This is a genomic window from Variovorax multivorans (assembly GCF_051216835.1).
Classification (GTDB): Bacteria; Pseudomonadota; Gammaproteobacteria; order Burkholderiales; family Burkholderiaceae_C; genus Variovorax.
This window is the reverse complement of record NZ_JBPJZL010000009.1, coordinates 280,043-334,768: the sequence shown is the minus strand read 5'-3', so window position 1 is coordinate 334,768 and position 54,726 is coordinate 280,043. Positions and strand designations below refer to the sequence as shown.

Annotated in this window: 55 protein-coding genes, 1 other RNA gene and 2 pseudogenes (2 of these 58 only partly in view); 27 read left to right on the top strand and 31 right to left on the bottom strand. The window is 67.1% G+C overall.

All coding sequences use genetic code 11. From position 1 onward, the window contains the following. The 5 genes in view from ACSFCA_RS24790 to ACSFCA_RS24770 are tightly spaced (at most 39 nt apart) and all read right to left on the bottom strand, a layout consistent with a single transcriptional unit that may run on beyond the window. Window positions 1-601 carry the 5' portion of an oxepin-CoA hydrolase, alternative type gene (locus tag ACSFCA_RS24790; RefSeq protein ID WP_435461128.1) on the bottom strand. 212 nt of this gene lie to the left of the window's left edge, so the window shows 601 of its 813 coding nt (coding positions 1-601); the start codon lies at window positions 599-601; its stop codon lies beyond the left edge, outside the window. Beyond that, entirely contained in the window at window positions 598-1,740 is a 1,143-nt protein-coding gene (locus ACSFCA_RS24785) for an acyl-CoA dehydrogenase family protein (RefSeq protein ID WP_435461127.1), read from the bottom strand. Before ACSFCA_RS24785 ends, ACSFCA_RS24790 begins: the two co-directional genes overlap by 4 nt. A 12-nt stretch (window positions 1,741-1,752) precedes the next feature. Next, window positions 1,753-2,961, bottom strand: coding sequence for an acyl-CoA dehydrogenase family protein (locus ACSFCA_RS24780; protein ID WP_435461126.1), 1,209 nt, complete (start codon window positions 2,959-2,961; stop codon window positions 1,753-1,755). Window positions 2,962-2,971: 10 nt separating this feature from the next. Next, the gene (locus tag ACSFCA_RS24775) at window positions 2,972-4,162 is read right to left on the bottom strand and encodes an acetyl-CoA C-acyltransferase (RefSeq protein WP_435461125.1); all 1,191 of its coding nucleotides are present in this window, start codon (window positions 4,160-4,162) and stop codon (window positions 2,972-2,974) included. 39 nt (window positions 4,163-4,201) lie between these two features. Then, a complete protein-coding gene (locus ACSFCA_RS24770) occupies window positions 4,202-6,337 on the bottom strand; it encodes a 3-hydroxyacyl-CoA dehydrogenase NAD-binding domain-containing protein (RefSeq protein ID WP_435461124.1) in 2,136 nt (711 codons plus the stop codon). A 144-nt stretch (window positions 6,338-6,481) separates the two neighbouring features. On the opposite strand from ACSFCA_RS24770, the gene ACSFCA_RS24765 reads away from it, so the two are divergent. Continuing rightward, window positions 6,482-7,396 (top strand): LysR family transcriptional regulator, encoded by a 915-nt coding sequence (locus ACSFCA_RS24765; RefSeq protein ID WP_435461123.1) that lies wholly within the window; start codon window positions 6,482-6,484, stop codon window positions 7,394-7,396. On the opposite strand, the gene ACSFCA_RS24760 is transcribed toward ACSFCA_RS24765, so the two are convergent. The 4 genes from ACSFCA_RS24760 to ACSFCA_RS24745 all read right to left on the bottom strand — a co-directional run bounded on the left by ACSFCA_RS24760 (window position 7,372) and on the right by ACSFCA_RS24745 (window position 10,295). Then, complete coding sequence (locus ACSFCA_RS24760) at window positions 7,372-7,683, bottom strand: hypothetical protein (protein ID WP_435461122.1); 312 nt, start codon at window positions 7,681-7,683, stop codon at window positions 7,372-7,374. The genes ACSFCA_RS24765 and ACSFCA_RS24760 overlap by 25 nt on opposite strands. Window positions 7,684-7,745: 62 nt before the next feature. After that, window positions 7,746-9,245 (bottom strand): sensor domain-containing diguanylate cyclase, encoded by a 1,500-nt coding sequence (locus ACSFCA_RS24755; RefSeq protein WP_435461121.1) that lies wholly within the window; start codon window positions 9,243-9,245, stop codon window positions 7,746-7,748. A gap of 89 nt (window positions 9,246-9,334) precedes the next feature. Then, window positions 9,335-9,925, bottom strand: coding sequence for a YbhB/YbcL family Raf kinase inhibitor-like protein (locus ACSFCA_RS24750; protein WP_093056363.1), 591 nt, complete (start codon window positions 9,923-9,925; stop codon window positions 9,335-9,337). A gap of 31 nt (window positions 9,926-9,956) precedes the next feature. Continuing rightward, on the bottom strand, window positions 9,957-10,295 hold the full coding sequence (locus tag ACSFCA_RS24745) for a Rieske (2Fe-2S) protein (RefSeq protein ID WP_435461120.1): 339 nt from the start codon (window positions 10,293-10,295) through the stop codon (window positions 9,957-9,959). A gap of 54 nt (window positions 10,296-10,349) precedes the next feature. Between ACSFCA_RS24745 and ACSFCA_RS24740 the strand changes: the two genes are divergently transcribed. Beyond that, window positions 10,350-10,880, top strand: coding sequence for an ureidoglycolate lyase (locus ACSFCA_RS24740; RefSeq protein ID WP_435461119.1), 531 nt, complete (start codon window positions 10,350-10,352; stop codon window positions 10,878-10,880). Between the two features lie 19 nt (window positions 10,881-10,899). Here ACSFCA_RS24740 and ACSFCA_RS24735 read toward each other — a convergent pair whose 3' ends face one another. The 9 genes from ACSFCA_RS24735 to ACSFCA_RS24695 all read right to left on the bottom strand — a co-directional run bounded on the left by ACSFCA_RS24735 (window position 10,900) and on the right by ACSFCA_RS24695 (window position 20,711). Then, window positions 10,900-11,649, bottom strand: a complete 750-nt coding sequence (locus tag ACSFCA_RS24735; protein ID WP_435461118.1) for a DUF7003 family protein — start codon at window positions 11,647-11,649, stop codon at window positions 10,900-10,902. Window positions 11,650-11,718: 69 nt separating this feature from the next. Beyond that, window positions 11,719-12,897, bottom strand: a complete 1,179-nt coding sequence (locus ACSFCA_RS24730; protein ID WP_435461117.1) for an amidase — start codon at window positions 12,895-12,897, stop codon at window positions 11,719-11,721. A 30-nt stretch (window positions 12,898-12,927) separates the two neighbouring features. Next, window positions 12,928-13,917, bottom strand: coding sequence for an ABC transporter ATP-binding protein (locus ACSFCA_RS24725; protein ID WP_435461139.1), 990 nt, complete (start codon window positions 13,915-13,917; stop codon window positions 12,928-12,930). Between the two features lie 14 nt (window positions 13,918-13,931). Further along, window positions 13,932-14,972 carry an ABC transporter ATP-binding protein gene (locus tag ACSFCA_RS24720; RefSeq protein WP_435461116.1) on the bottom strand — a complete coding sequence of 347 codons (1,041 nt, stop codon included), beginning with the start codon at window positions 14,970-14,972 and terminating at the stop codon, window positions 13,932-13,934. A 307-nt stretch (window positions 14,973-15,279) separates the two neighbouring features. After that, window positions 15,280-16,182 carry an ABC transporter permease gene (locus tag ACSFCA_RS24715; RefSeq protein ID WP_435461115.1) on the bottom strand — a complete coding sequence of 301 codons (903 nt, stop codon included), beginning with the start codon at window positions 16,180-16,182 and terminating at the stop codon, window positions 15,280-15,282. A gap of 6 nt (window positions 16,183-16,188) precedes the next feature. Continuing rightward, window positions 16,189-17,142: an ABC transporter permease gene (locus ACSFCA_RS24710; RefSeq protein WP_435461114.1), complete on the bottom strand. Its 954-nt coding sequence runs from the start codon at window positions 17,140-17,142 to the stop codon at window positions 16,189-16,191. A gap of 41 nt (window positions 17,143-17,183) precedes the next feature. Further along, window positions 17,184-18,845 (bottom strand): ABC transporter substrate-binding protein, encoded by a 1,662-nt coding sequence (locus ACSFCA_RS24705; RefSeq protein ID WP_435461113.1) that lies wholly within the window; start codon window positions 18,843-18,845, stop codon window positions 17,184-17,186. An 89-nt stretch (window positions 18,846-18,934) separates the two neighbouring features. Next, complete coding sequence (gene cnbZ / locus ACSFCA_RS24700) at window positions 18,935-19,711, bottom strand: 2-amino-5-chloromuconate deaminase CnbZ (RefSeq protein WP_435461112.1); 777 nt, start codon at window positions 19,709-19,711, stop codon at window positions 18,935-18,937. Window positions 19,712-19,766: 55 nt separating this feature from the next. Next, the gene (locus ACSFCA_RS24695; protein ID WP_435461111.1) at window positions 19,767-20,711 is read right to left on the bottom strand and encodes a LysR family transcriptional regulator; all 945 of its coding nucleotides are present in this window, start codon (window positions 20,709-20,711) and stop codon (window positions 19,767-19,769) included. Window positions 20,712-20,917: 206 nt separating this feature from the next. On the opposite strand from ACSFCA_RS24695, the gene ACSFCA_RS24690 reads away from it, so the two are divergent. The 6 genes from ACSFCA_RS24690 to htpX all read left to right on the top strand — a co-directional run bounded on the left by ACSFCA_RS24690 (window position 20,918) and on the right by htpX (window position 26,143). Next, the gene (locus ACSFCA_RS24690) at window positions 20,918-21,646 is read left to right on the top strand and encodes a peptidoglycan-binding protein (RefSeq protein ID WP_435461110.1); all 729 of its coding nucleotides are present in this window, start codon (window positions 20,918-20,920) and stop codon (window positions 21,644-21,646) included. Between the two features lie 45 nt (window positions 21,647-21,691). Continuing rightward, complete coding sequence (pyrC, locus tag ACSFCA_RS24685) at window positions 21,692-22,723, top strand: dihydroorotase (protein ID WP_435461109.1); 1,032 nt, start codon at window positions 21,692-21,694, stop codon at window positions 22,721-22,723. Next, a complete protein-coding gene (locus ACSFCA_RS24680) occupies window positions 22,723-23,517 on the top strand; it encodes an NYN domain-containing protein (RefSeq protein WP_435461108.1) in 795 nt (264 codons plus the stop codon). The genes pyrC and ACSFCA_RS24680 overlap by 1 nt, the downstream gene beginning before the upstream one ends. A gap of 29 nt (window positions 23,518-23,546) precedes the next feature. Then, window positions 23,547-24,368, top strand: coding sequence for an NYN domain-containing protein (locus ACSFCA_RS24675; protein ID WP_435461107.1), 822 nt, complete (start codon window positions 23,547-23,549; stop codon window positions 24,366-24,368). Further along, complete coding sequence (locus ACSFCA_RS24670; protein ID WP_435461106.1) at window positions 24,365-25,117, top strand: DUF3025 domain-containing protein; 753 nt, start codon at window positions 24,365-24,367, stop codon at window positions 25,115-25,117. Before ACSFCA_RS24675 ends, ACSFCA_RS24670 begins: the two co-directional genes overlap by 4 nt. 150 nt (window positions 25,118-25,267) lie before the next feature. Further along, window positions 25,268-26,143, top strand: coding sequence for a protease HtpX (gene htpX / locus ACSFCA_RS24665; protein WP_435461105.1), 876 nt, complete (start codon window positions 25,268-25,270; stop codon window positions 26,141-26,143). Window positions 26,144-26,224: 81 nt separating this feature from the next. Here the strand turns inward: htpX and ACSFCA_RS24660 are convergent, their stop codons facing one another. The 5 genes from ACSFCA_RS24660 to cysK form a co-directional block, all read right to left on the bottom strand. Beyond that, a complete protein-coding gene (locus ACSFCA_RS24660) occupies window positions 26,225-27,193 on the bottom strand; it encodes a ProQ/FinO family protein (RefSeq protein ID WP_435461104.1) in 969 nt (322 codons plus the stop codon). 65 nt (window positions 27,194-27,258) lie between these two features. After that, window positions 27,259-27,882 (bottom strand): flavin reductase family protein, encoded by a 624-nt coding sequence (locus ACSFCA_RS24655; RefSeq protein WP_307616416.1) that lies wholly within the window; start codon window positions 27,880-27,882, stop codon window positions 27,259-27,261. 8 nt (window positions 27,883-27,890) lie between these two features. After that, window positions 27,891-28,448 (bottom strand): VUT family protein, encoded by a 558-nt coding sequence (locus ACSFCA_RS24650; protein WP_435461103.1) that lies wholly within the window; start codon window positions 28,446-28,448, stop codon window positions 27,891-27,893. Next, window positions 28,448-30,115 (bottom strand): NAD(P)/FAD-dependent oxidoreductase, encoded by a 1,668-nt coding sequence (locus tag ACSFCA_RS24645; protein ID WP_093173146.1) that lies wholly within the window; start codon window positions 30,113-30,115, stop codon window positions 28,448-28,450. The genes ACSFCA_RS24650 and ACSFCA_RS24645 overlap by 1 nt, the downstream gene beginning before the upstream one ends. A gap of 76 nt (window positions 30,116-30,191) precedes the next feature. Further along, window positions 30,192-31,112 carry a cysteine synthase A gene (gene cysK, locus ACSFCA_RS24640; protein WP_093078546.1) on the bottom strand — a complete coding sequence of 307 codons (921 nt, stop codon included), beginning with the start codon at window positions 31,110-31,112 and terminating at the stop codon, window positions 30,192-30,194. Between the two features lie 100 nt (window positions 31,113-31,212). Between cysK and rnpB the strand changes: the two genes are divergently transcribed. From rnpB to ACSFCA_RS24600, 8 genes and pseudogenes are all read left to right on the top strand, one after another. Continuing rightward, an RNA gene (rnpB, locus tag ACSFCA_RS24635) (RNase P RNA component class A) lies at window positions 31,213-31,541 on the top strand. Between the two features lie 171 nt (window positions 31,542-31,712). Continuing rightward, window positions 31,713-32,165, top strand: coding sequence for a MarR family winged helix-turn-helix transcriptional regulator (locus tag ACSFCA_RS24630; protein ID WP_435461138.1), 453 nt, complete (start codon window positions 31,713-31,715; stop codon window positions 32,163-32,165). A 6-nt stretch (window positions 32,166-32,171) separates the two neighbouring features. Beyond that, window positions 32,172-34,283: an FUSC family protein gene (locus tag ACSFCA_RS24625; RefSeq protein ID WP_435461102.1), complete on the top strand. Its 2,112-nt coding sequence runs from the start codon at window positions 32,172-32,174 to the stop codon at window positions 34,281-34,283. Next, a pseudogene (locus ACSFCA_RS24620) lies at window positions 34,267-34,314 on the top strand (hypothetical protein); the annotation flags it as partial. The gene ACSFCA_RS24625 and the pseudogene ACSFCA_RS24620, both read left to right, overlap by 17 nt. Then, window positions 34,301-34,486 (top strand): annotated as a pseudogene (locus tag ACSFCA_RS24615) (DUF1656 domain-containing protein); the annotation flags it as partial. The pseudogenes ACSFCA_RS24620 and ACSFCA_RS24615, both read left to right, overlap by 14 nt. 22 nt (window positions 34,487-34,508) lie before the next feature. Continuing rightward, window positions 34,509-35,450 carry an efflux RND transporter periplasmic adaptor subunit gene (locus ACSFCA_RS24610; protein WP_435461101.1) on the top strand — a complete coding sequence of 314 codons (942 nt, stop codon included), beginning with the start codon at window positions 34,509-34,511 and terminating at the stop codon, window positions 35,448-35,450. Next, entirely contained in the window at window positions 35,447-36,931 is a 1,485-nt protein-coding gene (locus tag ACSFCA_RS24605; protein WP_435461100.1) for an efflux transporter outer membrane subunit, read from the top strand. The genes ACSFCA_RS24610 and ACSFCA_RS24605 overlap by 4 nt, the downstream gene beginning before the upstream one ends. Continuing rightward, complete coding sequence (locus ACSFCA_RS24600; protein WP_435461099.1) at window positions 36,928-38,151, top strand: multidrug effflux MFS transporter; 1,224 nt, start codon at window positions 36,928-36,930, stop codon at window positions 38,149-38,151. The genes ACSFCA_RS24605 and ACSFCA_RS24600 overlap by 4 nt, the downstream gene beginning before the upstream one ends. Here the strand turns inward: ACSFCA_RS24600 and ACSFCA_RS24595 are convergent. From ACSFCA_RS24595 to ACSFCA_RS24585, 3 genes are all read right to left on the bottom strand, one after another. Beyond that, complete coding sequence (locus tag ACSFCA_RS24595) at window positions 38,141-38,683, bottom strand: hypothetical protein (protein ID WP_093078555.1); 543 nt, start codon at window positions 38,681-38,683, stop codon at window positions 38,141-38,143. The genes ACSFCA_RS24600 and ACSFCA_RS24595 overlap by 11 nt on opposite strands. A gap of 120 nt (window positions 38,684-38,803) precedes the next feature. Continuing rightward, window positions 38,804-39,526 carry an RNA pseudouridine synthase gene (locus ACSFCA_RS24590; protein ID WP_435461098.1) on the bottom strand — a complete coding sequence of 241 codons (723 nt, stop codon included), beginning with the start codon at window positions 39,524-39,526 and terminating at the stop codon, window positions 38,804-38,806. Beyond that, window positions 39,523-41,187: an MBL fold metallo-hydrolase gene (locus tag ACSFCA_RS24585; protein WP_435461097.1), complete on the bottom strand. Its 1,665-nt coding sequence runs from the start codon at window positions 41,185-41,187 to the stop codon at window positions 39,523-39,525. The genes ACSFCA_RS24590 and ACSFCA_RS24585 overlap by 4 nt, the downstream gene beginning before the upstream one ends. Before the next feature lie 141 nt (window positions 41,188-41,328). On the opposite strand from ACSFCA_RS24585, the gene ACSFCA_RS24580 reads away from it, so the two are divergent. Beyond that, window positions 41,329-42,330 carry a Bug family tripartite tricarboxylate transporter substrate binding protein gene (locus tag ACSFCA_RS24580; protein ID WP_435461096.1) on the top strand — a complete coding sequence of 334 codons (1,002 nt, stop codon included), beginning with the start codon at window positions 41,329-41,331 and terminating at the stop codon, window positions 42,328-42,330. A gap of 27 nt (window positions 42,331-42,357) precedes the next feature. On the opposite strand, the gene ACSFCA_RS24575 is transcribed toward ACSFCA_RS24580, so the two are convergent. Together ACSFCA_RS24575 and ACSFCA_RS24570 are read right to left on the bottom strand one after the other, a co-directional pair. Then, on the bottom strand, window positions 42,358-43,269 hold the full coding sequence (locus ACSFCA_RS24575; RefSeq protein WP_435461095.1) for a DMT family transporter: 912 nt from the start codon (window positions 43,267-43,269) through the stop codon (window positions 42,358-42,360). A gap of 63 nt (window positions 43,270-43,332) precedes the next feature. After that, window positions 43,333-44,097 carry a GntR family transcriptional regulator gene (locus ACSFCA_RS24570; protein WP_435461094.1) on the bottom strand — a complete coding sequence of 255 codons (765 nt, stop codon included), beginning with the start codon at window positions 44,095-44,097 and terminating at the stop codon, window positions 43,333-43,335. A 167-nt stretch (window positions 44,098-44,264) separates the two neighbouring features. Here ACSFCA_RS24570 and ACSFCA_RS24565 point away from each other — a divergent pair, with 167 nt between their 5' ends. From ACSFCA_RS24565 to ACSFCA_RS24520, 10 genes are all read left to right on the top strand, one after another. Continuing rightward, entirely contained in the window at window positions 44,265-44,480 is a 216-nt protein-coding gene (locus ACSFCA_RS24565; protein ID WP_435461093.1) for a DUF3311 domain-containing protein, read from the top strand. Continuing rightward, the gene (locus ACSFCA_RS24560) at window positions 44,477-45,952 is read left to right on the top strand and encodes a sodium:solute symporter family protein (RefSeq protein ID WP_435461092.1); all 1,476 of its coding nucleotides are present in this window, start codon (window positions 44,477-44,479) and stop codon (window positions 45,950-45,952) included. The genes ACSFCA_RS24565 and ACSFCA_RS24560 overlap by 4 nt, the downstream gene beginning before the upstream one ends. A gap of 25 nt (window positions 45,953-45,977) precedes the next feature. Then, on the top strand, window positions 45,978-47,189 hold the full coding sequence (locus ACSFCA_RS24555; protein WP_435461091.1) for an amidohydrolase family protein: 1,212 nt from the start codon (window positions 45,978-45,980) through the stop codon (window positions 47,187-47,189). Further along, window positions 47,186-48,463, top strand: a complete 1,278-nt coding sequence (locus tag ACSFCA_RS24550) for a cyanate transporter (protein WP_435461090.1) — start codon at window positions 47,186-47,188, stop codon at window positions 48,461-48,463. Before ACSFCA_RS24555 ends, ACSFCA_RS24550 begins: the two co-directional genes overlap by 4 nt. 5 nt (window positions 48,464-48,468) lie before the next feature. Further along, window positions 48,469-48,963 (top strand): nucleoside deaminase, encoded by a 495-nt coding sequence (locus tag ACSFCA_RS24545; RefSeq protein WP_435461089.1) that lies wholly within the window; start codon window positions 48,469-48,471, stop codon window positions 48,961-48,963. A 90-nt stretch (window positions 48,964-49,053) separates the two neighbouring features. Beyond that, window positions 49,054-49,605, top strand: a complete 552-nt coding sequence (locus tag ACSFCA_RS24540) for a hypothetical protein (RefSeq protein WP_093173116.1) — start codon at window positions 49,054-49,056, stop codon at window positions 49,603-49,605. Continuing rightward, window positions 49,602-49,907 (top strand): hypothetical protein, encoded by a 306-nt coding sequence (locus ACSFCA_RS24535; protein WP_093173114.1) that lies wholly within the window; start codon window positions 49,602-49,604, stop codon window positions 49,905-49,907. The genes ACSFCA_RS24540 and ACSFCA_RS24535 overlap by 4 nt, the downstream gene beginning before the upstream one ends. Window positions 49,908-50,048: 141 nt before the next feature. Beyond that, entirely contained in the window at window positions 50,049-50,303 is a 255-nt protein-coding gene (locus ACSFCA_RS24530) for a hypothetical protein (RefSeq protein WP_435461088.1), read from the top strand. A 188-nt stretch (window positions 50,304-50,491) separates the two neighbouring features. Then, the gene (locus ACSFCA_RS24525) at window positions 50,492-51,499 is read left to right on the top strand and encodes a patatin-like phospholipase family protein (protein WP_435461087.1); all 1,008 of its coding nucleotides are present in this window, start codon (window positions 50,492-50,494) and stop codon (window positions 51,497-51,499) included. 54 nt (window positions 51,500-51,553) lie between these two features. Then, window positions 51,554-52,093, top strand: a complete 540-nt coding sequence (locus tag ACSFCA_RS24520) for a hypothetical protein (RefSeq protein ID WP_093173108.1) — start codon at window positions 51,554-51,556, stop codon at window positions 52,091-52,093. A gap of 22 nt (window positions 52,094-52,115) precedes the next feature. Here ACSFCA_RS24520 and dkgB read toward each other — a convergent pair whose 3' ends face one another. The 3 genes from dkgB to ACSFCA_RS24505 all read right to left on the bottom strand — a co-directional run. Next, window positions 52,116-52,934, bottom strand: coding sequence for a 2,5-didehydrogluconate reductase DkgB (gene dkgB / locus ACSFCA_RS24515; protein ID WP_435461086.1), 819 nt, complete (start codon window positions 52,932-52,934; stop codon window positions 52,116-52,118). A 42-nt stretch (window positions 52,935-52,976) separates the two neighbouring features. Continuing rightward, window positions 52,977-54,179 carry an MFS transporter gene (locus ACSFCA_RS24510; RefSeq protein WP_435461085.1) on the bottom strand — a complete coding sequence of 401 codons (1,203 nt, stop codon included), beginning with the start codon at window positions 54,177-54,179 and terminating at the stop codon, window positions 52,977-52,979. Between the two features lie 249 nt (window positions 54,180-54,428). After that, window positions 54,429-54,726, bottom strand: the end of a protein-coding gene (locus ACSFCA_RS24505; RefSeq protein WP_435461084.1) for a hypothetical protein. 509 nt of this gene lie beyond the right edge of the window; only the last 298 of its 807 coding nucleotides appear in the window; its start codon lies beyond the right edge, outside the window — the gene reads right to left on this strand; the stop codon is at window positions 54,429-54,431.

Sequence of the window (54,726 nt, the reverse complement as noted above, 5' to 3'; positions counted from 1 at the left end):
CCTTGGCTGCGAGCGCGATGGCTTCGGCCAGTGCTGCGCCCTTGTCGGTCAGGCGGTTGACCGCGCCCAGCGCGTGCAGGCGCTCGGCCGGCATGCGGTCGCCGGTCAGGCACATCTCGGTCAGCACCTGGCGCGAGACGAACTCCGAGAGGAACGCCGTGGCGCCACCGTCCGGCGTGAGGCCGACCTTGACATAGGCCACGGTGTAGAAGGCGTCGCGTGCCGACACCAGCATGTCGCAGGCCAGCGCCATCGACAGGCCGGCGCCGGCTGCACCACCTTCGACCGCCGCGATCACGGGCTTGCCGCAATCGCGGATCGCGCGGATCAGGTTGTTCAGGCCTTCGAGCTTCTCGCGGCGTTCCGACGCGGGCAGCTCGCGGCGCTTGGCCAGCAGGTTGAGGTCGCCGCCGGAGCAGAAGAAGTCGCCCGCGCCGGTGAAGACGATGGCGCCGACCTCGGGGTCGTTCTCGGCGTCGGCGAGCGCGGCAGAGAGTTCGGCGTACAGCGTCGGCGTGATCGCGTTGCGCGCGCCGGGGTTGCTGTTGGTGAGGATGCGGACCGCACCCTCCTGCGAGATCAGAACCGTCTTGTCCGTCATGCCGCAATCTCCTTACCGAGCGCGATGTAGCGCTGCAGATGATGGTCTTCGTCGCCCAGCTGGTGGTCGATCATCACGAGGCGCTTGGCGTAGTGGGGCATCGGCAGCTCCCACGTCATGCCGATGCCGCCGTGCATCTGGATGCTTTCTTCCGCCACCAGCGCGCCGATGCGGCCGATGCTGAACTTGGCGGCCGACAGCGCACGCTCGCGCGTCAGGCGGTCGCCGGTGTCGATGGCTGCTGCGGCGTTGATGACTGCCGAGCGGGCCTGCTCGATTTCGAGCAGCAGGTCGGCCATGCGGTGCTGCAGGGCCTGGAAGCTGCCGATGAGAATGCCGAACTGCTTGCGCGTGCGCAGGTATTCCAGCGTGGCGGTCTTGGCGGCTTCCATTGCGCCCAGCGCTTCGGCACACAGCGCGAGCACGCCGCGGCCGATGGCGCGTTCCAGCGTGGCGTGGCCCTGGCCTTCGGTGCCGAGCAGTGCATCGGCACCCAGCTTCACGCCGTCGAACGCGAGCTCGGCCACACGGCCGCCGTCGATGGCGGGGCAGCCGCGCACCGTGAGGCCGGCAGTCTTTGCGGGCACGAGGAACAGCGAGATGCCGGCTTCGTCGTCCACGTTGCCCGAGGTGCGGGCCGAGACCAGGAACAGGTCGGCCTGCTCGCCTTGCGGCACGACGGCCTTGGCGCCATTCAGCACCCAGCCACCGCCGCTGCGCTCGGCCTTGGTTGCCACGCGGGTGCGTTCGTAGTGCGTGTCGGCCTCGTCGTGCGCGAAGGCCGCAACCGTCACGCCGTTGATGATGTCGCCGAGCTTCTCTTTCTGCGCATCGGTGCCTGCGGCGCTGATCGCCTCGCCGACCATCACCGCGCCCAGCAGCGGCTCGATCACGAGGCCGCGGCCCAGTGCCTCGAAGACCACGGCGATGTCGAAACCGCCGCCGCCGAAGCCGCCGTCGGCCTCGCTGAACAGCGCGCCGATCACGCCCAGCTCGGCGAACTGCTGGAAGATTTCCTTGCTGAACCCGTGCTCCGATTTTGCGATGCGGTCGCGCGCGTCGAAGGCGTACTGCTCGCTGATGAAGCGGTTCAGGCTGTCGGCGAGCATGCGCCGGTCTTCGGTGTGTTCGAAGTTCATTGCATGTCTCCTTTACAGGCCCAGGATCATCTTGCTGATGATGTTCTTCTGGATTTCGTTCGAGCCACCGAAGATCGACAGCTTGCGGTTGTTGAAGTAGCGCGAGGCGGCAGCCGATGCGTAAGGCGGCCCGAAGGTCTCGCCTGTGAAGCCGTCCTTCAGCGCCTCTGCGATGAAGGGGCGGCCGTACACACCCATCGCGCGGCGGGCCAGCGAAGAAATCTCCTGGCGGATCTCGGTGCCGCGGATCTTCAGCATCGAGCTTTCCGCGCCGGGCATGCCGCCGCCGGCCACCGCCGCGATCACGCGCAGGTTGGTGGTCTTCATGTTCTCCAGGTCGATCTCCACGCGCGCCATGCGTGCCGCAAAGGCCGGGTCTTCGGCCAGCGGCTTGCCGTTCTTCGTCTGCGTAGCGGCAATGCCCTTGAGCTGTTCGAGCGCGGCCACCGAGAAGCCCACGCCCGCGATGTTGGTGCGTTCGTAGGTCAGCAGGTACTTGGCGCAGGTCCAGCCCTTGTTCTCTTCGCCCACGAGGTTCTCGGCGGGCACGCGCACGTCGGAGAAGAACACTTCGTTCACTTCATGCTCGCCGTCGAGCGTGATGATCGGGCGCACTTCCACGCCGGGCGAGTCCATGTCGATCAGCAGGAAGCTGATGCCTTCCTGCTTCTTCGCCTCGCGATTCGTGCGCACCAGACAGAAGATCATGTTGGCGTGCTGGCCCAGCGTGGTCCAGGTCTTCTGGCCGTTCACGATGTAGTGGTCGCCCTGCGCGTCGATGCCGCGCACGGCCGAGGTCTTCACCGCGGCCAGGTCAGAGCCCGCGCCGGGTTCCGAATAGCCCTGGCACCACCAGTCGGCGCCGTTCAGGATGCGCGGCAGCCAGTAGCTTTTCTGCGCCTCGTTGCCGTACTTGATGAGCACCGGGCCGAGCATGTTCACGCCGAAGGGCACGATGCGCGGCGCAAAAGCCAGCGCGCATTCGTGCTCGAAGATGAACTTCTCTACCGCCGTCCAACCCGGGCCGCCGTACTGTTCGGGCCAGTGGTTGGCCAGCCAGCCGCGCTCGTTGAGGATGGCGTGCCATTCCTGCATGTCGGCCTTCTCGAGGATCTTGCCGCTGCGCACTTTCTCGGACAGCCGCACGGGCAGCTTGTCGGCCAGGAAGGCGCGCACATCGCTGCGGAAGGCTTCTTCTTCGGTCGTGAAGTTCAGGTCCATCGCAGGCTCCTCAATAGATTTCGAACAGGCCGGCCGCGCCCATGCCACCGGCGATGCACATCGTGACCACGGCGTACTTCGCGCCGCGGCGCTTGCCTTCGATGAGCACGTGGCCCGTGAGGCGCGCACCGGTCATGCCGAAGGGGTGGCCGATGGAGATCGCGCCGCCGTTCACGTTCAGAAGCTCCGACGGAATGCCCAGCTTGTCCTGGCAGTAGATCGACTGCGATGCGAAGGCTTCGTTGAGCTCCCACAGGCCGATGTCTTGCACCTTGAGGCCGTGGCGCGCAAGCAGCTTGGGCACCGCGAACACCGGGCCGATGCCCATTTCGTCGGGCTCGCAGCCAGCGACTGCGAGGCCACGGAAGGCACCCAGCGGCTTGATGTTGGCGCGCTCAGCGTCCTTTGCTTCCATCAGCACGCAGGCCGATGCGCCATCGGACAGCTGCGAGGCGTTGCCGGCAGTGACGAACTTGTCCTCGCCCATCACGGGCTTCAGCTTGGCGAGTGCCTCGTAGGTGGTGCCGCGGCGGTTGCAGTTGTCTTCCGTGGCGGTGACTTCGCGGTAGGTGACTTCCTTCGTGTCCTTGTCGGTCACGGCCATCGTGGTGGTGCAGGCGACGATCTCGTCCTTGTAGCGGCCGGCGATCTGCGCTTCTTCGGTGCGGCGCTGGCTCTCGGCGGAGAAGCGGTCCTGTGCCTCGCGGGTAATGCCGTAGCGCTTGGCCACGATGTCGGCGGTCTCGATCATCGCCATGTACAGCTCGGGCTTGTGCTCGACGATCCACGGGTCCATGCCGCTGTCGCCAGCATCGGTGGCGCTGCGCGAGCGGATCTGCGAGATGCTTTCGACGCCGCCCGCGATCATGGCCGGCGCGCCGTCCACCACGATGCGGCCCGCGGCCATCGCAATCGCCTGCAGGCCCGAGGCGCAGAAGCGATTGACCGTGGTGCCGGCGATGCTGATCGGCAGGCCCGCGCGGATGACGGCCTGGCGCGCGATGTTGCGGCCGGTGGTGCCTTCGGGGTAGCCGCAGCCGAGGATCGCGTCCTCGATCAGCGCAGCGTCGAGGCCCGAGCGCTCGACCGCAGCCTTCACCGCGAAGGCCGCCAGCGTGGGGCCGGGGGTGATGTTGAATTCGCCGCGGTGCGCCTTGGTGAGCGGGGTGCGGGCGGTGGAAACGATGACGGCTTCACGCATGGGAATGTCTCCTGGACGGCTGACTGAAATGGACTCGGATTACTCGGATTGATTGAGGCTGGCGAAATCGGCGCCTTGCGCGACCAGTTCGACCAGCAGCGGCGAGGGCTTCCAGAAGATCGGGTCTTCCTTCGCGAACTCGCGGATGTCGGCCAGCACCTTGGGCAGGCCCACGGTGTCGGCGTATTTCATGGGGCCGCCGCGGTGGCGCGGGAAGCCGTAGCCGTAGAGGAAAGTCACGTCCACGTCGAGCGGGCGCAGCGCGATGCGCTGGAGCACGACATTGGCGCCCTCGTTGATCATCGCGGCCATGTAGCGGCGCATGATTTCTTCCTCGGTGAAGGTGCGCGGCTTGATTCCCGCGCGTTCGCGCTCGGCGTCGATGATGGCCAGCACCTCGGGGTCAGGCACGCCGGTGCGTGCGCCTTCGGGGTACAGGTAGTAGCCGCGCTGCGTCTTCTGGCCGAACCAGCCGCGCTCGCAGATGCGGTCGGCCACCTGTACGTAGCGCGCCTGCGGATCGCGCGTGGCGGCCTTGCGCTTGCGCGTGGCCCAGCCGATGTCGCCGCCGGCCAGGTCGGACACCTGGAATGGGCCCATCGGATAGCCGAAGTTGCGCACCGCTTCGTCGATCTGATAGGGCGAGGCGCCGTCTTCCATCATGTGGTCGGCGGCCTGGCGGTACACCGCGAGGATGCGGTTGCCGATGAAGCCGTCGCACACGCCTGCGCGCACCGGCACCTTCTTGAGCTTCTTCGCCAGCTCGAAGCCGGTGGCGACCACGTCGGCGCTCACCTTGGCGGGCACCACGATCTCCAGCAGCTTCATGATGTTGGCCGGCGAGAAGAAGTGCAGGCCCACCACGTCCTGCGGGCGCGAGATGCTGGCGGCGATCTCGTCGATGTCGAGGTACGAGGTGTTGGTGGCGATCACGGCGCCGCGCTTGCACACGCGGTCGAGTTCGGCGAACACGGCCTTCTTGACGCCCATTTCCTCGAACACCGCTTCGACCACGATGTCGACGTTGGCGAGCGCGTCGTAGTTCGTGGAGCCCGAGAAGCGCGCCATGACGGCGGCCTTGGCCTCGGGCGTCAGGCGGCCCTTCTTGATGAGGCCGTCGTACACCTTCTCCACGTTGGCGCGGCCGCGCGCGAGCTGGGTGTCGTCGCGCTCGATCATGGTCACTGGCATGCCGGCGTCGAGCATCGCCACCGCAATGCCCGCACCCATGGTGCCGCCGCCGATGATGCCGGCCGACTCCAGCGCACGCGGCTTCGCGCTCTTGGTCTCAGGCGCCTTCAGCACTTCACGTTCGGCGAAGAAGGCGTGGATCAGGCCGGCGCGTTGCGGGCTGTCGATGCACTGCAGGAACAGCTTGCGTTCGAGCGCCATGCCTTCGTCGAAGGGCAGCGTGAGCGCGCCTTCGACGGCTTCGATGATCTTCATCGGCGAGAACAGGCCGCGGCTCTTCTTCGCGGTGTCGGCGCGCGCGGCTTCGAGGGCTGCGCGGCTGGCTTCCTTGTCGGCCAATGCGCCGGCTTCGCGCGTGCGGCGCACAGGGGCCTTGGCTGCGACCAGCTCTTGCGCGTAGGCGAGGCCTTCGGCCAGCGCGTCGGCATCGGTGCCGAGGCGGTCGACGAGGCCGAGCGACAGCGCTTCCTTCGCGCCTGCATGGCGGCCGCTGAGCATCAGTTCGAGCGCGGGCTTCACGCCGATGAGGCGCGGCGCACGCTGCGTGCCGCCCGAGCCGGGCAAGAGGCCGAGCGCCACTTCGGGCAGGCCGAGCTTGGCCGTGGGCGAGGCGAGGCGGTAATGCGCCGACAGCGCCACTTCGAGCCCGCCACCCAGTGCGGCGCCATGGATCGCGGCGACCACCGGCTTGGAGCAGTTCTCGATCTTCAGGCACACCTCGGGCAGCGACGGCGGCTGCGGCGTCTTGCCGAACTCGCGAATGTCCGCGCCCGCGATGAAGTTGCGGCCCGCGCCGACGATCAGCACCGCCTTGGCGCCGCTGTCGGCCTCCGCGGCGTCGATGGCGGCCACGAGGCCGCGGCGCACATCCACGCCCAGGGCATTGACGGGCGGGTTGTCGATGGTCACCACGAACACGTCGCCTCGACGCTGGAAGGTGACGGGACCGTTGGACGTGGAGGGGCTGGGAGTTGTGGTGGCCATGTGCTTGCTTGTCTCTTTGCGTTGCGAACCGTGCTGAGGTTCGAGGCTCTGGGGGTGAACCCAGCATTCTTTGCCCGCTGCGCCGCTTTGACAATTGCATAGGCGGTTGACAGACTGTCAAAGAATTTTTGACACAATCGGCCCATGGACCTCCAGTCGCTCACTTTGTTGGTGGAAATACTCGACGCCGGCAACCTGAGCGCGGCAGCCCGCCGGCTCAAGATGAGCCGCGCCAACGTCAGCTACCACCTGAACCAGCTGGAGCGCTCAGTCGGCGCGCAACTGGTGCGGCGCACCACCCGGCGCGCCGAGCCGACTGAAATCGGCCTCAGGCTTTACCAGCACGGCGTTGCCATCCAGGGTGAGCTGCTCGCGGCGCGCGAATCGGTAACGACGCTGGGGCAGGGCCTGCAGGGCCGCGTGCGCCTGAGCGTGCCCAGCGGCTACGGCCAGCTCGTGATGGCCGACTGGCTCATCGACTTCAAGCGCCAGTACCCCGGCATCGTGCTCGACGTGGTGTTCGAGAACCGCATCGAGGACCTGCTGCGCGACGAAGTCGACATAGCGATCCGCGTGATTCCCGAGCCGCCGCAGAACCTGGTGGCGCGCGAGATGGGGCCGGTGCGCTATGTGGCGTGTGCTTCAACCGACTACGCGGCAAAGAACCCGCTGCCGGTGCAGCTAGACGCGCTGCAGGGCGCGCCGGTGGTCACCGCAGCCGTCATCGGGCGGCAGCTGCGCGTGTCGGCCTACCAAGGTGAGACGCGGCGCGAAGTGATCCTGGAGCCGACGCTGATTTCAGAAAACTTCCTGTTCCTGCGCCAGGCCATCCTCGCGGGCCTGGGCATCGGGCTCGTGCCTGACTACGTGGTGCAGGAAGACGTGCGCCGCGGCGACGTCGTGACCACGCTCGACGACTGGCGCCTGAGCATCTTCGGCACGCAGATGTTCATGCTCTACATGCCGAACCGCCAGCACACGCGGGCGATCCGCACGTTCATCGATTTCATTCTGGAGCGGGTTCGGGTGCCTGGCTATGAAGGCCCGGATGTGCAGTAGATCAATAGAGCCACCACGCCGATCAACAGCCAGGTAAGAAGACCGACCAAGCTGCCCCAGTCCATGCTGAGCACGATGCGCCCGCTGGGCGCTCTCAGCCAGTGCGAGGTCATCGCGTCGACGCCTTCCTCGGGCTGCTCTACGACAACGAGTCCCAGTGTGGCGACCGGAACGACGATGAATCCGGTGACGTAGCCGGTCAGGTGCAGTACGGCCTCCGCGACGGGCTGCAGCACCAGTTCGATCACGGGTCGGATCAGGGCTTCGGCAAGGCCTTCAATGGGCATCGGTTCTTTTCAGCAAACGCAACTTTCACACACTGTCGGTCTGGCCATCCTGGTGTTGATGGCTACAGCTGTCGCCGCTCTGCCGCTGTACTCTCGTAGTGCCGTGACTTGTCGACATACATCGCCCGGTCCGCACGCTGCAGCGCAACCTCCAGCGACTCGTCTCCATGGCAGGTCGCGAGCCCGATGGCCAGGCTCAAGGCGTGGCCGCTCTGCCCCGCGTGGAACTGGTTGTTCATTTCGAGCAGCGTGAGGATGCGCTCGCGCATTGCCTCGGCGCCGCGCTCGTCGGTCATCGGCAGCAGCACCGCGAATTCGTCGCCGCCGATGCGCGCGGGCCAGGCCGGCGGGTCGACGGCCTTGTCGAGCACCTCGCCCATGCGGCGCAGCAGCGAGTCGCCGGCGGCGTGGCCTTCCTGGTCGTTGATCTGCTTCAGGCCATTGAGGTCGATGGCCACGATCGACACCGGCCACGGGCCCTTGCGCGACAGGCGGTTGAGCTCTTCGCTGTAGTAGGTGCGGTTGCACAGCTGCGTGAGCACGTCGTGCTTGCCGAGGTACTCCAGATAGGCCTCGGCCTTCTTGCGCGCAGTGATGTCGACCAGCGACACCAGCACCAGGTCCCAGGTGCCCTGCCGGTCTTCCTGCACCGCGAACTGCATGTGGATGTTCAGCACCTCGCCCGACAGCGAGTAGTTGAGCACCTCGCGATGCTGCACGGTCTTGCCGTTCCACAGGTCTTGCAACTGCTCGGCGAACGATTCGCGCATCTCGTCGCGGAAGATGCGCGAGATGCTGCCCAGCAGCGTGGGCAGGTCGGGCGCGCCGAACATGCGCAGCGTTTCGTGGTTCACGTCGATGACGCGGATCTCCTGCATGCAGCGCGCGACGAAGTCGGGGTGCACCTTGATGAAGGTGGCGAAGTCGGTGATGCCGCGCGCACGGATGCTCTCGAGCAGCGAGCGCACCGCGCTGAAGTCTTCCACCCACAGCGACACGGGCGAGCGGTCGAACAGGCTGCGCGCGTACATGGCGCTCTCGTCGCGCAGGCGCTGCGCGGCCACGCGCTCGGTAACGTCGTCGAGCGAAACCAGCACGCGGCTCCAGCTGTCTTCGTACCCGGGCAGCACACGGGCGCGCACGCGCACGTCGAGCCGCCGGCCATCGAGCGCGTAGTTGACGGTCTCGCTCTCGAAGGTGAGCTGGCCGTGCCACAGCTGGTCGAGCTCGTGCACCACTGTGGCCGACATGTCGCCGCGGAACACGCGGTCGAGCGCGCCCAGCAGGGTTTCCTGGCTGTCGGCGGCAAAGAGTTTCAGCGTGTGCTGGTTGACCCGCAGCACCTTCAGCAGCGCCATGCAGTCGCTCACGCGCTGCGGGTCTGCGTGCAGGTGCGCCACCAGGTTGGTCACGCCCTCGGCGCGCCAGCCGTCGAGCTTGCGCTTGAGGTCGCCGTAGTCTTCGATCCAGAGCGAGACGGGCGCCAGGTCGAACATGGCGTCGAGGTCGCCGATGGACGGTGGGGCCGAAAAGGGGGAGGACGCGGCAGCGGGCTGGGCCATCGATGAAGCTTTCGAAGAAGCGGCTGCAGCCATGGCTGACGAATGCCGGCGAACTGAAGTCTTAATTATTACGCGCGCACCCGCTGCATTCAGCGGCTGTAGAGGCCCACCACGCTCTGCCCGCCCAGCGCATGGCCCTTGAGCGCGGCCAGCAGAGCGTCGCGCGCAAGGCCTGCCGGCAGGCTGCCCGGCGCGAAGTCGGTGGCGACCACGGTCATCACGTAGTGGTGCGGCCGGTCGCCCACCGGGGGGCACATGCCGCGATAGGCAGGCGCACCGGCCACGTTCGGGCCCATCGTGAAGTTGAAGTTCGAGCCCGCCTGGCCTTCGCCCGCCTTGAGCTCGCCGCGCTCGGCCGCGATGTTGTACGCCACCCAGTGCGACACACCGAGGCCGGCCGCGCCATCGGGGTCGAACACCAGCACGGCGACCGACTTGGTCTTGGCCGGCAGGTTGCTCCACGCCACGGGCAGCGACACGTTCTTGCCGCCGCAGTCGCCCGCGCCGGCGTAGTCGGCCGGAATGACGCCGTTGTCGCCGAAGGCGCTCGACGTGACCTTCATGCCCGTGAAGGCCTTGCCGCTGCCGGGCGACATGCCGGTGCAGCCCGCCATGAGGCCGGCGAAGGCGAGGGCCGTGACCGACAGGGTGAGGGGGTGAAGCCTGTTGTTGCTGCGCATATCTTTTTCTCCTGGAGGGTTGTCTTCGTCTTCATTCGGCCTGGCCGAACCATACGCTGCCGTCCGCTTTCTCGTGCACTGCCAGCGGCGTGAGCCGCGCGCCGCGGCAGGGGCCGCCGACGCATTTGCCAGTGTCGGGCTCGAAGATGGCGCCGTGCCGCGCGCACATCAGGAAGCGGCCTGAACTTTCCAGCACCTGGCCTTCGAAATCAAGCGGGCCGCCTGCATGGGGGCACTGGTTGAGATAGCCGTGCACGCCGCCTTGCCAGCGTACGGCAAAGGCCTGGGCGCCGCCCGGTGCCGCGAACATGGCGGCGAGGCCGCCGTCGGCAAGCGCCGGGGCGATCAACTGGGGCTCTGTCGTGCTCATGGCGAACAGTATCCCTCGCGTGGCGGAAGGCATGCTTTCTGCTGCAATTGCGGCATGAACGATTTTTCTCCCGCCAGCGCAGCGTTGCTCGTCGCGCAGCCGCTGACTTCCCATGCCTTTGCCCCGTATGGCACCGTGATCGAGGCACCCACTGGCGAGGGCCGGCCCATCAACGGAGGCAATGCACAGCGCTTCGACCTGCTCGACGACCTGCGGCTAGACGCCGAAGGCGGCCGGCCGATGCTCGCGCTGTTCCGCGCGCAGGCGCGGCGCTTTCCGCACGAGGTGTCGGAGATGGAGCGCCACGCGCTCGGCAGCCAGACCTTCGTGCCGCTGGGCGACAGGCGCTTCGTGATCGTGGTCGCCCGCGCGGGCGAGGCGCCCACCTCGGCACAGCAACTCGCGGCTTTCGTCACCGACGGGCGCCAGGGCGTGGTGCTCGCGCCCGGAACCTGGCATCACGCGCTGCTGGCGGTGGATGCGGGCGACTTCGTGGTGATCGAGCGCGCGGGAGGCGGCGTCGATTGCGACGTCTGCTTTCTTCGGCAGAGCGGCAGCGTGCAACTGGCGAGCCTGCCTGGTTAGGCGACGACGCAGAAGTTGGCTAGAGGGTGCCACCTTCTGGCCAGTTGATCCAATGGGTGTTCGGATTGAGCGTGGGCTCGTAGTGCGCGGTGTCGCCGGTCACCAGCGTCCTGACCAGCCGCTGGAAAGTTGCCGAGTTGCTGGGCCGGTGCTGTGCATCGACGACATCGGGGTGATGCCATTCTTCGAGCTGCAGGATCTGAGCCATCTCCGGCAGCACGTTGGCGCGGCGCTCCGCTGCGGTGGCCAGCACGTCGTCGCGGTGGGTGGCTGCGAGGATGCGGCAGAGTTCGAAGGTGTGGAGCCGACCCTCGTCCAGCGGGACGATTCGGTGGGCGCGGCAATCCGCCAGAGATGGCGTTGGAATCGTCTGGCCTCGCAGGGTCAATTCGTGCCTGTCACCGGCGGCAACCCATTCGAGGTTCTCGGCATCCTGCCATCCGCCTTCCTCGATGGGGTAGACGAAGCGTGATTCGTTGTGCGGGTTGTGCGCAAGATAGTTGTCGTAGGCCTCTCGGTTGACGTAGTTCGTCCCCGGGGCGCGGTCGTGCAGCCGGCTGGCGAAGGTGTGCACGTGTGTGTCGGGAATACCTGACCTTGGCGAGAAGCCGAACACTTCGATGACCATGGCCCAATCGTGCGGCGACCGGTACAGCGACATGCGCGTGGCCGCGAGATAGACATAGCCGTTGTCCAGCATCGGGAACACATAGTTCTCGCAACACTGGTCGAGGACGGAAAGGATGTCGGCTTCTTGCCAGCTCAGCATGGATGCTCCCGAGCCCGAGGTGGGCTTTCGGAGCGACTTTAACGGTGGCCGAAAGATGCCGCCCCGGCCTCAGCCAGCGAGGCGCTGCGCCAGCGCAACCAGCGATCGGTCCGACCCCGCCGGCCCGAGCAGCGAGATGCCCAGCGGCGCACCGTCGCGCGAGGCCAGCGGCATCGACAGCTGCGGAAAGCCCGCCAGGCCCGCGATGCACAGCATGCGGATCGCGCGGTTGCGGTAGTCCTCCAGCGCGGCTTCGCTGTCGCTGCGCAGCGGTGCGATGTCGGGCATGGTCGGCATCAGCAGCACGCCGTCGGTGCCAAGCAGCGCGGCCAGGTGCTCGCGAAACGCGGTGCGGAAGGTGCGGCCCGCTGCAACCTGTGCATCGGTCACTTCGCGCGACCACGCAAAGCGTTCGGCCACGCCCGGGCCCAGCGGCGGTGCGTAGCGTTCGATCAGAGGGCCGTCGGTGAGCCAGGCCTCGCGTGACTGCAGGTAGCGGAAGTTCCAGTACATCGTGTCGAAGGATTCCAGCGCCACAGTGGTGCCCTTGGCGGCACCGAGCAGGCCCTGCACGCGGTCGGCCGCGCCCTTCAGCGCCTCGATTGCGGCGGGCACGGCCAGCGCCCAGACATCGTCGGGCCGCAACAGCCGCACGCGTTCGGGCAGCGGCGTGGCATCGGTGCCCAGCAGCACATCGGCCACGCGCGCGAAGGTGCCGATGTCTCGCGCGAACCAGCCGCAGGTGTCGAAGCTGGGTGCGAGGTCGAGCGCGCCTTCGAGGCTCACGCGGCCGTGGGTGGGGCGCAGGCCGTACAGGCCGCAGTGGTTGGCCGGCGCGCGCACCGAGCCGCCGGTGTCGGTGCCCAGCGCGAAGTCGCACAGGTTCGACGACACGGCCGAGGCCGAGCCCGACGACGAGCCGCCGGTAATGCGTGTGGGTGCGCCACCGTTGATAGGCGCGCCGAAGTGCGCGTTGTTGCCGTTCATCGAGAACGCGAGTTCATCGGTCACGGTCTTGCCGGCAAAGCGCGCGCCGGCATCGAGCAGCTTCTGCACGGTGGGTGCGGTGCGGGTCTTGATGCCCGACATCGCCAGCACGATGGGGTTGCCGCCGCCCGTGGGGTAGCCGGCCACATCGAACAGGTCTTTCGCGGCAAAGCTCAGGTCGGCCAGCGGACCGGTCGTGGCGCGCGGCACCGGCGCATCGGGGTACGGAACGAAGGCGTGGGCGGGGTCGTGCAGAGGCATGGCGATGAAAGATGTTGAAGAGGTTGTCTGTCAGGCGACGAGCATCGGCGCAATGGCCGCTGCCGCATCGGTGTGGATGCAGCGCACGCGGTGGTTTGGCGCAAGCTCGACCACCGGTGGTTGCGCGGCGCGACAGGCGTCGCTCGCGAGCGCACAGCGTTCGGCAAAGGCGCAGCCGGGCGGCAATGCGGACAGGTCGGGCGGCGCGCCGCCGATGGTTTCGAGCCGCGTGCCGCGTGCCAGCGCACCATGCGCGCGGCTCTTGAGCAGCGCAATCGTGTACGGGTGGCGCGGCGAGCGGATCAGCTCGCGCGCAGTGCCTTCCTCGACGATGCGGCCCGCATACATCACGGCGATGCGGTCGGCCACCTCGACGGCGGCGCCGATGTCGTGCGTGACGAAGATCACCGACAGCCCCAGGTCGCGCTGCAGCTCGCGCAGCAGCAGCAGGATCTGGATCTGCACCGTGGCGTCGAGCGCGGTGGTGGGCTCGTCGGCCAGCAGCAGCTGGGGCTTGCAGGCGAGTGCGAGCGCGATCATGGCGCGCTGGCGCATGCCGCCCGACATTTCGTGCGGGTAGGCCTGCAGGCGCCGTTCGGGGCTCGGAATGCGCACGCGCTCGAACAGCGCCAGCGCACGTTGTTGCGCCTCGGCCTGTGAGACGGATTCGTGCCGGCGGATCGACTCGACGATCTGCGCACCCACCGAATACACCGGGTCGAGCGCCAGCAGCGGCTCCTGGAAAATCATCGACGCGACCTTGCCGCGAAAGTCGGCCAGCTCGCGCTGCGACATTGCGAGCACGTCGCGGCCGGCCACCTGCACCGTGCCACCCATGCGGGTGCGGCGCTCGGGGTGCAGGCGCAGCAGGGTGCGCATGGTCACGCTCTTGCCCGAGCCCGATTCACCGATCAGCGCGACGACCTCGCCGCGCTGCACTTCGAGGCTCACACCGCTGACGGCGTGCACCGGCTTGCGGCCACCGCTGAAGGTAACGCTGAGGTCGCGCAGGCGGACCATCGGCTCGTTGTTGCTCATGCTGCTTGCCTCGGGGTTTCGATGGCCATCGGATGCCCGCTGCCCGCCTCGTGGATCAGGCAGCTCACCGCATGCTGCGAACCGGTGACGATGCGCTCGGGCACGACCTTGGCGCACACCGGCGCGGCCAGTGCGCAGCGCGGATGAAAGCGGCAGCCCGAGGGCGGGTTGATGGGGTTCGGCGGATCGCCCGCGAGCGCGGCTTCTTCGGTGCGGTGGTCAGGGTCCATCGACGGCATGGAGGACAGCAGCGCACGCGTGTAGGGGTGCGCGGGCGCGTCGTACAGCGCATCGGCCGGGCCGATCTCTGCCACCTGGCCGAGGTACATCACCATGACGCGGTCGCTCACGTAGCGCACCACGTTGAGGTCGTGGCTGATGAACACGTAGGTCAAGCCGAACTCGGTCTTCAGGTCGAGCAGCAGGTTGATGACCTGTGCTTCCACCGATTTGTCGAGCGCGGAGACGGCTTCGTCGAGGATCACCATGCGCGGCTGCAGTGCCAGTGCCCGCGCGATGTTCACGCGCTGCCGCTGGCCGCCCGAGAGCTCATGCGGGTAGCGTTCGGCAAAGCGTTGCGGCGACAGTCCCACGCGAGCCAGCAGGTCGCGCGCCCGTTCCACCGATTCGCGTCGCGATACGCCGTGCACCTGCGGACCGAAGGCGATCGAGTCTTCGATGGTGAGGCGCGGGTTCAGTGAGGCATAGCTGTCCTGGAACACCATCTGCACCTGGCGGCGAAACTCTTTCAGCGGCAGGTCGCGGCTGCCGACTTCGCGGCCGTCGAACACAACTTCGCCGCGTGTGGGTTCGATCAATTGCATCAGCAGGCGCGCGGTGGTCGACTTGCCGCAGCCGGACTCGCCGACCACACCGAGTGTTTCGCCCTTGAGCACTTCGAAGTCGACGCCGTCGACTGCGCGCACTACGCCGCCACCGCGGCCCAGTGGGTCTTTCTTCAGGGGGAAGTGCTTGACCAGGCCCTTGATTGTCAGGAGCGGTTGGGCTGGGCCGCCGATGTCCTTGAGTGCGTCCATTTTTGTTAGCTCCTGTCCACTGCGTTCGGGGTGCGTGCGAATGACACCGGGTGCTCCCCTCCGCGAATGTCCCCCGCCTTCGGCTCCTCCTTTATTTCGCTGCGGGGAGCACCCGATGCCATTCGCACATGGGCGCAGCACTTATGCCGGCCGATCGACTGCTCCGTCCATCGATCACGTCGATGGTGTGCTCTGCGCAGCGAAATAAAGGAGGAGGCCGCAGGCCGGGGGACATTCGCGGAGCAGAGCACGCCGTCGGCGTGATCGCGCCCTGAACCGCATTGCATCGAAACACGAGTTCCCATGCTCACCCCTTGTTGTCCATGGCAGACCGAAGCCCGTCGGACAAGATGTTGAAAGAGATCGAAGTGATGAAGATCATCGCGCCCGGCAGCGCCGCAACCCATGGCTGCACATAGATGGCAGTGCGCAGCGTGTTGAGCATCAACCCCCACTCGGGCTCCGGCGGCTTCACGCCGAGGCCAAGAAACGACAGGCCCGAAGCCAGGATCATCGACACCGCGATCAGGCTGGTGGCGTACACGAAGATCGGTCCGAGCACATTGCCCAGCACATGCACCCGCACGATGGTGAAGGGGCTGGCGCCCGAAGCGCGCGCTGCTTCCACATAGTCGCGGGTGCGCACCTGCGTGGTCACGCTCTCGGCCACGCGCGCTATCTGCGGAATGAACACGATGGTCAGCGAGATCAGCGAATTGACCACCCCCGCACCCAGCGTGCCCGACAGCGCGATGGCCAGCAGCACCGAGGGGAAGGCATAGAACACGTCGATGGTGCGCATGATCAGCGTGTTGGTCAGCCCGCCCGCGTAGCCTGCGACGATGCCGATGATCGTGCCCAGCACGAAGGCGCACAGCACCGGCGTGATGCCGATGAACAGCGACAGCCGCGCGCCGACGATGAGGCGCGAGAGCATGTCGCGGCCCAGTTCGTCGCTGCCGAAGGGCAGGCCCTCGGTGCCGATGGGCTTGAGCCGCTTGAGCATCGACGCCTGGTACGGGTCGGCCGGCGCGAGCCAGGGGCCGAAGACCGCGAGCGCGATCAGCAGCAGCACGACGATGGCCGCACCGACGGCGACCGGATCGCGCCGGAAGCGCAGCCAGACCGAGGCCCAGTAGCCGCGCGAGCGCTGGGCCGGCAGCGGCTCGACGGCCGCGGCGATGGAGGAGGGGGCGAGCACGGAGGACATGGTCTTTCAGGCCCGGGCAATGCGTGGGTCGAGCAGGGTCTGCAGCACGTCGACCAGCAGGTTGAGCACAACGAAGAACAGCGCCAGCACAAGGATCGTTCCCTGCAGCAGCGGCAGGTCGCGCTGGAAGATGGCCGAGTTCAGCAAGAAGCCGGTGCCCGGCCACGAGAACACGGTCTCGATGAGGATCGAGCCGCCGAGCAGATAGCCCAGCTGCAGGCCCATCACCGCCAGCGCCGTGGGCGCCGCGTTCTTCACCATGTGGCGGAACACGCCGAGGTGCGTGAGCCCCTTGGCGCGCAGGCCGACGATGAACTCCTGGTCGAGGATGTCGGCCACCAGTGCGCGCACCGTGCGCGCGATGATGCCCATCGGAATCACCGACATCGTGAGCGCCGGCAGCAACAAGAACTGCAGGTGCTCCCAGTTCCAGGCCCAGTCGTCGGAGCCGCTGGGGCCCGCGCCGGTGGCCGGCAGCCACATGAGCTGCGACGAGAACACGATCACCATCACCATGCCCAGCCAGTAGTGCGGCACGCTCACGCCCAGCACCGAGAACATCGAGGCCAGGCGGTCGATCCACGAGTTGCGGAAGTAGCCCGCCACAAAGCCGAACAGGCAGCCCAGCACGAAGCCGATGAAGGTTGCCACCACCGCGAGCCGCAGCGTGTTGCCCACGGCGGTGAACACCTCGCCGGCCACCGCGCGGTTGCTGGCAATGGACACGCCCAGGTCGCCGTGCATCGCGCGCCACAGCCACATCGCGAACTGCTCGGGCAGCGAACGGTTGAAGCCGTAGAGCTCGCGCAGTTGCGCCTGCAGTTCGGCGGAGGCGTCGGGCGGCAATATCGACACCAGCGGATCGCCCGGCGCGATGTGCACGAGCAGGAAGCACACGAGGGCCACGCCGATCATGATCGGCACGGCGTAGATCACGCGGCGCAGGAGGTAGGCGAACATTGGCTGGATAGCTGGCTGATGGGCTGGCTGGAAGAAGGCGGTCAGTCCATCGTCATCGTGGCGATGTCGATGAACCAGCTCTTGGGCTGCACCACGTTCTTGACCCTGGCCGACATTGCGCGCGGACCGACGTCGTGCGCGATCCACACGAAGGGCGCGTCGTCCACGATGTGCGTGTGCAGCTTGGCGAGCGCGGCGTCGCGCGCCTTGTCGTCGAAGCTGGTGCGCGCATCGGCCACCAGCTTGTCGACCTCGGGGTTGCCGTAGTAGCCCCAGTTGTTCGACACCGGCGGGAAGGCCTTGGTGCTCACGAAGCGCACCATCGCGAAGAACGGGTCCATGGCCGCGAAGCTGATGTTGACCGCATTGGCGCCGTTGGCCGACGGGTCCTTCGCGCCCTTGCGCCAGTTGGTGAACAGCGTGTTCCATTCGATCACGTCGAACTGCACGTCGAAGTAGCACTGCTTGAGCGACTGCTGCGCGAACTCGTTCATCGGCAGCGGCTGCATCTGGCCCGAGCCCGAGGCCGAGAGCTGCACCTTCACCTTGATCGGCTTGGCGGCCGAGTAGCCGGCCTGCGTCATCAGCGCCTGCGCGGCTTTCACGTCGTATTTGATGTCGAAGGTGGGCTTGCCGAACCACGGGTGGCCCGGCGGCACCGTGCCCTTGGGCTCGGCCATCATCCCGCCCAGCAGTTGTTTCATGCCGCCGCGGTCGATGCACAGGTTGGCCGCCTGGCGCACGCGCTTGTCGAGCCAGGGCGAGCCTTCGGCGAACGAGAGCTGCCACGGCCACACGTGCGGCTGCGCGTTCGAATAGATCTTGAAGCCGCGCTGCGTGATCTGCGCCATGGCGTCGGGCGCGGGCGCCTCGATCCAGTCGACCTGGCCGCCCAGCAGAGCGGCGGTGCGCGCATTGGCCTCAGGCATCGGCAGCATCACGACCTTGTCGATCTTCGGCACGCGCCTGGCGTCCCAGTAGCCCTTGTTGGCGGCCAGCTCAAGGCGCTCGCGTGCCACGAAGCGCGTGACCTTGAACGGGCCCGAGCCGGCGGGGTCGGCGGCGAAGGCTGTCCAGGCGGCCTTGGCCTTGTCGGCGGGCGTGGCGCCGGCAGCTGCGTCGAACTTCTTCTGCCAGTGCGCGGGCGAGGCCATGAACAGGTTCGTGAGGTTGATCGGCAGGAAGGCGTCGGGCTCGCTGGTGGTGAGCTCGACCGTCATGTCGTCGATCTTGCGCGCCGACTTGAGCGTGGGCATGCGCGAAGCCGTCACGCCGACCTGGCTGGGGTCGAACTGCACGGCTTCCTTGTCGAGCACCTTCTGCACGTTCCACACCACGGCGTCGGCGGTGAAGGCCGAGCCGTCGTGGAACTTGACGCCGGGGCGCAGCTTGAAGACCCACTTGGTCTTGTCCTTGGCGTCCACCGCCCACGAAGTGGCGAGGCCGGGAATCAGCACGCTCGGTGCGTCGGCCTTCGACAGATCCCACTGTGTGAGCGAGTCGTAGATCGGAATGCCGGTGAAGCGGTTGCCCTCGAAGCCCTGGTCGGGCTGGCCCAGCGTGCGCGGAATGTCGGCTGCCGTCATGGCGATGCGCAGCGTCTTTTCCTGGGCCATCGCGTGGGGCGCGGCCAGGGCCAGGATGGCGAGCGCCGCGCAGGCGGCCAGGGGCTTCAGGAACAGGGCAGGGGCAGCACGCTTCACATGGAACTCCGTTGGGTGGAATGGCGAAAAGGACGAAAGGAAACTCTCAAGCACGACATGTGCCAGCAGGCGATCAGTCCCTGCCTGGCCTAGGGCCATGACAGCGCGATCTCGCGCCTCGCGCAGCGCAGGTCCATCTCGACTTCCATGTCCACGATCGGCGGCCGCGCAAGGTGCCAGGTCAGGCCGGTGGTGAGTGCGCCGCGCTGCACGATTTCGTCGAACACCAGCGCGCCGATGTCATGCACCGTGTAGGCCTGCACCGCCGCGGCATCGCGCCAGCCGAAGCCCAGCACGGCGAGGCGGCGTTCCATTTCAGTCATCACGTAGCCGAGCTTGGCGCGCAGGCCGTCGGGGCTGGTGTCGCCCAGGCGGACCATCACCTCGCGGTAGCTGGCATGGCCGTCGGGCGCTTCGCCGCCGCCCGAAACCACGAAGCTCGGCGGCCCGGCATCGTCGTCGGCCGGCACGGTGTACGAGAAGGCCTGGAAGGCCGGCGTGGCCGGTGCGCCGACGCGCGGGCACACGTTGGTGCGCGCCACCGGGTTGTGTTCGCCGCGCAGCAACTGCCAGCGCTCGAGCGTGCCGGCATAGATGCGGTTGAAGTCGTGAAAGCCGCGCTCGGAGAACGGCGCGGGCGAGCGCAGTTCGCAGGCGCACAGCGCGGTGAGCGGCCGGCCGATGGCGCGCAGATGCGCCGCGATGGCGTCGAAGCCGTCGGCCAGCGGTACGGCCTGCTGAAAGCGCACCCGCTCGATGGCAAAGCCGGGCAGCGCCGCCACGCCGGCGGAATACTGGAACACGCCCTTCGCGTAGCGGTAGCCGCCCTCGGGGAACGCAGTGGTTTCGGTGCTTGTGGTTGTCATGCCGTCTTTCCTCGTCAGCGCCCAATGTAGGGAGCGACGAGGCCGACGGGAAGGCTCATTTCTGCACGCGCGTGTTGCCGGAATCAGAACGCGGCACCGCGTTGGAGCCGTAGCGCCCCATGCTGGTGGCCAGCATTTCGAGCAGCGCGCGCGATGCCGGCGACTGGCGCTGCCCTGGCATCGTGAGCAGGCTGGTCGCGGTGGCGGCAAAGTCGCGCTCCTGCAGCGGCACGGCGCACAGGTCGCCGTTCGACACCTCGTGCAGCGCCGCATAGCGCGGCAGGAAGGTGATGAGGTCGCTGTTGCGCACCACGCCCTTGGTCATGTCGAGCGTGCTGGTCTCGATCACCAGGTCGAGCGACACCTGCGTCTTCGATGCGATGCGGTCGACCAGGTGGCGGATCTGGAACGAGCGGTCGGGCAGTGCCACGCGGTGGCCTTCGAGTTCGCGGAACGACACGCTGCGCCGCCGCGCCAGCGCATGCGTGGGCGCGACGATGGCGCACAGCGGCTGCTCCAGCCGCGCATGCTCGCGGAAGGCGTGGCGCTCGGGCAGGTTGAAGGCCAGCGCGATGTCGATGCGGCCTTCCTGCAGCGCTTCGAGCACCGCGCGCGAGCCCACCACCGAGGCCTGCAGCTTCACCTGCGGATGCCGCTTCTGGAAGCGCGCCAGGTTGTTCGCAAGGAAGTGGCTGACCATGCCTTCGATGCTGCCGACGCGCACTGTGCCAACGGGCTGGCCGATCAGCTCCTGCAACGCGCCGCGCAGTGCCTCGCTGTTCTGCAGCGCCTGGTCGGCATGTGCGAGCACCAGCTCTCCGGCCGGCGTGAGGGTGGTGCGGTTGGCACGGCGGTCGAGCAGGGCGGTCTGCAGTTCGCCTTCGAGCTTGGCGATCTGGCGGCTGATGGCGCTCGGCGCCACGCCCAGTTGCTCCGCGGCGCGGCGCAGCGAGCCGGCCTTGGCGGTCTCGCGAAAGTAAAGCATTGCCGTGGACAGCATGGCGGTTTCCTGTTTTTTCGTTCTCGCAAGGCCTGCGCCGGCCGAACCTTCGGCCGAATGGCGCAGCACGTCAAGCAACGGGCGTGCCCCGGGGCAGGCGGGGTCGCCATCCCGTATATGCCGTCCGACCGATGGACGCGGCGGAGCCCGTTTTTGACAATGCAACCGATTGCACCGAAAGTCTGTGGGCGAAGGGAACAGAACCGATGACAACACTGACGCAGGGTGCACGTGGCGCCGACGTTCGCAGATTGCAGGAGGCATTGAACCGGAAGCTCCAGCCGAACCCCGGGCTCGTGCTCGACGGCGACTACGGCCCGATTACCCGGATTGCGGTGCGCCGCCTGCAGGCCGCGAACTGGCTCGCCGAAGACGGCGAGGCCGGCCCCTGCACGCAGAACCTGGTGTTCGGCAATGAGTGCCACGCGCCGATCCTGCATCCCGTCGCGCTGATTCCGCAGCCCACGCCCGGCCAGTGCTGGGCCGCCTGCACGGCCATGATCACGCGTTCCAACGTGCAGGCGGTGGTGGCGCGCACGCCCACCGAGCTGATCGGCGACGACGGCGGCCTGCGCACCTTCGCGAATGCCGACGACGCCATGACGGCCGATGCGCTCTTTGCGTCCGCGCACGGCCTGACGGTGCGCCCGCCGGTGCCCTGGTCGGTCGGCCAGTTGCGTGCCGCGCTGCAGCACGGGCCGCTGATGTTCGATCTGCCATGGGGTGCGAGGGGGTATGCTGCCGGTGTCGGCCGCCCGGGCCACATGGTGCTCGTCGTGGGCATTCGCGGCGACGACGATCCCGGCGGGCGCGGCACCACGCTGCGAATCTTCGACCCCTGGCCGCCGGGCAAGGGCGCGCGCAGTTCGGTCAACCATGTCAAGTGGAGCCAGCAGGTGCCCCGGAACGCCTGTCGCGTGTTCTCGCATCCGTAGCCCGGCGGGAGGGCGCCAGGGGGGCGATGCGACAATCCCAGCGCCATGACAGACACCCTCACGATCACCCGCCCCGACGACTGGCACCTGCACGTGCGCGATGGCGCCGCCCTCGAAGCCGTCGTTCCCCACAGCGCGCGCCAGTTCGGCCGCGCGCTGATCATGCCCAACCTGCGCCCGCCCGTGACCACCGCCGCACAGGCCGTGGCCTACCGCGACCGCATTCGCGCCGCCGTGCCCGAAGGCACGGCCTTCGAGCCCGTGATGTCGCTCTACCTCACCGACAAGCTGCCGCCCGAAGAGATCGCGCTGGCAGCCGAAGCCGGCGTGCGCGCGCTCAAGCTCTACCCGGCCGGCGCCACCACCAACAGCGATGCCGGCGTGACCGACATCCGCAAGACCTACAAGACGCTCGAGGCCATGCAGAAGCACGGCCTGCTGCTGCTGGTGCATGGCGAAGTGACCGACCCCGCCATCGACCTGTTCGACCGCGAAGCCGTGTTCGTCGACCGCGTGATGATTCCGCTGCGCCGCGACTTCCCCGAGCTGAAGGTGGTGTTCGAGCACCTGACCACGAAGGAAGGCGCCCACTACGTGCGCGACGCCGGCCGCTTCACGGCAGCCACCATCACGGCGCACCACCTGCTGTACAACCGCAACGCCATCTTCACCGGCGGCATTCGCCCGCACTACTACTGCCTGCCCGTGCTCAAGCGCGAGACGCACCGCGTGGCGCTGGTCGAGGCGGCCACCAGCGGCAGCGACCGCTTTTTCCTGGGCACCGACAGCGCACCGCACCCGGCGCACCTGAAGGAGCATGCGCTGGGCTGCGCTGGCTGCTACACCGCGCTCACGGCCATCGAGCTGTACGCCGAGGCCTTCGACAGCGTGAACGCGCTCGACAAGCTCGAAGGCTTCGCGAGCTTCCACGGCCCCGACTTCTACGAACTGCCGCGCCACACCGACACCATCACGCTCAAGCGCGAAAGCTGGACCGTGCCGGAAACCGTGCCTTACGGCGATGCCACGCTCAAGCCCTTGCGCGGCGGTGAAACGATGAACTGGAAGCTCATGTAATGAGCGCGGTTGGCACGCCGACGAGTACCACGGCCAAAAACATGGCCGTGTTTATCGATGCGGACAACTTGAACGATGCCACGGCGCTGGACCATGTTCTGTTGGCATTGCGATCGATGGCCGACCGCGTGATTTACAGGCGTGCCTATGGCCGGCCTGAGAGTCTCAAAAGCATCCATGCCGTCCTTTGGAAGCACGGCGTTCGGCCTGTAGCCAACCTTATCGTCGACAAGACGACGACCGATAGTGCGCTGGTGATCGACGCCGTAGAAGCGGTGTGCACCAACGACATCGACATCGTTGCGATCTGTTCGGGCGATGCGGATTTTGTTCCGCTCGCCATCTGGTTGCGAGAGAAGGGGTGCAAGGTTCTTTGCTACAGCCTCGCTAACAAGATATTCGCAAACCCCGACAGCTTCTACGACGATGTAGTGTTGCTGGACGTGGTGGAAGCAGTGGAACCCGTCGAGATTCGGCTAGCGGTAGGCGCTCTGTCCACAGCGGAGCAGGAGCCAGCGCCGGTGAGCAAGCCGCCGGCGGCAGCGGCGAAGACGGTGGTTGCGCCACCGGTCAATGCAACTGTTGTTGCGGGGCCGTCGATCAAGAAGATTCTTTCAATTCTCCCTGAGCTCAAGAGCAAGGAGCCCGTGCATCTGAGCCTGATCGCGAAGAAGTTGCGCGATGCCGGGGTGCTCGCGGAGAAAGCAAAGCCAGTGCTGCTGTTTCGCCGCCACCCCGCGCAGTTTGAATTGAAGCCTGAGCGCCAACCGAATACCGTCAGATACCGGGGCTGAGTTCGGCAGGTAACTTCCCATTGAGAAATATGACCAATAACCTTCGTGTGATGCTGCTGATCGACGCCGACAACGTCTCGGCCGATGTGATCGAACAGGCCGTGCAGCGCACGATGGATGAATACGGCGCCATCCACGTGCGCCGCGCGTACTGCAACGCCGAGATGGCGGTGAACCGGCAGGCGATGTTCAAGCGGCTGTCGGTGCGGCCGATGGTGAACCTGTCTGCGGGCAAGAACAGCACCGACATCGCGCTTTCGGTCGATGCCATCGACCTCGCCATCAACGAGCGGCCCGACGTGGTGGTGCTGGTGTCTTCCGACTCCGACTTCGCGCCGCTCGTGATCCGACTGCGCGAAAAGGGCTGCCGCGTCTGCGGCATCGGCCAGCAGGGCAAGACGGGCGAAGAGACGGTCGGCATCTACGACGCCTTCATGGACCTCGCGCACCACGCGAGCACGAAGCCCGCGGTGCGCACCGCGCCTGCGAAGAAGGCGGCTGCGGCCAAGTCGGCGCCCGCGAAGACCGCGCGGGCCAAGGCTGCGCCTGCTGCCAAGAAGGCCGCGGCCAAGACGCCGGCCCGCAAGACGGCGAAGGCTGCCAAGGCTGCGCCGCCACCGCAGCAGCAACAACCGCAAATCTCCGAAGCGGCCGAATTCATCCTGCAGGCTGCACCGGCCTTGCGCAGCGGCAACGACGTGCCGCTCAACGACGTGGCAAAGGCCCTGCGCACGGCAGGCCTGCTCGGCAAGCACGGCAGCTCGCTCAAGCTTTTCGACAAGCTCACGTCGGAGTTCGCGGTGATGCAGCACCCTGACCGCATCCGCTGGACGGGCGCGCCCGCGCCTTGACCCTGCCGGCGGTTGATTGGGCGCAGCCGTGGCTGGCGCCCTATCGTTCGAGCGGCGGCGCGGTAGAGCAGGCCGCGCGGCACGCCGGGGTGGCCGCCGCCCTGCAGGCAGTCAAGCCTGCGCAGGCGCCCGATTTCGTGCATCAGGACGCGCTGCCCGCAGGCCAGGCCTACGAGGCCCACATCTTCCAGACCCGCACGGTCCCCACGCGCGACAACCTGCACGATCTTTTCAACGGCCTCGTCTGGCTCGCCTTTCCACAGACCAAACGTCGGCTCAACGAACTGCAGGCGACCGAAATCGCGCGCAGCGGCGTCGCAGCCGCGCGAGGCCCGCTGCGCGATGCGCTCACGCTGTTCGACGAGAACGGAGCGGTGCTCGATGCGCCACCGGCGCTCTGGCAGGCGCTGATCGCACGCGACTGGCACACGCTGTTCGTCACGCAACGCGGGCTGTGGAGCGAAGCCCGCCTGCTGCTCTTCGGCCATGCGCTGCTCGAAAAGCTGGTCACGCCGCGCAAGCCCATCACCGCGCATGTGCTGCTGACGCACGACGCGGCCGGCCCGGCTGCGTTCGATGACGCGCGCATGGCGCAGGCGCTCGACGCGCGGCAGCTCGAACGCAAGCCCTTCGTGCCGCTGCCGGTGCTCGGCGTGCCCGGCTGGTGGGGCGGCAACGAGGTAGCGGCGTTCTATGCCGATCCGCAGGTTTTCAGGCCCTTGCCGGGCCGGGGAATACCGGGGGCATAGAACTTTTGCTCCTATCATGGCTCTACCGGCTGCCGCCGACCGGAGCGCCCAGAACGCACTACAACACCCAGGGCCTCCATGCCGCGCACGGCTTGAAGAGAGCCTCGGGGCCCTCATCTGGGTGGCAGGTTTCCCCACGGAGAATTCAACTTGAAACGTATCCTTCTGTTCGTTTTGACCAATGTGATGGTCGTCGCGGTGCTCGGCGTGGTCGCCAGCCTGCTGGGCGTCAATCGCTTCCTCACGGCCAACGGGCTCAACCTCACGGCGCTGCTCGGCTTCGCGCTGGTGATGGGTTTCGGCGGCGCGATCATCTCGCTGCTCATCAGCAAGCCCATGGCCAAGTGGACCACCGGCCTGCGCATGATCGACAACCCCCAGTCGCCCGACGAGGCCTGGATCGTTGGCACGGTGCGCAAGTTCGCAGACAAGGCCGGCATCGGCATGCCCGAGGTCGGCATCTTCGAAGGCGAGCCCAATGCCTTCGCGACTGGCGCGTTCAAGAACTCGTCGCTGGTGGCGGTGTCCACCGGCCTGTTGCAGGGCATGACGCGCGAAGAGGTCGAGGCCGTCATCGGCCACGAGGTGGCCCACATCGCCAACGGCGACATGGTCACGATGACGCTCATTCAGGGCGTGATGAACACCTTCGTCGTGTTCCTGTCGCGCGTGATCGGCTACGCGGTCGACAGCTTCCTGCGCCGCGGCGACGACCGTTCGTCGGGCCCCGGCATCGGCTACTACGTGAGCACCATCGTGCTGGACATCGTGCTCGGCTTCGCCGCCGCGATGGTGGTGGCCTGGTTCTCGCGCCATCGCGAGTTCCGCGCCGACGCCGGTGCGGCCGCGCTGATGGGCCAGAAGCAGCCAATGATCAACGCGCTCGCGCGCCTCGGTGGCCTGCCGGCCGGCGAACTGCCGAAGGCCGTGGAAGCCATGGGCATCACCGGCAGCATCGGCAAGCTGTTTGCCACGCACCCGCCGATCGAAGAGCGCATTGCGGCGTTGCAGAACGCGCAGCGCTGATCAGTCGGTCGCGGCAAGTCCGCGGCACCATGAAAAAAGCCGCCACATTGCTGTGGCGGCTTTTTTGTTTGTGCGGCGTGTTCAGTCTGCTTCGGGTGCTTCGGGCGCTTCAGGAGCTTCGGGCGCCTCGACGGCCTGCGTCGTTGCAGCCGGCGCCGCAGGTGCCTCGCGATCGGCGCGTGCGCGTTGCAGCGTGCGCGTCACATCGCCATGCTTCATGCCGTACATGTCGGCGAACTCCTGCTCGCTGCGTCCGCTGGCCTCGAAGGCGCGGAGCAGCGCCTCGCGCTTGGCGGCCTGCTGGGCGAGTTCGGCCAGGGCCTCGTCCACCACGGCGTTGTTGTTCTCGTCACGCGAGCGCACCAGCACTGCATAGGCTTCGCGATCCAGGCCCGAGGCCTCGACGGCCTTGGCGATGCGCGCGACCAGCTGCGGGCGCAGGTCTTCGCCGTTGGCACGCTGCAGGCGGCGGCGGTGCAGCTCGAGGATGGCGTGGTGCACGTGCTCCGGCGCGACCGGGTCGAGCGCGTTGCCGTCGAGGTCGTGGCGCGCCAGACCGGCGGCCACGGCCTCCAGATAGCGCGTGGAGCGCGCGTGCTGGCCCATGGCGATCTTCAGGTCTTCGGCCTTGAAGTCTTCGGGGTGGCGCGCGAGCAGTTCCTCGTACACGCCGAGCTTCAGCGGCACGAAGCGCGCGCCGAAGAGCTGCGGGTACAGCTCGAACAGGCGCTCGAGCACCGGGTTGACCTTGCGCGGCGCGCGCTGCGGTTGAGCCGGTGCCTGGCCTTGCGCACCCTGCTTGCGCGGCTGCTGTTGCTGCCGCTGCGGGCGCTGGTTGCCTCCGCCCTGGTTGTTCTGGCGGGGCGGGCGGGACTGGCGAGGTTCACGGGGCTCGCGCGGTTGCTGCGCGGGAGTTTCCGCGCTGGTGCTCGTGCCCGAATCCGCATCGGGGCCGGCCTGCAGCTGCTTCAGCTGATCGGCCATGTCCAGTTGCTGACGCCGGGGCGGGCGCGCGTTCGTCTTCGGGGTGGCGGTGGAAGCGTCGGTCATGCGGGGGGCGCGGCGAGGGTCGCGATGGAATGAAAGGGAAAGAAATGAAGTCCGGTTTGGCGCCTTCAGCGCGGCCGGAACATCCTGAAGAGATTGTCGGGGCTGACTTCGAAATAGTCCGCCGGTCCGCCGCCGCGCAGGATGGGCTGCGCCGCGGCGGTGTCGTAGATGCCGTCCTTCAGCAGGTGGCGCGCAATGTGCACGCCCACCACTTCGCCGAGGATCAGCCAGGTTTGCACGGGTGTGCCGTCCACGCCCTCGAGCTGCAGGATCTGCGTGAGCCTGCATTCGAAGGACACGGGGCTTTCGGCCACGCGCGGCACCGCGATGGTTTGCGAGGCGGCGGTCGTGAGCCCGGCGAGCTCGAACTCGTTCACCTCAGGCGGCACGGCGGCGCACGAGCGGTTCATCTGCTCGGCCAGCGGCCGGGTCGCCAGGTTCCAGCCGAACTCGCGCGTCTGGCGGATGTTGTGCAGGCTGTCCTTGGCGCCGATGCTGGCGAAGCCGACGATGGGCGGCGTGTAGTTGAAGGCGTTGAAGAAGCTGTAGGGCGCGAGGTTGAGCACGCCGTTCGCGTCCTGCGACGAGATCCAGCCGATGGGGCGCGGCCCGACCATCGCGTTGAACGGGTCGTGCGGCAGGCCGTGGCCCTTGGCGGGTTCGTAGAAGTGAAAGTCGTCGTTCGCCATCGATGTCCTCAGTGGCCCAAGGCCGAAGCCTGCGCCGCCTGCCGGCCGATCAGCAGCCGGAACGGCAGCAGCATCAGCACGCCGACGGCGAGCTTCACGGCGAGGTCACCCAGCGCCCACGTGAACCACGGGCCTTCGGTGCCCGCGAAGGCGATGCCCCAGAACACGATGCTGTCGAGCACCGCCGCGATCACCGTGGCCACCAGTGGCGCGCGCCACCAGAGGCCGCGCCGCAGCCGGTCGAACACGCCGATGTCGAGCAGCTGGGAGGCAATGAAGGCCAGCCCCGAGGCGGCCGCGATGCGCACCGGCGCGAGCAGCAGCGAGATGCCCACGGCAACCGCAAAGCCGACCCATGCCACGCGCCGCGCCATGCCCGGGCCGAAGCGCCGGTTGACGAGGTCGCTCACGAGGTACGCCACCGGGTAGGTGAAGGCGCCCCAGGTCAGCCAGTCGTTGATGGCGAACTGCACGAGGATGTTGGAAGCCAGCACCACGGCTGCCATCGCGAGCGTGGCGGCGGTCAGTTGGCCGAGGGTGGGGCGCTCGAAGTGCATGGCTTGCATCAGACGCTCGCGGTGCGTTCGCGTTCGGCCTCGGCCAGCACGCCGTGCGCCACGGCCTCGGCCACCTTGATGCCATCGACACCAGCCGACAGGATGCCGCCCGCGTAGCTCGCGCCTTCGCCGGCAGGGTAGAGGCCGCGCACGTTGAGGCTCTGGAAGTCGTCGCCGCGCGTGATGCGGATGGGCGACGAGGTGCGCGTCTCGACGCCGGTGAGCACCGCGTCGTGCGTGTCGAAGCCCTTGATCTTGCGGCCGAAGGCGGGAAAGGCCTCGCGCATGGCTTCGATGGCGTAGGCGGGCAGAGCCTTGTGCAGGTCGGTCGGCGTCACGCCCGGCTTGTACGACGGTGTCACGCTGCCGAGCGCCGTAGAGGGCTTGCCGGCGATGAAGTCGCCCACCAGCTGGCCGGGCGCGCGGTAGTCGCCGCCGCCGAGCACGAAGGCATTGCTTTCGAGTTCGCGCTGCAGCGCGATGCCCGCGAGCGCATCGCCAGAGGAATTGGATTCCCATCCTGGGAAGTCACGTGGGTCGATGCCCACCACGATGCCCGCATTGGCGTTGCGCTCGTTGCGCGAGTACTGGCTCATGCCGTTGGTGACTACGCGGCCCGGCTCGCTGGTGGCCGCGACCACGGTGCCGCCTGGGCACATGCAGAAGCTGTAGACCGAGCGGCCGTTGCTCGCGTGGTGCACCAGCTTGTAGTCGGCCGCACCGAGCAGCGGGTGGCCCGCATGGCGGCCCCAGCGTGCGCGGTCGATCAGGCCCTGCGGATGCTCCACGCGGAAGCCGATGGAGAAGGGCTTGGCCTCGATGTGCACGCCGCGCTTGTGCAGCATCTCGAAGGTGTCGCGCGAGCTGTGGCCGAGCGCCATCACGACGTGGTCGGCGCGCAGCTCGCTGCTTTGGCCGGTCGTCTGGTCGAGCACGGTGAGGCCGCGAAGGTGTCCGTCTTCGATGTGCACGTCGGTCACGCGCTGCTCGAAGCGGATCTCGCCGCCCAGCGCCACGATCTGCTCGCGGATGTTCTCGACCACCTTCACCAGCTTGAAGGTGCCGATGTGCGGATGCGCGACATAAAGAATTTCGGGCGGCGCGCCAGCCTTCACGAACTCTTCCATCACCTTGCGGCCGAGGAAGCGCGGGTCCTTGATCTGGCTGTAGAGCTTGCCGTCCGAAAAGGTGCCGGCGCCGCCTTCGCCGAACTGCACGTTCGACTCGGGGTTGAGCACGCTCTTGCGCCACAGGCCCCAGGTGTCGCGGGTGCGCTGGCGCACGGTCTTGCCGCGTTCGAGCACGATGGGCTTGAAGCCCATCTTCGCGAGCATCAGCGCCGCGAAGATGCCGCAGGGGCCGAAGCCGATCACCACCGGCCGTGCCGTGCCTTCGGCCGCATTGGCCGGCGGCGTGTAGCGCATGTCGGGCGCGGCCTGGATGTGCGGGTGGCCCGCGTGCTTCGCGAGCAGGGCGGCTTCGAGCTTCGCGTCGGCCAACTGCACGTCGCAGATGTAGACCGTGAGCAGTTCGACCTTGCGCGCGTCAAAGCTGCGTTTGTAGACGGTGTGGGAGGCGATCGCGTCGAGCGGAACGTCGAGCGTCCTGGCGATCAGGGTGACCAGCGCGTCGGGCGCGTGGTCGAGCGGGAGTTTGAGTTCGGAGATTCTCAGCATGGCGGCGTAGGGCTTGTGTTTATCAAGCAGGCCGCGCATTTTACGCGCCGAGGGCGCTATGAAAGCTATAGCTGGATCAGGCGGGCAGGAAGCCTTCGACCGAAAGGTACCGCTCGCCCGTGTCGTAGTTGAAGCCCAGCACCACCGCATCGGGTGCCAGCGAGGGCAGCTTCTGCGCAATGGCCGCGAGCGTGGCGCCCGACGAGATGCCGACCAGAATGCCTTCCTCGCGCGCGCAGCGGCGGGCCATTTCGCGCGCCGGTTCGGCGTCGACTTGCAGCACGCCGTCGAGCAGTGAGGTGTCGAGGTTCTTCGGGATGAAGCCCGCGCCGATGCCCTGAATGGGGTGTGGCGCCGGCGCGCCGCCGGAAATGACTGGCGAAGCCACCGGCTCGACCGCGAACACCTGCAGCTTCGGCCATTTCTTCTTCAGCACCTGCGCCACGCCCGTGATGTGGCCGCCCGTGCCCACGCCGGTGATCAGCACGTCGATGCCATCGGGGAAGTCGGCCGCGATTTCTTCTGCCGTGGTGCGCACGTGCACTTCGACGTTGGCGGGGTTGTTGAACTGCTGCGGCATCCACGCGCCGGGCGTGCCGGCCACGATTTCCTCGGCGCGGGCGATGGAGCCCTTCATGCCGTTGGCGCGCGGCGTCAGGTCGAATGAGGCGCCGTAGGCCAGCATCAGGCGGCGGCGCTCGATGGACATGCTGTCGGGCATCACCAGGATCAGCTTGTAGCCCTTGACGGCCGCCACCATGGCAAGGCCGATGCCGGTATTGCCCGAGGTGGGCTCGACGATGGTGCCGCCGGGCTTGAGCGCGCCGCTCTTCTCGGCGTCTTCCACCATCGACAGCGCGATGCGGTCCTTGATCGAGCCGCCGGGGTTGGCGCGCTCCGACTTGATCCACACCTGCTGCTTCGCATTGCCGAACAGTCGGTTGATGCGGATGTGCGGTGTGTTGCCGATGGTCTCGAGGATGTTCTGGGCCTTCATGGATGGAGTCTCCTTGGATCGATGCGTTTGTCGGACGAACAGCGCGCATTGTGAGACCAGCCCGAAGGCGCGCTCGGGTAGAGGCGATAATCCGCCCCGTGAAGCACGCCAGACCGCCGCTGGTGCAAGTCTCGAAAGAGCGCACTGGAGGAACGTCCGGACTGCATAGGACAGCGCAGGAGTTAACGACTCTCCACCGTGAGGTGAGGATCAGAGCAACAGAGACGAGCCGATTAAGTTCGGGTGAAACGGGCAATCTCTGCGCGCAGCAACACCAAGTAGGCCAGTATTGAGGTGGTTCCGCTGAGCTGGCGGGTAGGTGGCATCGAGCCGTCTGGTGACAGACGGCCCAGAGTAATGGCGGTCACGTCGAAGGCTTCGCAAGAGGCCTTCGATGCACAGAATCCGGCTTATCGGCGGGCTTCACACTTTTCTTCTTTCTCCCGTTCCGTTTTTTCGCGCCTTCGGCCCTGAAGGCGGGCGGCAGCCTTGCTGCTGGCAAGGATTGGTAGTTACCCGTACAATCGATAGCATGCTAATTAATAGGCGGCTATCGTGAGTGACCAACCCAACCCTCAACCGACGCGCGAACAGGCGCTGATGCGGCTTGGCACGTCGCTGGCGGTGCTGCAGCGCGGTTATCGCGCCGCGGCGGACAAGGCGGTGGCGCACGTCGGCGTGTCGCAGACGCTGGCCTACCCGATCGTGATGCTCGGGCGCATGAACGGCGAGGTGCGCCAGGGCGTGCTGGCCGAGGCGCTGGGCATCGAGGGGCCGTCGCTGGTGCGCTCGGTCGACCAACTGGTGGAAGCCGGCCTTGTAGAGCGCCGCGAAGACCCGGCCGACCGCCGCGCCAAGACTCTGCATCTCACCGAAGCCGGCAAGGCCGCCTGCGAGCCCATCGAGGCGGCGCTGACGCTGATGCGGGTGTCGCTGTTCGACGGCGTGTCCGACGAGGACGTCGCCGCCTGCCTGCACGTGTTCGGCGTGCTCGAGGAGCGCATGGGCGTTCGTTCCGTGCAGAGCCCGCCGCCGCAGGAAGGGCGCAGGTAGCAGCAGATGGCCGCGTTCAGCCTGCCGCGCTTCAGCCGCGCGGAGCTTCTCTTTTCCGGCAAGAGCTTCGCCGCGGCCATGCTGGCGATGTACCTTGCCAGCCGCGCCGGCCTGCCGCGCCCGTTCTGGGCGCTCATGACCACCTACGTCGTTGCCCATCCACTGGCTGGCGCCGTGCGTTCGAAGGCGGTGTACCGCTTCTTCGGCACGCTGATCGGCAGCACCGCGACCGTGCTGCTGGTGCCCGCGCTGTCCAATGCGCCGGAGCTGCTCACGCTGGTGCTCGCGCTGTGGGTCGGGCTGTGCCTGTGCATCTCGCTGTTCGACCGCACGCCGCGTTCGTATGTGTTCATGCTCGCGGGCTACACGGCGGCGCTGATCGGCTTTCCCTCGGTGCAGACGCCGCTCGCGCTGTTCGACACCGCCGTGGCGCGCGTGGAAGAAATCGGCCTCGGCATCTTCTGCGCCACGCTGGTCCACAGCCTCGTGCTGCCCGCGGGGCTTGCGCCGACCGTGCTGGGCCTGCTCGACCGCACGCTGCAGGACGCGCGCAAATGGCTCGGCGACCTGCTGCAGCCCGCCGGCCGCAGCAGCAACGCTGACCCGAAGCGCCTCGACGATGACCGCCGCCGCCTCGCCGGCGACATCACGCAGCTGCGCCTGCTCTCCACCCACGTGCCCTTCGACACCACGCACCTGCGCTGGACCGCCGGCGCCATCCGCGCCATGCAAGACCGCGTTGCCGCGCTCACTCCGGCCCTGTCGGCCGTCGAAGACCGCCTGCAGGCGCTGGAGCAGGCCGAAGGCCGGCTGGCTCCCGATGTGGCCGCCGTGCTCTCGCAGGCCGCACAGTGGCTGCGCGAAGAAGCCGAACCCACCGGCGATGCAGCAACCCGCGCCGAACGCCTGCAAGCCCTGCGCCGCGCCATCGACGCACTGAGCGTCACGCCCGCGAACGCGCAGCAACAGACTCCATGGGGCCGCGCCCTGCGCATCGGCCTCGCAGGTCGCCTCGAAGAACTCGTCGACGGCTGGACCGCCTGCGCCCAGCTGCGTCTCGACATCGACGAAGGCCTGAAGGGCGCCGCCCCGTTGCGCCGCACGGCAGCGCTCGGCAGTCGCGTGCTGCATCGCGACTACGGCATGGCGCTGCTTTCCGCGCTCGCCGCCGTCATCGCCATCTGCCTGTGCGGCGCGTTCTGGATCGTCACTGGCTGGCCCATGGGCTCGGCCGCGACCATGATGGCCGCCGTCTTCTGCTGCTTCTTCGCCACCATGGACGACCCCGTGCCGGCGATTCACGGCTTCCTGAAGTGGACGCTGTTGTCCATTCCGATCTCGGCGCTCTATGTGCTAGTGCTGATGCCCACGGTGCAGGACTTCGGCATGCTCGTGGTGATCTGCGCGCCGCTCTTCCTGCTGCTGGGCCTCTACCTGCCGCGCCCGACGCATTTCATGCCCGCGATGGCGATGATTTTCGGCGTGGCCGGCACGCTCGCGCTGCACGACACGGCCAGCTCCGATCTCGTGAGCTTCCTCAACAGCATGATCGGCCAGATCGTCGGCGTGGTCGTTGCGGCGCGCGTCACCCGCCTGGTGCGTTCGGTGGGCGCCGACTGGAGCGCGCGCCGCATCCAGCGCGCCACCTGGCGCGAGCTCGGCGAGATGGCCGCGTCTTCTCAACCGCAGTATGCGCAGAGCGACGCCTATGCCGTGCGCATGCTCGACCGCATCGGCCTGCTCGCGCCGCGCATCGCGCAGGCCGGCGGCACCGTCGAAGGCGTGGCGGCCAACGACGCGCTGCGCGACCTGCGCATGGGTGCCGACATCGCCGTGCTGCAGCGCGTGCGTGCCCAGCTGCCGCTGGTCACGTCGGCCGCGCTGCTGGGCGGCATCTCGCGCTTCTTCCGCCAGCGTTCGGAAGGCCGCATGAATCCGCGTCCGCCGGGCCTGCTGTCGCAGATCGACGAGGCGCTGAACGCAGTGCTAGAAGCGCGCGACACCGCTGCTTCATCGACTTCGCGCGCCGCCGTCACCGCACTGGTCGGCCTGCGCCGCAATCTTTTTCCCGACGCGCCGCCGATGTTGGGCGCGTCCAAGCAAGGAGCTTCCGCATGATCGGCGAAGCCAGTTTCTACGGCCTCTACCTGCCCTGGATCATGGTGCTGGCCCTCGGCGCGCTGCTCGCGCTGTGGGGCGTGCGCCGCCTGCTCGCGGCCACCGGCGTGTACCGCTGGGTGTGGCATCCGGCGCTGTTCGACATGGCGCTCTACCTGCTGCTGCTCTACGCGCTGAGCCGCGTCACCTCCTACCTCCAATAAACAAATAGACAAAGAGATCTCCATGAAAGCCACCACCAGTCCTTCCGCAGAAAACCCGTGGGCCCAGCGCCTCGGGCGCGTTCTTTTCACCGTGGTCGTGGTGGCCGCCGCCGTGTGGGCCGGCCTGCGACTGTGGGACCACTACGAACTCGCGCCGTGGACGCGCGACGGCCGCGTGCGCGCCAACGTCGTGCAGATTGCGCCCGACGTGTCGGGTCTCGTCACCGCAGTGCCGATCAAGGACAACCAGCCGGTCGCTGCCGGCACGCTGCTGTTCGAGGTGGACCGTGCGCGCTACGACCTCGCCGTGCGCCAGGCCCAGGCCGTGCTCGCCGCGCAGCGCGCCCAGAGCGCCCAGGCGCAGCGCGAGAACACGCGCAACACGGGGCTCGACGACCTGATATCGAAGGAGTCGCGCGAACAGACCCGCTCGCGCGTCGAGCAGATGCAGGCCGCGGTTGCGCAGGCCGAGGTGGCGCTCGATTCGGCTCGCCTCAACCTGCAGCGCGCCGAGGTGCGCGCGCCCACCGACGGCCTCGTTACCAACCTCGACCTGCGCCAGGGCAGCTACGCCGCGGCGGGCCGCCCGGTGCTCGCGCTGGTCGATGCGCAATCGTTCTACGTCGAAGGCTATTTCGAGGAAACCAAGCTGCCGCGCATCCACCTCGGCGACCGCGTGCGCGTCACGCCGATGGGCGGCGGCGCGGTGTTCGAAGGCGCGGTCGACAGCGTGGCTGCCGGCATCGCCGACCACGACCGCTCCACCAGCGCCAACCTGCTGCCCAGCGTGAACCCGACCTTCAATTGGGTGCGGCTCGCGCAGCGCATTCCGGTGCGCATCAAGCTCGATCCGCTGCCGCAGGGCGCGCGCCTCGTCGCGGGCCAGACGGTGACGGTGCAGGTGCTGGAGAACAAGGCGGCGCAGAAGACGGCGGCAACGACCCCAGCGCCGCAGAAGGGATGAACAGCATGACCCGCTTCGCATTTCGCCTTGCATCGCTGGCCGTTGCCGCCGGGCTCGCGGCCTGCGCGGCGGTCGGCCCCGACTACAAGCAGCCGCCCGAGGCGCTCGCCAGCCAGAGCGCTGCCGGCAAGCCATTCGCCGAGGCACCCGCCAACGCCGCGCCGCTGCCCGCGCACTGGTGGCGCCTGTATCACGACCCGCTGCTCGACAAGCTCGTCGAACAGGCCCTCGCGCACAACACCGACCTGCGCCAGGCGGTGGCCAACCTCGAGCGCGAACGCGCCATCGACGACGAAGTGGCCGGCGGCAAGTACCCCACCATCGGCGTGAACGGCGGTCCGTCGTTCGGCCACCAGTCGGGCATCCAGTTGCTGCAGCGCGGCTACGAGCCGCCGAGCACCTTCAACTACGGCCTGGGCGCCTCGCTGTCGTACCAGGTCGACCTGTTCGGCCAGCTGCGCCGCGCCATCGAAGCCTCGGCCGCCAACACCGAAGCGGCCGAAGCCGCGCTCGACCTGGTGCGCGTCAACGTCGCCGCGGGCACCGCGCGCGCCTACGCCGAAGCCTGTTCCACCGGCTTGCGCCTGGAGATCGCGCAGAAGTCCGTCGACCTGCAGAAAGACGCGGTGAACGTCACCGAGCGCCTGCAGAAGGCCGGGCGCGCCGGCGCCATCGATGCGGGCCGCGCGCGTGCGCAGCTGCAATCGCTCAACGCCGCGCTGCCGCCGCTGCAGGCCAGCCGCCAGGCCGCGCTGTACCGCCTGGCCACGCTCACCGGCGCGCTGCCGCAAGATTTTCCGCGCGAGGTCGCCGGCTGCAGCACGCCGCCGCGCGTGGCCGGCGTGCTGCCCGTGGGCGACGGCGCGCAGCTGCTGCGTCGCCGGCCCGACATCCGCCAGGCCGAGCGCACGCTGGCCGCGTCCACCGCGCGCATCGGCGTCGCCACGGCCGACCTGTACCCGCACGTGTCGATCGGCCTGTCGGCAATGTCGGCCAGCACCGCCGCCGATTTCGGCCGCAAGGACAGCATGAGCTACAGCCTCGGCCCGCTGATCTCGTGGACGATTCCGAACACCGGCGTGGTCCAGTCGCGCATCGCGCAGGCCGAAGCCGGCACGCGCGGCGCGCTCGCCAAGTTCGATGGCACCGTGCTCACCGCGCTGCGCGAGACCGAGACCGCGCTCGGCAACTACGCCCGCGAACTCGACCGCCGGGCCGCGCTGGAAGCCTCGCGCGACCAGAGCGCCATCGTCGCGCGGCAGGCGCGCCAGCTGTACCAGAACGGCCGCACCGGCTACCTCGATTCGCTCGACGCCGAGCGCGCGCTGGCCGCGAGCGAGTCCGCACTGGCCGCCAGCGAAGCGCAGCTGTCCGACGACCAGGTCATGCTTTTCATGGCACTGGGCGGCGGCTGGGAGCCTGAAGATGCGAACCTTGCGCAAGGCAACCTGACCGGCGGCGCAACCACCACCAAGCAATGACCGCAGCCATCGCCTCCGCGCCACAGCGCCGCCCGCACGCGCCGCTGTGGCTGCTGGCGCTGGTCACCTTCAGCGGCACGCTGGCCATGCACATCTTCGTGCCCGCGCTGCCCATCGCCGCAAAGAGCCTCGGGGCTGGCATCGGCGCCATGCAGATGACGGTGAGCCTCTACATCTTCGGCCTGGCAGTGGGCCAGCTGGTTTACGGCCCGCTGGCCGACCGCTACGGGCGGCGGCCGGTGCTGCTGTTCGGGCTGGGGCTTTATTGCGTGGCGGGTCTTGCGGCCGTGGTTGCGCCCGAAGTGCATTCGCTCATCGCGGCGCGCCTGTTCCAGGCGGTCGGTGGCTGCGCCGGCCTCGTGCTCGGCCGCAGCATCGTGCGCGACACGGCCGAGCCGCAAGAGGCCACACGTCGCCTCGCGCTGATGAACCTGATGGTCACCATCGGCCCGAGCCTCGCGCCGCTGCTCGGCGGTGCGCTCGCCACTGCGCTGGGCTGGCGCTCGATCTTCTACGCGCTCTTTGCCCTCGGTGTCATCGGCTTCCTGTTCACCTGGCGCCTGCTGCCCGAAACCGGCGCGCCCGGCGTGGCCGTCAATGCGCGGGACCTCGCGCGCAACTACAGGAAGCTGCTGGCCTCGCCGGCGTTTCTGGGCTTCTCGGTCGGTGGCGGCTGCGCCACCACGTCGATGTATGCCTTCATCGCCTCGGCGCCCTTCATCTTCGTGGACCAGCTGCACCGGCCGGCGCACGAGGCGGGCATCTACCTGGCCATCCTGGTGTCGGGCGTGTGGCTCGGCAGCTTTCTCACCAGCCACCTGATCTCGCGCGTGCGGGTCGACCGCCTCATGGTTCGCTCGAATGCGCTGAGCGTGGCTGCGGCCTTCGTGCTGCTGGGCGCGGCGCTTGCCGATCACCTTTCGGTGCCGCTCATCGTCGCCTGCATGTTCCTGTTCACGGTTGGTGCCGGCATGGCATCGCCGGCGGCGCTCACGCAGGCGATCAGCGTGAACCCGCAGGTCATCGGCTCGGCCTCGGGCCTCTACGGCTTCACGCAGATGGCCGTGGGCGCGCTGTGCACCGCGCTCGCCGGCATGGGCCACCGCAACCCCGCACTGGCCTCGGCCATCGTGCTGGCGGGGGCGGGCATCGTGGCGCAGCTGTCGTTCGCGGTGGCGCTGCGCGCGCAGAAGCGCGCAGCCGCAGCCCTCAGCGCGTGAAAAGCCAGCCCCCCTTGGGCTGGCGCATCAGCTCATGGCGCTTCACGGCGCGCTCTTCGCCGTCGTCGCCCACATAGACCACCTCGAAGCGCAGCAGCTTCGGCGTGACCATCTTCCAGTTCTGGATGCGCTTCACCGTCACGCAGGCGGTCTTGTCGTGGTACTGCATTTCCGACATCGGGCCGCCCTGGAAGCCCGTGCCGTCGAACAGGCGGCCGGACGCTGCAAAGGGGTTGAGCACCGCGCCGTTGCGCGCGGTGATGCAGCCCTCGGTCCGCACGAAGGACTCGATGGTCGGCGAGGCGCTGCGCACCACCTTGCCGACGGCCGGGCTGGGCGGCTTGCCGCCGATGGCCTCGCGGATGCGCTCGACCTGTTCTTCTGTGATGGGCGCCAGGCCGTCCTTCGAGACCACGGCAGGCGGTGGTGCCGGTGGCGCGGGCGGCGGTGGTGGCGCGAAAAGCGTACAGCCCGCCACCAGTGCCAAAGGCACGGTGCAGGCCAGGGCGGTGCTCGGTGGTCCGAACTTCATGGCTCAGTCTCCCTGACGGCGGCCCATCGGGGCCGCTGGCTGAAAATTGCAGGCCGCGAACATGCGGTGCATCGTCGTTGTCGTCCTCTTTCTCTTCTCTTCTTTTTCTTCGTTGTTGTTCTAGAAGCGTTCGTGGGGTGCGAGATAGCGCCACTGGCCGGGCTGCAGCCCCGCCAGCGGCACGCGGCCGAGGCGGATGCGCCGCATCGCCAGAATGCGCAGGCCCACGCCGTCGCAGATGTTGGCAATCTGCCCTGGCCGCGCGCCCTTGAGCGCGAAGCGCAGGCCCGTTTGTTCGTCGCTCTGGCGGCCGATGCTCACGCGCGCCGGCGAGCGCTCCAGCCGCGCCAGCACCTCGGGGCTCACCGGGCCGGCCACGTCCACCATCACCTCGTGTTCGAGGATTCCGGCGTCTTCCTGCAGCTTGCGTTCGATGCGGAACTCCTGCGTGTACGCGACCAGCCCGCTGGCGCCGGTTTCGAGCGGCGTCATGCAGCGCTGTGCCTTTGCATGCGCCGGCAGAAAGCGCTGTCCGGCGCGCTCGGGCTCGTGATGGTTCGCAGCCACCAGCAGGCGGTGCGCGGTGTCGGTTGCCATGCCGGCAGGCTTGTACAGAAGCAATGTGACAGGCACCACAGGCTCGGGCTTGGCGCCGGCCTCTATCTCGACCTGCTGGTGCGGCAGCACGCGCGACTGCGGCAGCATCTGCGGCACGCCGTCGACGCGCACCGCGCCGTTCTCTATCAGCAGTTCGGCTTCGCGGCGCGACACGCCGGCCATTGCGGCCACGCGCTTGGCAAGGCGGATGCCTTCGTCTTCGACAGGAGCAGTTTTCATGTTCATCGGGGCGCCGCCAGTTGGCGGATGCGCGCCACGTGCGCGGCCAGCGAACGGGCCGCCACCGGCCACATGCGTTCGGACACGTCGTCGTAGGCCAGCGGCAGCCATTCTTCGGGCGTGCCTTCGGGCAGCTTCTGCATGGCAGCAGCGATCTTGGCTTCGCGCCTCAGGCGGTGCGCCTTCAGCATGCCGATGGCGGTGCGTGCAAAGCCGATCGCGTAGCCGTGCGCGGGCAGGATGAACTCGATGCCGCCGGCCTCGCAGGCCGCGTCGAGCGTGTCGAGCGAATCGAGGTACGCCGTCATGTCGCCATCGGGCGGATCGACCACCGTGGTGCTGCCGTTGAGGATGTGGTCGCCGGAGAACAGCAGGCCGTCTTCTTCCAGCACCAGGCACAGGTGGTTGGCTGCATGGCCGGGCGTGTGGATCACGCGCAGCGTGTGTGAGACGGGCTCACCATCGGCAGCGGCACCCGACAGCACGAGGCGCTCGCCATCGGCCAGTTCGCGCTCGGGCGTGAAGCGCGCGGTGGCACGCGCGGTCGGCTTCGAGGCCAGGCCCAGGATCGGCGGCTTGCCGTTCTTGCACAGCGCCTGCAGCGGCGCCGCACCCGGCGAGTGATCGGCATGCGAGTGCGTGCAGACGATCATGCGGATGTCGCCCTTCGTAGCGCGCCACAGCCGGCCGATGTGGTCGAAGTCGTTCGGGCCCGGGTCGATCACGATGTAGCCCGTGGCCGCGTCGCCCACGATGTAGCTGTTGGTGCCCGGGCCGGTCATCGCGCTCGGGTTGGGCGCGGTGAGGCGCATCATGTTCTTCAGCAGCGGCACTGGGTGCTCGCTCTGCCAGTCGAGCGCGTGCAGGAGCTGGCCATCGGGGCACACCAGAGCGAGTTCGCCATAGGGCGACTCGTGTTCCATGTAGCGCGCGTCCTCGCCCTTGAGCAGGCCGGCGCGCGGGCAGCTGGTCCACAGCGGGGCCTCGCTGGCACAGGCCGCGAGCAGGGCATCGACGGTGGGGTACGCGGCCATGCGCTGCAGCGTGCGCACGGTCGGGAAAATCATGAAGAAGGTGCCGGCCTCATGGCGCGCGAGTGCATCGGCCGGATGCACCCAGCTGGGCTCGAACTGCTCGCTCTCGTCGGCAGTGGGCGTCTGGCCTTCGGGCATGCGCGCCACCAGAAAGGGCACGTCGAAGCGCTTGGGCAGGTCGCGGTCGGTCATCCAGTGCGCGAAGGTGAACACGCGGTCTGAGTCGAGCACCAGCCCGCGGGCCGCGCACTGGTCGGCAAAGGCGGTGCCGGCGGTGTTGCCGCGGTCCATTGCCGCGACTTCTTCGGCTCTGACAGGGCTTCCGTCGGCATGGTGTGCGAGCAGGATGCCCAGCTCTTCGAAAGCCTCGCGAATGGCCGCGATGGCCTGCGTGCGCTGCACGCGGCTTTGTGTGTGGCGGCGCGTGGCGATGCGCTTGGCCGCTTCGTCGGCGTCGTCGATGTGGCCGCCGGGAAAGACATACGCGCCGGGCGCGAAACTGGCTGTGGCCGAGCGGCGGGTCATCAGCACTTCGATGCCGGTGGCGCTGTCGCGCAGCAGCAGCACCGTGGCGGCCGCGCGCAGGGGCGCGGGCTCGCGTGGGGTGTGTAGTTGTTGGGAGGAACGGACCATGGGGCAATTATGGGGAGCAGGCGCGATACATGCATGTCGCCGCGCATAAGCTCATATGGAATCGGGCATCAGCGGCGCGCCACAATCCGCGCTTGCACTGCGTGCATTGAAGACAAAAGACTGAACGACCGAAAGACTGTCATGGCCCATTCTCCACTCACTCGTCTTGCCCGCCGCGTATTGCTGCTGGCCGCGGCCTCGCTAGCTGTGCCTGCGGCCTTCGCTCAACAGGACTGGCCGCAGCAACCCGTCACGCTGATCATGGGCTTTCCGGCCGGCTCGGGCGTCGACGTGGTGGCCCGCGTCATCCAGGAGCCGCTGGCAAAGCAGCTGGGCCGGCCCGTCGTCATCGACTACAAGTCTGGCGCCGCAGGCAACATCGCCAGCGACTACGTGGCCCACTCGAAACCCGACGGCTACACGCTTGCCTTCGGCACAGCCGCCACGCACGGCAGCAACGCCGCGCTCTACAAAAAGCTGCCCTTCGACGTGGAAGCCGACTTCATTCCGGTGGCGCCGGTGCTCGACGTGTCGAACGTGCTCACCATCAATCCCGACGTGATCAACGTCAAGACCTTGAAGGAATTCGTCGAGCTGGTCAAGGCCAACCCCGGCAAGTACAACTATGCATCTACAGGCAACGGGGCAGGCACGCACATGGCCTTTGCCGAATTCAATTCGCGCCTGGGCCTGAACATGGTGCACGTGCCCTACAAGGGCGGCCCTGAGGCCATCACTTCGGTGGTGCGCGGCGAGACCTGCTGCATCATGAACCAGGTGCAGACCATCCTTCCGCACTACAAGGCCGGCAAGGTGCGCCTGCTGGGCGTGACCACCGCAGCGGCCGTGCCGGCGGTGAAAGAAGTGCCCACCATCGCATCGAGCGGCCTGCCGGGCACCAAGGGCTTCGACAGCTCGATCTGGTTCGGCATCTTCGCGCCCAAGGGCACCGACCCGCAGATCGTCGACAAGCTCAATGTCGCCGTGAAGGCGGTGCTCGAGCAGCCCGAGATCCGCGAGCGCTTCGAGAGCCAGGGCAACACCGTGCGCATCGAATCGCCGGCTCAGTTCAAGAAGACCGTGCACGACAATCGCGTGAAGTGGGCCGAAGTCGCGAAGGCCGCGAACATCAGCATCGACTGAGCTGCCAGCTACGGGCCGTGGTTCAGTTCACGCCCGGCGCGCCGGCATCGTCATCGCGATCACGCCGGCCATGATGCAGGCAAGGCCGGCCCACGCCGTGGGCGCCGGTGCCTCACCAAGAGACACCACGCCGATCATCACGCCGATGGGCACGCGCAGATAGGCCTGCGCGGCCGTCGACATCGGCCCCAGCGTCTTGATGAGCCGGAAGTAGATCGTGAAGGCCAGTGCAGTAGAGAGCACCGCGAGCGCCAGCACCGCCATCATTGAAGCCGCTGACGGCGCGAGCGTCCACGGCCGGTCGATCACAAGGCTTGCGGGCAGCAGCATCGCCGTGCCGCTCAGCAGCGAACCGGCGGCCGGCACCATCGGGTCCAGCCCCTTGAACACGCGGCCGAACATCGCGGCGCAGCCGTAGCAGACGGCGGCGGCCACCAGCCCGAGTTGCGCGAGCAGCGAATGCCCGAGCCCGTTCAGCGCCTCGAAGCCGACGATCAGGCAGATGCCCGCCAGCCCCGCACCCACGCCGAACAGGCGGCGCAGCGTGGGCCTCTCGGAGCCGCCGAGGCCCAGCCCCAGCAGGAAGATGAAGATCGGCGAGGTCGAGTTGAGGATGGTCGCCAGGCCCGCATCGACGCTGCGTTCAGCCCACGCAATGAGCGTGAAGGGCAGCACGCTGTTCAGGCATGCCTGCAGCGCGAAGCGCCACCACATCGCCGGCTCCGTCGGCAGCTTCACGCCGCGCATGCGCAGCACCGCGAGCAGCAGCAAGCCGGCAATCAACGTGCGCGCCGCAATCAGCGTGACCGGCGGGATCGTCGCGACGCCGATCTTGATGAAGGTGTACGAAGCGCCCCAGCAGGTGGCAAGCAGCGCGAGCAGCGCCCATTCGAAGGCGACGTTGGTGTGGGGCTTGCTGGCGGGGGAGAGCGTGTGCATGGTGCCCCGATCATCGCGAGCCCTGCCAACCGACACTTCGCCCGCGAGCGAAGCGTGGATGCCTCAGTGGCTGTGCCCGTGCGCGGTGTTGCCGCCGCCGTTCAGCAGCGTCGCCAGGTCCACTTCCTGCTCGGCCGCTGCGCCTGCGATGACGCGCTGCTCCAGCTCGTCGAGATGCTCCAGCGCCACGGCCAGCGCCTTGTCGAGCGACTTGCCCGTCGTCAGCGCTTCGATGATCTGCTCATGCTCGCGCGGCGCGCAGCTTGCGGCCTCGGCGGAGTCGTACAGCGCCTTGTAGAGCTCGGTGTTCGAAATCAGCCGCCGGATGTACGACAGCAGTTCGTCGCTGCCCGCCATCTCCGCCAGCAGCAGGTGGAAGTCGCCCGCCAGCCGGATTGAGTCTTCGCGCCTGCCTTCCTTGAACGCCTTCTGCTCCGCCTGCACGTGCTTGCGCAGCGTGGCCACCTGCTCGCGTTCGAGGTTGCCGAACAGCGTGGTCACCAGCCCGGCTTCGACGATGCGGCGCGCGCGGTAGATGCCGCGCATGTCGTCGATGGACGGGTTGGGCACGAAGGCGCCGCGGTTGTGCTCCAGCACCAGCCGTTTTTCCGACCCCAGCCGCGCCAGCACCTTGCGCACCGCACCGCGCGTGCAGCCCAGCGCCTCGGCCAGCGCGCGTTCGCGCAGGGGAGTGCCGGGGCGCAGCTTGCCGCTGAGCAGCGCCTTCGACACGGCGGCGTAGACGCGTTCGTCCACGTTCGTGTCGTCGGCGTCGGTGGGCTCTGCAGGGGCGGCGGAAGTGGGGGTTTTGCGTGCGGTGGAAGGCATAGGCGTGGGGATTATTGCCCGCGCCGTGTCGCCTCCGGGAAATCCCCCGGATTGACGCGGCCCCTCTCGCTCCGTACCATTCGTCTCGTTTGGTTAACCAAAATAATTGTGTATGGTTGACCAAAATTGAATTCGAATCTCAACCAGAACAGGAATCGAGGCAATCCATGAAATCCGCCAAATGGCTGGCCGCGCTGCCGGTAGCCGCTTTCTTCAGCGGGGGATGGCTGTCCTCCGTCGCGCCCACCTTCGTGCTCGGCATGCCCTTTCTGATGGTGTGGAACGTCAGCTGGCTGGTGCTGACCTCGCTGATCATGGTGGTCATCGACCGCGCCGAAGGCGACCTCGATGCGCCCGCCACGGCCACCGGAGACGCCCGATGAACGCCGCACTCGGCGTGATTGCCCTGTTCGTGGTCGGCGCGCTGGGCCTCGCGGTGCTCGCGCGGCGCGGCCGCACCATGAGCCTGGAGCAATGGGCGCTCGGCGGGCGCGGGCTGGGCGCCATCATGGTGTTCCTGCTGATGGCGGGCGAATCGTTTTCCACCTTCACCTTCCTGGGTGCGAGCGGCTGGTCTTACAGCAAGGGCTCGCCGGCCTTCTACATCCTGGCCTACGGCGGGCTGGCCTACCTCATGGCCTTCTGGATGCTGCCTGCCATCTGGCGCTACGCCACCGCGCACAAGCTGGTGTCGTTCTCCGACTTCTTCGCGCACAAGTACGACAGCCGCCCGCTCGGCGTGCTGGTGTCCATCGTGGCACTCATGGGCATGGTCGCGCTGCTGACCATCCAGCTGCGAGGGCTCGGCATCATCGTGTCGGAGGCCTCGTACGGCTCCATCGCGCCGCAGGTTGCCATCTGGATCGGCACCGTGGTCATGGTGAGCTACATCCTGTTCTCGGGCATCCACGGTTCGGCCAGCATCGCCATCGTGAAAGACGTGCTCATCCTCGCGCTCGCCGTGTTCCTCGGCATCTACCTGCCGTGGCACTACTACGGCGGCGTCACGCCCATGTTCACCGCCATCCACGCGGCCAACCCGGGCTTCTTCGAGTTCCCGAAAGAAGGCCTGAACCTCACCTGGTACAACTCGACCATCCTGCTGACGGCGCTGGGCTACTACCTGTACCCGTTCAACCTCACCTCGGTGTATGCCGCCAGAAGCGCGAGCGCGGTGCGCCGCAACACCATCCTGATGCCGCTGTACCAGGTGGTCATCGCCTTCCTGTTCCTCGTCGGCTTCGCGGCCATCCTGCAGGTGCCGGGGCTCAAGGGCTCTGAGGTCGACCTTGCGCTGTTCGGGCTGGCAAAGCACACCTTCGACCCATGGTTCGTCGGCGTGATCGGCGGCACGGGCGTGCTCACCGCGCTGGTGCCGGGCTCGATGATTCTGCTCACGGCCTCCACCGTGATCGGCAAGAACGTCTACAAGGAAGGCTTCGCGCACAACGCCACCGACAAGCAGGTGTCGCGCGTGGCACGCGGCGTGCTGCCGGTGTTTGCGCTGGTGGCGGTGTACTTCGTGCTGCGCGGCGGCACCACCATCGTGTCGGTAGCCATCTTCGCGTCGAGCCTGCTCACGCAGCTGCTGCCCTCGCTGCTGTTCAGCCTCATGAAGAAGCCCTTCGGCAACAAGCACGCGGCCTTCGCGGGCATCCTGGCGGGCGGCGCGGTGCTGGCCTTCATGATGACCACCAGCTCGAACCTGGGTACGCTGTTCCCGGCTGCACCGGTCGTCTTCAAGTCGCTCAACATCGGGCTCGTGGCGCTGGCGACGAATGCGCTGGTGTTCGTGATCGTGGCCCTCTTCACCGCGCGCATCGTGCCGCGTACCGTTGCAGCGCAACCTGCCTGATGCTTTCAACGAACGGATTCTCAACATGCCATCGCTCCTGATCCGCAACGTACGCCCCATGGGCGCTTCCCCGGTCGACGTGCGGGTGCAGGACGGGCGCATCACCGAGATCGCCGAGCTTGGCGCTGCGCTTGCCGCGCCGGCCAGCGCCACCATCGAAGACGGCCAGGGCGCCTTGCTGCTGCCCGGCCTCGTCGAAGGCCACACCCACCTCGACAAGACGATGTGGGGCATGGACTGGTATCGCAATGAGGTCGGCACCAACCTCACCGACAAGATCGAGAACGAGCGCGCCTTTCGCCACTCCAGCGGGCACGACGCGGCCACGCAGTCGCTGGTGCTGGCCAAGGCCTTTCTCGCGCTCGGCACCACGCGGCTGCGCACGCACGTCGACGTCGACACGCAGGCCGGCCTGCGCCACCTCGAAGGCACCCTGCGCACGCGCGAGGCGCTGCGCGATGTGCAGCAGATCCAGATCGTCGCCTTCCCGCAGTCGGGCCTGCTCGGGCGGCCCGGCACGGCCGATCTGCTCGAACGGTCGCTGGCGCTGGGCGCCGACGTGCTGGGCGGGCTCGACCCCTGCGCCATCGACGGCGAGCCGGTGAAGTCGCTCGACGTGCTGTTCGGCATTGCCGACAAGCACCAGCGCCCCATCGACATCCACCTGCACGAGCCCGGCGCCATGGGCGCGTTTTCGCTCGACCTCATCCTGCAGCGCACCGAGGCGCTGGGCATGCAGGGCAGGGTGGCCATCAGCCACGGCTTTTGCCTCGGCGACGTGAGCGAACGTGAGCGCGAAGCGCTGCTCGCGCGTATGGCCAGGCTGGGCGTGGTGCTCATTACCAGCGCGCCGCCTTCGCGCACCGTGCCGCCGCTCATGGCCTGCCGGCAGGCCGGTGTGACCGTGCTCGGCGGCAACGACGGCATCCGCGACACCTGGTCGCCCTACGGCAACCCCGACATGCTCGAGCGCGCCATGATCATCGGCCTGCGCTACAACCTGCGCCGCGACGACGAGATCGAAGTGGCGCTCGACACCGTCACGCATTCCGGCGCGCGTGGCTGCGGCTTCGAAGCCTACGGCCTCGTGCCAGGCAACCGCGCCGACCTGGTGCTGGTCGATGCGCAAACGGTCGCGCAGGCCGTGGTGTCGCGGCCCGTGCGCAAGCTGGTGGTGGCGGGCGGCCGCATCGTGGCGCGCAACGGCGTGCTGCAGGCCGACGTGGCGTCTTTGTGAAGACTGGCCGCAGTCGTGACGGAGGCGTCGCCTTCGCGGTAGTGATCGTGCTGGTGGCGCTGAACCTGCGCGCCTTTCTCACGTCGAGCAGCCCGCTGCTCGAACCCATACGCCTTGCGACCGGCATCGGCTTTCATGCGGTGGCGCTGCTCACGGTGCTGCCGATGTTCGCGATGGGAGCCACGTCACTGTGCGGCGCGGCGGTCGGCCAGCGCATCGGCGCGCGCGGCGGTGTCGCGCTCGGGCTCGGGGCCATTGCTTTCGCCTGTGCGAGCCGCTATGTGGCGGGCGGCGCGGCTGCTCTGCTGTGGAGTGCGGCGCTCGCGGGCGCGGGTGTCGGGCTGGTGCAGGCGCTGATGCCCGGCGTGGTGAAGCAGGCTTACCCGGCGCGCATCGGCGTGATGACGGGGCTGTACTCCGCCGCAATCATGGGCGGCGGCGGGCTCGGCGCCATGGCCAGCCCGTGGGTGGCGCACGCATTCGGCGGCGCGCAGCCCGACTGGCACGCGGGCCTCGCAATCTGGGCCTTGCTCGCAACCTTCGCGCTGCTGTACTGGCTCAACATGCGGCGCATGGAATTCACTGTCGCCGATGCGCCGCGCCGGCACCTCTCGTGGCTGCGCTGCTTCGCAAGCCGCCGCGCATGGCTGCTGGCTGCGTGCTTCGGCCTCATCAACGGTGGCTACACCAGCCTCGTCGCGTGGCTGCCGCACTTCTATGCCCAGCAGGGCTGGACCGCACAGCAGGGCGGCTCGGTGCTCGCGCTGATGACGGCCGCGCAGGTGGTCGCCGCGCTCGCCATGCCCGCCATCGCGCGCAGCCGGGGGGGCGACCTGCGGCCCTGGCTCGTGCTCACGTTGGTTGCGCAACTGGCGGGCTTCTGCGCGCTGACCTTCGATGCGCCCGTGCCGGCCGTCGCCATCGCCGTCGTGCTGGGCTTCGGCCTCGGCGGTGCGTTCTCGCTGTGCATGGTGCTGGCGCTCGATCACCTGCCAGACCCGGCACAGGCCGGCGCGCTGGCCGGCTTCATGCAAGGCGTCGGCTTCATGATCGCGGCGCTCGCGCCCTCCGTCACCGGCTGGGTGCGGGAGCACACCGGTGGCTTCACGCTTGCATGGGCTTACCTTGCCGTAGTCGTGGTGCTGCTGCTGCCGCTCATGCTGTGCTTCGATCCGCGGCGCTATGCCGCGGCAACGGCGGGGCTCTTCTCGCCGAAAACGCACCACGCCACGAACACGCTCACGGCGCTGGACAGCAGCGCCAGAAAGGCCTGAACACCATGTACCAACAGCAATTCATGCAGCGCGCACTGGCCCTCTCGGCACAAGCGCTCCAGGAGCCCGGCACCGAGCCCTTCGGCGCCGTCGTCGTCAAAGACGGCGTGATCGTCGGCGAAGGCTTCAACCATTCCGTCGCCCACTCCGACCCCACCTCGCACGGCGAAGTCGAAGCCATCCGCGACGCCTGCCGCAAGCTCGGCACCGTGAACCTGTCGGGCTGCGAGCTCTACACCTCGTGCGAACCCTGCGCCATGTGCGTGGCGGCGATGCATATCGCGGGTATCGCGAAGCTGTATTACGCGGCGTCGCTCGCGCAGTCGGGCGAGGCCTTCAAGGGCGTGACGGTGGCGGCGCGGCACCCCATCGATGTCGAGGCGCTGCGCGCCGAAGCGGGCGCCATGCTTGCACAGCGCAGCCTGCCTGCCGAACAGAAGCTCGACCGTGAGGCTGTGCAGATTCTTTCGGACTGGGCTGCGACGCGTAGGGGTTCCTGAAGCGCCCGCGCAGCTGCCTGAGTGGCTGAAATATCCACCCCGTATGCTTCTCGAAAAAATCAGTTTCGAGATTTCAAAAGGGGAGGATCTATGACTACTACAGGCGCGAATTCCGTCGCACGGGCGCAGCACTCGGAGCCCACCGTTACCCTCTATGGGCGCATCGCCGCAGGTCTGGCTGGATACGTCAGCTGGCCCGATCCGCCCGATTTACATTTGTCCATCATCATCGACGACGCGTACAGCGGTATCACCGTGATCGATGGTCAACCGACGATGACCGAGGCAGGTTTCAAGAACATGGGCTTGATCAGGACCAACAAGTACGAGAACTCGCTCCCCGCCGGGGTGAAGGTGAGGATCCAACTCCAACCGCCCGAGGGCATGAGCCGGCAGGAGTTCGCACGCAGGTTGGTCGTCAACTCACAGAGCTTTTCGAGCTACGTAGCTCCGTACTCGGTGCCAAAGAACATCCGAGGATCGCGGATGCGCCCGGGCGAATACAACAGCAGTTCGTACGTCGCAGGTCTGCTCAAGAGCGTCATGGGCTACGTGCCACTGATCGCCACACCGGGCTTCCAGACGCCCGGATGGGAAAGCCCCATGTCCGGACACTTCTTCAAGGGCGAGGCGATCCGATGAGAGTCGCCTTGCGCCTCGTATTGAACGTGCTGGCCTGGGCCGTGTCTATCCCGGTCCTGAATGTCTGCCTGACGGCATTGGAGCGGCATCGAATCATGCCGCTGTCGGGGCCCGTCGCGGCAGTCGTGGCGGTCACACTGCTTCTCTGGGCGGCGCTGATCTACTGGCGCTGCGTTCCGAGCACGCCGAGTATCGTGACTCGCCTGAGCTATCTCGTGGTCTTCGTGGTCGCGATGGTTCTGGTGGGCTTTGGTGCAGTTTGGGTAGCGTTCTGGGCCTCGGTCGCGACCTTCGGGCTCTAGCGTTCTTCAAGAGTTCACCTGCGCTGGCTACTCGAGCGCCGCCAGCGCGCGATTCACGACGATGTTGTTACTCCCCACCGCAAGCCAGCGTGAATAGAGTTGCCTCATGGCGCGATACGAAGCGCGCTATGAGGAGTCGGCATGAGCAGCGTCAGGAACACCGCGACAACGCAACCCTCTGCACTGGTTGCACAGGCGATCGATATCTATCGAAGCATCGCCGCGTGCCACGCGCACATCGCAAACAACAGCAGCAATAACGCCAACGCACTCACCGCAGCGCTGATGTTGCCCTGCTACCAATCCAGCTTTCGCGAACTGGCACTTGCGCTGACCCTTGAAGAGGAGCGCGAACTTAGGTACGCGCTCGACGAATTTTGCAACTCAGCTGCATGAAGACGAGTACCTTCGCGCAGCTTTTGTCCCACTGTGGTGCGTTCCGAATCGTTGCGCGGCCTTCGGAATTACGCTGATGGATTGAACGGGATTTCACTCGTAGCGACAAACGCGACCAGCGCCCAGACTCCGCTTCCCCGGCCGGGAATTTATTTCATGGAAGTCATTTCTCTTGAAAGGAGTTGGCAATGGCGGAAAACACGAAATTCACCATCCTCTCGTTCGTTGGCGGTGGCATACGAGGGCTGATGTCGGTCACGATCCTGAACGAGCTGTACACGAAGTTCCCGAACATCCTCGAAAACACCGACCTCATCGCCGGGTGTTCGACGGGCTCGATCATCACGAGCGAGCTACTGGCGGGAACGACGCCGCCGGAACTCATCACCTTCTTCACCACGCGCGAGGGCAGGGGCGAGATCGAGTTCTACGACAACATGAACACGAACCCGAAGGAGCCCGCGTACAAGATCACGGATGTCTACGACTCGCAGTTCGAACTGCACAAGGAAATGAAAGTCTCTGAAGTCGACTGGCAGAAGGTGCTGTTCGTGTCCTTCAACGTCGGCGGGCTCGAGGTGAAGGACTCCTTGCAGACGCCGACACCGTGGAAGCCGTTGATGTACACGAACATGGACCCCGAACTCGGCGACGTGACCATCGCGAAGGCGGCCACTTCGAGCGGCGCAATGCCGGGGCAGCTGGGCTCTTATGAAGGCAACGTAGACGGCGCCTTCTTCAATCACGACCCTACCGTCGCTGCGATTGCGCTGGCCGTGAAGGCCGGGCACAAGCTCGAGGACATCACGGCCATTACCTTCGGCACCGGCTACATGCCCGACTGGGTTGCCAGCGACACCCACAACTGGGGCGCCGACCAGTGGATGAACGGCGTTGCAAATCCGTTCAACAACACGCCGCCGTTCCTCATGAACCAGGCGAGGCCTTCGCCGATGCTCGACATGTGCCTCAACGGCACATCGACAGAGCTCATGCCGATGATCGCGAAGATGCTGCTGGGCGACCGCTACACGAACATCAACCCGACGCTGCCGTTCTTCATTCCGGAGAACACGACCTACCAGCAGGCCATCGACCTGCTGCAGGACAAGGGCAAGCATGCCGACATCGCGCATGCGGAAGTCCTCGTGGAGAAGTACTGGGTCAAACACGACCACGGCCCCGTGCTGCCCTGAGCGGCATCCACAAACAGCAGCAAGCAAACGCATTCCTGGAAAGGAGAAACGACGATGTCGACTATCGCAACAAAGGGGGCAGCAAAAGCACCCGGCACTTCCACGGGCGAACTGAACCTCGGGCCGTACTACATCCAATACCTGCCCGGCAACCACTATGTGCTGGACGTGTACGGGAACAGCGCCGCAAAGGACACCCAGGTCATCGGGTTCACCGTCAACCAGCCCGAGACCGTCAACCAGCAGTGGCTGTTCGTCCCCGCGGGGCCGCTGGCGCCGGGATGGTGGTACCTGCAGACGCTGATGGGCTCCGAGTACGTCATGACCCTGCAACCCCATGCCACCACCGGCTCGGGGCCGGTGGTGATGCAGCCCAAGGCGCTGGGCGACTCCGACACGCAGCTCTGGAGCCTGCTGTCCACCGAAGTGCCAGGCTACTGGTACATCCAGAGCAAATTCGGGGCGAGCAATGCGCAGGCGCCGGTGGTCATCGGGCTCACCAGCAACACCTCCGGAGCGAGTGCCGTGGCCAACCCCATCAGCTTCACCGGGTTCGAAGCACAGGCCTGGGGGTTCAAGCCTGTGTATTGGTAGGAGGCATGAAACCGGCGGCCAATCAGTCCCAGGCCGGCGACAGACCGGCCGGATCGGTAAGGCGCTCATTGCGGTCAAGCACCGCAATCTGCGCCATTTCCGCATCCGTCAGCTTCAGCTGCTGCGCGCGCAGATTGCCTTCAAGGTTCGCACGCTTGGTAGACGACGGAATCACCGCGTAGCCCAGCTGCATCGCCCACGCCAGCACCACCTGCGCCGTGGTCGCGCCGTGCGCCTTGGCAATGGCCTCGATGACCGGGTCGCCCAGCACCTTGCCGTAAGCCAGCGTCATGTAAGAAGTGATGTGAATGCCCTGGCTCTTCGCGAACTCAGCCACCTTGCGGTTCTGCAGGTAGGGGTGCAGCTCGATCTGGTTGGTGGCGATCTGCTCCGCGCCCACGGCCGCAATGGCTTCCTTCATCAGCGCGATGTTGAAGTTAGACACACCAATGTGCTTCGTGAGCCCCTGCGCCTTGGCCTCGGCCAGCGCACCCATGAACTCGGCTACCGGCACGGCGTTGCCGGGCGAGGGCCAGTGGATGAGCGTGAGGTCGACATGGTCTGTGCGCAGCTTGGCGAGGCTGTCTTTCAGGCTGGGCACCAGCTTGTCTTTGGCGTAGTTGTCGGTCCAGATCTTGGTGGTGATGAAGAGGCTGCTGCGGGCCACGCCGCTTTCGGCAATGGCTTGGCCCACCTCGGCTTCGTTGCCGTAGATCTGCGCCGTGTCGATGGTGCGGTAGCCCACGTCGAGGCCGTTCTTCACCGAGTCGATGACCACCTGGCCCTTCAGGCGGAAGGTGCCGAGGCCGAAGGCGGGAATGGTGTTGTTGCTCGTGTTCATGATGTGTGTTGTCCTTGTGTGTTGAAAAAAAAGAGGGGAGGTTCAGTGACCGACCGGCACCGGCCCCGAAGCGCGAACCGGAATACCGGCACGTCGATCAAGCGTGCCGCTCCACTGCGTGAGGGCCAGCGACACCAGCACCACCAGCGCGCCAATCCACGGCGTGTGCATCAGCCCAAGGTGCGTCACGATCAGTCCACCGGCCCATGCTGCGCCGGCAATGCCCAGGTTGAAGGCCGCGATGTTCAGGCCCGAGGCCACGTCCACCGCCTGCGGCGTGAAGCGCTCGGCCTGCTTCACCACGTACACCTGCAGCCCCGGCACGTTGCCGAAAGCCACCGCGCCCCACATCAGCACCGCCAGCAGAGCCAGCCACTTGTGCGGCGCCGCGAAGTTGAACACCAGCAGCACCGCAGCCAGCAGCGCGAAGATGATCTTCAGCGCCGGAATCGGGCCCATGCGGTCGGCCAGCTTGCCGCCCCAGATGTTGCCCACCGCCACCGACACGCCGTACACCAGCATCACCCAGCCCACCGCGCCGGCGCTGAAGCCAGACACGTCGGTGAGGATCGGCGCGAGAAACGTGAACGGAATGAACGAGCCGCCATAGCCGATGGCCGTCTTCGCATACACCAGCAACAGGCGCGGCTCGGCCAACACCTTGGCCTGCTGCGCCAGCGAGGCCGGCGGCGTGTGGCGGATGTTGCTGGGCACAAAGATCCAGCTGCCGATGAAGGCGATAACGCCCAGCGCCGACACGGCCAGGAAAGTCTCGCGCCAGCCGAAGTGCTGCCCGATGAACGTGCCCAGCGGCACGCCCGTGACCAGCGCCACAGTGAGGCCGGTGAACATGATCGCGATGGCGCTCGCCGCCTTTTCCTTCGGCACCAGGCCGGTGGCAATCGTCGAGCCAATGGAGAAGAACACCCCGTGCGCTAGCCCCGTGAGCACGCGGGCGGCAATCAGCGATTCATAGCTCGGCGCCTTCCACGCCAGCAGATTGCCGACCGTGAACAGCGCCATCAGCCCGAGCAGCAGCGCCTTGCGCGGCAGCTTGCCCGTGAGGGCCGTGAGCACCGGCGCGCCGATGGCGACGCCCAGCGCGTAGAGGCTGACCAGCAGGCCGGCCGAGGGAAGGCCGATGCCGAGGTCGGCGGCCACAGTGGGGATGAGGCCAACGATGACGAACTCGGTCGTCCCGATGGCGAAGGCGCTGAGGGTCAGCGCGAGCAAGGCGATTGGCATGAGAGCACTCCTTCTTGGATGTAGAGGAGTGTCTTGCGGTTACCTTTGCGGATAAATGGGGGTTGGGGCAGAAGATAGTTGACTGCAAATCAATTATCTGATGCCACAAACACTACACAAAATCTGATGAGCCATCGGGCTGAAGATGCCGATTGCTCTCAATCTCAACACAAAGGCTAGGGGTCGATTCGTGATGGGCAGCCTAAATAACCACGACTTGCTTTGCGCTCGCCGGCGTGCTCAAGAAATTCAATGAATCTTCTTGTGTTTCCATGACCCCTTTTGCACTTGTGACTCAAGTAAAACAAGTGGTTTTGCGCTCCACTGCTCATCAAACGCGACTTGATTGCCTGCTCTGAAAACATTGAGTCGAGTAATGTCGTCCTGTTTCAAGCATCGAAGCTCATAGACAACCGATGTCGACCAAGCGACATTTTCCAAGCTCTCGTAAGTTGTAATAAGTGTTAAAAGGATGAATTTATTTTCTTCGGTTAAGGTTGCCAGCAGTTTCGGTAATTCTTGACCAGAAAGTGCGTGCCTAACTTCC

Coding starts and splice junctions, on each gene's coding strand:
- ACSFCA_RS24785 (WP_435461127.1), bottom strand. CDS start 1,740: ATGAACTTCGAACACACCGAAGACCGGCGCATGCTCGCCGACAGCCTG.
- ACSFCA_RS24780 (WP_435461126.1), bottom strand. CDS start 2,961: ATGGACCTGAACTTCACGACCGAAGAAGAAGCCTTCCGCAGCGATGTG.
- ACSFCA_RS24775 (WP_435461125.1), bottom strand. CDS start 4,162: ATGCGTGAAGCCGTCATCGTTTCCACCGCCCGCACCCCGCTCACCAAG.
- ACSFCA_RS24770 (WP_435461124.1), bottom strand. CDS start 6,337: ATGGCCACCACAACTCCCAGCCCCTCCACGTCCAACGGTCCCGTCACC.
- ACSFCA_RS24765 (WP_435461123.1), top strand. CDS start 6,482: ATGGACCTCCAGTCGCTCACTTTGTTGGTGGAAATACTCGACGCCGGC.
- ACSFCA_RS24760 (WP_435461122.1), bottom strand. CDS start 7,683: ATGCCCATTGAAGGCCTTGCCGAAGCCCTGATCCGACCCGTGATCGAA.
- ACSFCA_RS24755 (WP_435461121.1), bottom strand. CDS start 9,245: ATGGCCCAGCCCGCTGCCGCGTCCTCCCCCTTTTCGGCCCCACCGTCC.
- ACSFCA_RS24750 (WP_093056363.1), bottom strand. CDS start 9,925: ATGCGCAGCAACAACAGGCTTCACCCCCTCACCCTGTCGGTCACGGCC.
- ACSFCA_RS24745 (WP_435461120.1), bottom strand. CDS start 10,295: ATGAGCACGACAGAGCCCCAGTTGATCGCCCCGGCGCTTGCCGACGGC.
- ACSFCA_RS24740 (WP_435461119.1), top strand. CDS start 10,350: ATGAACGATTTTTCTCCCGCCAGCGCAGCGTTGCTCGTCGCGCAGCCG.
- ACSFCA_RS24735 (WP_435461118.1), bottom strand. CDS start 11,649: ATGCTGAGCTGGCAAGAAGCCGACATCCTTTCCGTCCTCGACCAGTGT.
- ACSFCA_RS24730 (WP_435461117.1), bottom strand. CDS start 12,897: ATGCCTCTGCACGACCCCGCCCACGCCTTCGTTCCGTACCCCGATGCG.
- ACSFCA_RS24725 (WP_435461139.1), bottom strand. CDS start 13,917: ATGGTCCGCCTGCGCGACCTCAGCGTTACCTTCAGCGGTGGCCGCAAG.
- ACSFCA_RS24720 (WP_435461116.1), bottom strand. CDS start 14,972: ATGGACGCACTCAAGGACATCGGCGGCCCAGCCCAACCGCTCCTGACA.
- ACSFCA_RS24715 (WP_435461115.1), bottom strand. CDS start 16,182: ATGTCCTCCGTGCTCGCCCCCTCCTCCATCGCCGCGGCCGTCGAGCCG.
- ACSFCA_RS24710 (WP_435461114.1), bottom strand. CDS start 17,142: ATGTTCGCCTACCTCCTGCGCCGCGTGATCTACGCCGTGCCGATCATG.
- cnbZ (WP_435461112.1), bottom strand. CDS start 19,711: ATGACAACCACAAGCACCGAAACCACTGCGTTCCCCGAGGGCGGCTAC.
- ACSFCA_RS24695 (WP_435461111.1), bottom strand. CDS start 20,711: ATGCTGTCCACGGCAATGCTTTACTTTCGCGAGACCGCCAAGGCCGGC.
- ACSFCA_RS24690 (WP_435461110.1), top strand. CDS start 20,918: ATGACAACACTGACGCAGGGTGCACGTGGCGCCGACGTTCGCAGATTG.
- pyrC (WP_435461109.1), top strand. CDS start 21,692: ATGACAGACACCCTCACGATCACCCGCCCCGACGACTGGCACCTGCAC.
- ACSFCA_RS24680 (WP_435461108.1), top strand. CDS start 22,723: ATGAGCGCGGTTGGCACGCCGACGAGTACCACGGCCAAAAACATGGCC.
- ACSFCA_RS24675 (WP_435461107.1), top strand. CDS start 23,547: ATGACCAATAACCTTCGTGTGATGCTGCTGATCGACGCCGACAACGTC.
- ACSFCA_RS24660 (WP_435461104.1), bottom strand. CDS start 27,193: ATGACCGACGCTTCCACCGCCACCCCGAAGACGAACGCGCGCCCGCCC.
- ACSFCA_RS24655 (WP_307616416.1), bottom strand. CDS start 27,882: ATGGCGAACGACGACTTTCACTTCTACGAACCCGCCAAGGGCCACGGC.
- ACSFCA_RS24650 (WP_435461103.1), bottom strand. CDS start 28,448: ATGCAAGCCATGCACTTCGAGCGCCCCACCCTCGGCCAACTGACCGCC.
- ACSFCA_RS24645 (WP_093173146.1), bottom strand. CDS start 30,115: ATGCTGAGAATCTCCGAACTCAAACTCCCGCTCGACCACGCGCCCGAC.
- cysK (WP_093078546.1), bottom strand. CDS start 31,112: ATGAAGGCCCAGAACATCCTCGAGACCATCGGCAACACACCGCACATC.
- ACSFCA_RS24630 (WP_435461138.1), top strand. CDS start 31,713: ATGCGGCTTGGCACGTCGCTGGCGGTGCTGCAGCGCGGTTATCGCGCC.
- ACSFCA_RS24625 (WP_435461102.1), top strand. CDS start 32,172: ATGGCCGCGTTCAGCCTGCCGCGCTTCAGCCGCGCGGAGCTTCTCTTT.
- ACSFCA_RS24610 (WP_435461101.1), top strand. CDS start 34,509: ATGAAAGCCACCACCAGTCCTTCCGCAGAAAACCCGTGGGCCCAGCGC.
- ACSFCA_RS24605 (WP_435461100.1), top strand. CDS start 35,447: ATGAACAGCATGACCCGCTTCGCATTTCGCCTTGCATCGCTGGCCGTT.
- ACSFCA_RS24600 (WP_435461099.1), top strand. CDS start 36,928: ATGACCGCAGCCATCGCCTCCGCGCCACAGCGCCGCCCGCACGCGCCG.
- ACSFCA_RS24595 (WP_093078555.1), bottom strand. CDS start 38,683: ATGAAGTTCGGACCACCGAGCACCGCCCTGGCCTGCACCGTGCCTTTG.
- ACSFCA_RS24590 (WP_435461098.1), bottom strand. CDS start 39,526: ATGAACATGAAAACTGCTCCTGTCGAAGACGAAGGCATCCGCCTTGCC.
- ACSFCA_RS24585 (WP_435461097.1), bottom strand. CDS start 41,187: ATGGTCCGTTCCTCCCAACAACTACACACCCCACGCGAGCCCGCGCCC.
- ACSFCA_RS24580 (WP_435461096.1), top strand. CDS start 41,329: ATGGCCCATTCTCCACTCACTCGTCTTGCCCGCCGCGTATTGCTGCTG.
- ACSFCA_RS24575 (WP_435461095.1), bottom strand. CDS start 43,269: ATGCACACGCTCTCCCCCGCCAGCAAGCCCCACACCAACGTCGCCTTC.
- ACSFCA_RS24570 (WP_435461094.1), bottom strand. CDS start 44,097: ATGCCTTCCACCGCACGCAAAACCCCCACTTCCGCCGCCCCTGCAGAG.
- ACSFCA_RS24565 (WP_435461093.1), top strand. CDS start 44,265: ATGAAATCCGCCAAATGGCTGGCCGCGCTGCCGGTAGCCGCTTTCTTC.
- ACSFCA_RS24560 (WP_435461092.1), top strand. CDS start 44,477: ATGAACGCCGCACTCGGCGTGATTGCCCTGTTCGTGGTCGGCGCGCTG.
- ACSFCA_RS24555 (WP_435461091.1), top strand. CDS start 45,978: ATGCCATCGCTCCTGATCCGCAACGTACGCCCCATGGGCGCTTCCCCG.
- ACSFCA_RS24545 (WP_435461089.1), top strand. CDS start 48,469: ATGTACCAACAGCAATTCATGCAGCGCGCACTGGCCCTCTCGGCACAA.
- ACSFCA_RS24540 (WP_093173116.1), top strand. CDS start 49,054: ATGACTACTACAGGCGCGAATTCCGTCGCACGGGCGCAGCACTCGGAG.
- ACSFCA_RS24535 (WP_093173114.1), top strand. CDS start 49,602: ATGAGAGTCGCCTTGCGCCTCGTATTGAACGTGCTGGCCTGGGCCGTG.
- ACSFCA_RS24530 (WP_435461088.1), top strand. CDS start 50,049: ATGAGCAGCGTCAGGAACACCGCGACAACGCAACCCTCTGCACTGGTT.
- ACSFCA_RS24525 (WP_435461087.1), top strand. CDS start 50,492: ATGGCGGAAAACACGAAATTCACCATCCTCTCGTTCGTTGGCGGTGGC.
- ACSFCA_RS24520 (WP_093173108.1), top strand. CDS start 51,554: ATGTCGACTATCGCAACAAAGGGGGCAGCAAAAGCACCCGGCACTTCC.
- dkgB (WP_435461086.1), bottom strand. CDS start 52,934: ATGAACACGAGCAACAACACCATTCCCGCCTTCGGCCTCGGCACCTTC.
- ACSFCA_RS24510 (WP_435461085.1), bottom strand. CDS start 54,179: ATGCCAATCGCCTTGCTCGCGCTGACCCTCAGCGCCTTCGCCATCGGG.